We start from the raw sequence: 41,812 nt of genomic DNA, 5'->3' as shown, positions 1-41,812 counted from the left end.
GCAGCCGCGAGAAGGTGTCGTGGCTGGGAGCTGCGTCATAGTCGATCAGCCGCGACAGCGCCTGCTTGCGCTCCTGCGCAAACAGGGCGAACTCCGTCGCATTGCTGGCACCACACAGGCTTGCCGCGATCATCATCACGATCAGGTCGCCAAGCCGGTGCGTGGCGTTGGGCGCGCGTGGATCAGGCACCGCGCCAAAGTAGCTCTCAAGGCAGGAAATGGCAGTCGCTCCTTCGCTCAACTGCCTCGCCAAAGAATCCTTTCTCAGCCTAAACTCAACCCCAAAATCGCCATATGCGATTCCCCTGCCTCTAGTGGGGAGATTGGCAGCTTCGCTGAGGGGTACTTTTCTGCAACTTGGGATGTTATCGAAAACGGAGATGATGGCCGATCGTGGGGGAGAAGTCCGGCAGGACAGAGAGGGGCGCTGTCCCGCCGACATCTCGAAGATTCCCAGCGCCGACGCTTCGATTTGACCGTCTCTGCCCTCGCCTGTAGCAGTCGGGAACGATCCGGCAACTGCGAGGAAGCGGTCCATATGGCAATCGAGCAGGGTTTTTCCGACTTCTTCTACGCCGCGCCGGACGGGCTGTCCCTGCACGCCCGCATCTACGGCGAAGCGAATTCCGGCCATTGGCCAGTCGTTTGCCTGCCCGGCCTGACCCGCAATTGCCGTGATTTCCACGAGCTGGCGCTTTATCTGTCGACGCGGGCGAAGCGCAAGGTCGTCGCTTTCGACTATCGCGGGCGCGGGCAGTCCGCCTACGATGCCGATATCGGCCATTACAATATCGGCATCGAAGCGGGTGATATTCTCGCCGGGCTGGCGGCGCTGAGCATCGAGGAGGCTGCCTTCATCGGTACGTCGCGCGGCGGACTGATCATCCATGTGCTCGCGGCGATGCGGCCGGCCGTGCTGAAGGCCATCGTCTTCAACGACATCGGCCCGGTGATCGAGGCGCAAGGTCTCGCCCATATCCGCTCCTATCTCGACCCCACGCCCAGGCCAACGGCGTACGCAGAGGTGGTCCGCGGCCTGCGCAGCACCCATGGCGCGGATTTTCCGGCGCTGACCGATGCAGATTGGGAGCGGATGGCGTCAGCCCTCTACCGCGAGACCAAGGAGGGATTTCTGCCCGACTTCGACCCGAAACTGGTCGACACGCTGGCGGGCCTAGACCTCACTCAGCCGCTGCCTGATCTGTGGCCGCAGTTCGACGCGCTGGCGGCGGTCCCGATGCTCGTCATACGCGGCGCCAACTCGAAGCTGCTGTCCGCCGACACGCTCGAGCAGATGCGGATGCGCCATGCCGATATCGAGACGATCACCGCCGACGGCCAGGGGCATGCCCCGTTTCTCGAGACCGGCAACCTGCCGGGCAGGATCGCTGGTTTTTTCGAGCGGGCGGAGCGGGCGGGCTGATGGGACATAAAGCACTTACCATGCCTTCGTCATCCCAGGGCGGAGCGAACGCGAAGCGGAGCGCAGACCCTGGGATCCATGCCATGACGTCAGCCGAAGAATGCAGCGGATCGGAATGGCGCTCGTATCCGTAAGGTGGACAGCTACCCTTCAATCATCACCCGCGACTGACGCCGGTGCGAAGAAGCACTCGAACTTGCTCCGCCTTCGTGTACGCAAATTTAACGGCATGGATCCCAGGGTCTTCGCTACGTCGCTTCGCTCCTGCTCCGCCCTGGGATGACGAATGCGAGGAGGCGTCGGCCAATCTCGGAGATTTGCGCTCCGCCATTGAAAGAATTTTGCGCCATTGAAAGAATTTTTGACGCTCGCTGCCGAGTGGCAGGCCAGCTTAACGTAAGACCCAAGACTTCATCTCGAGTATTACTTGACTTAATTTCGCCGGGAGCAAACCGTCAGGATTTGGCGCCTCTCTTCGCTGGCTTTGGGGCCTTGCTTGCGGCCGGCTCGCCTTTTGGCTCTCGCCTTGCCGGAGGTGGAGAAGACAAAGCGCTTGCGCCGCCACTGTCCGCGCCACTGCACCGCGGCGTCTCCAGCACGGTGACGCAGCCGTCGAGGTCGTTGGTGGCCAGATGCGCATAGCGCATGGTCATCGACAGCGTCTGGTGGCCGAGCCACATCTGCACCCGCCTGATGTCGATGCCGCCCTGGACGAGACGCGAGGCGCAAGTATGGCGCAATATATGCGGCACGACCTGATCGTCGGCGCCAAGCCCGACCTCGGCCTTGGCATCGTTCCAGATGGCGCGAAACTGTGCCTGGCTGAGCTTGGTGAACGGACCTTTGGGCCGGCGGCCCTCGGTGGCCGGCAGCTTGATCACCTCTTTTACCCGCTCGGTCATCGGGATGGTGCGGCTGCGGCCGGACTTGGTGATCCAGAAACTGACGCGGTGCTCCTGGATATCGTTCCAGATCAAGCCCAGCGCTTCGCCGAGGCGGCAACCGGTGTCGACGAGAAAGACGGAAAGCCGATAAGCGTCCTCGCTGCGGCTCTTGATGGCGGCGAACAGCCGGGCCTCCTCCTCTCTTTCGAGGAAGCGAATCCGTCCCGCCCGCTCCTTCTGGCGGCGGAACTCGGGCAGGCTGTGGATATCTCCCATCTTGTGAGCCTTGCGCAGCAGTTTGCTGAGGGCAGCCATCTTCCGGTTGATGGTTGCGTTGCTGTTGCCGCGCTGGCGCAAGGTACCGATAAGGTTGTCGAGGGTGCTTTGGTCAAAGGCGCTGAAACGCTCCCCAAGGAGGATCTCGTCTATTTCGCCGATGAAGGAGCTGACATTGTATTTGTGTCGCCCATCATCCCAAAGTACGTCCCGGTATACTGAAAACAGTTCTCCGATCCTGTGCGACTTTACTTCTCTTATCTTGTTATAACTGTATTTTATCTTTGCAGTTTGAGAAGAAAACATCGAAAAATGATCAGAGGTTCCTCCCTCTTGAATCGCATCGTTCGTCATTATTCGCCACACCCCCGAGTGGATAGGCCTAGACCTACCTGCTTGGTGGTGCCCTTTCAAGAGTTTTAAGCGTTGCGGCCGATCTCATCCACCACTGGCGGATCCCAACGACATCGTTCCACAACCCTTTTCAGCTACCGATCCCCCTTCTCCTTCTGTTTGCATACCAGTCGCGAAAACAAATCCAGCCCGGGCGGTTAAGCGCCCGGGCTGGATTTCAGTTTGCTTAAGTCCAGCCCTTAGAACGAGCGCTGGAAGCGGAGCATGCCGCCGATGGCGTCTTTCTTGTCGCCCGGGATGCCGGTCCAGTTGTATTCATAGCCGGGCAGCGAGTCGCTATCGATGTGATGATCGTTATGGGCATAGTCCACTTCGGCCGTAATCGTGAAGCCGGGAACGATGTCGTAGGCGATATTGGCCGCGACACCAGCTTCCTTGGCTTCATCATACGACACCTGGAGGTTGAACGAGGTCTTCTCGTTGATGGTGTACGTACCACCACCCCAGACTGCCCAGTTGCCGCCCCACTGCTTGTAGAAGTTGCGCGGGAGATTGTCGTCGGAGCCGTAGCCGGCCATCAAGAACAGCGACAGGTTCTGCATCGGCGTGACGTCGAGGCGAACCTTGCCGGCCCATTCTTCCAGGCTGCTGTCGTAGGCAACAACACCGCTGATGGAGCCCCAGCCCTGCGTGTACTTCACGCCGCCGACGATATACGGGACGAAGCTGTCGACCGAGTCGTGGCCGAGATTGAGGGCAGTATTGGCGCTGTTAAGGATAAAGCCTTCACCGGTTTCCAACGAAGCCACGGCCGAGAAGCCGTTGCCGGCATCGAAGTAGTACTGGACGACGTTGGTGTCGAAGCCGCCGTAGGGAACGATCGTATCCTGGATGACGTTGCCGGCATAGCCGGTGAACGTGTTGAAGGCTGTTTCGTCCTTACCGACGCGGAGACCACCAAGCTGGATCCAGGCGAAGTTCAGCGAAACGCCTCTGCTGCCAAAGCTGGAGAAGGGAGTGTCGATACCGGGGACGGAATGGTAGCCGGTTCCCCAGTTGAAGCGGGTCTCGGTGTAGGTCTTCAAGGTACCCATCTCGGTTTCCTGGCCGGTATAGGTCCTCAGCGTGAAGCGAGCCTGCTTGTAGTAGCCGTCGTTGACGTTGTCTTCACCATTCAAGGCATCCAACAGGTCCTGGTACCTGGCGCCGTCGAACGAGCCAGCCTGGCCCACGCCGATGTCATAGCGGACGTAGCCGCCGATGCGCAGGCAGATTTCGGTGCCGGGGACGTAGTAATAGCCAGCGCCGTAGACGTCGCAAATCTTGACGTATTCAGCGGGTTCCGGCTCGGCGACGACGACGGCGTCGGCGGCGCGCGCACCGGAAACTGCGATCAGTGCCGCAGCGGAGCCGAGAAGAAGGCTCTTGATGTTCATTTTCTGACCTCCAGTCAAAAGTTAAAAAACGGGTCTGGGTATTCTTTGCTGAAGGACAGCGTTCCCTGCCCCATCCCCACTACCGAAAAAGATGCGCACCGCGCCGCTCCTTCAAACCCGACATTACCCATGAGACGGCGGCGTTCAACCACCATCGTACAGGCAAAAGGTTTGTGTTGGCGCTATCCCCCAACGTTGTTGCACAAATGACACGATTTGGCCTCACTCCGAAAGGTCCCGTTAACCAATGGCCCTCAGCAAGCCGTTGCAAACGGCGGATTCCGGCGATGGTCGGCCCGAAATGTGACCATGGCCTGAGTCGCGAACCAGGGAATTGCCGCAGAATCGACACATCGCCGGGCGGCGCTTTCGCAAAGGGTCGATTTTTCAACGATAATTGCGCCAGCTTGTTGATTGTGCCGGCGCTTTTCTTTATCCACCGGCGCAACGGAGAGGTGGCCGAGTGGTCGAAGGCGCTCCCCTGCTAAGGGAGTAGAGGTCAAAAGCTTCTCGTGGGTTCGAATCCCATCCTCTCCGCCACCCTACGCCCTGCGGGCTTCGCAGGACAAGTCCTGCAATTCTTGTCGTGAATCCCCTGCAAAACCTGGTTTCCGAAGCCTTCCAAGCTTCGTTATCCCAGGGCAAAGCAGGAGCGAAGGGACGTCGCGAAGACCCCGGGATCCATGCCGCGACATAAGCCAAAGAATACAGCGGCTCAGGATGGTCGTTCGACGAGTGCAGTCGCCAAAGGGTGCGCTGAAGCAGAGCTTTCACCGTGGTGACACGTAAACTGGGGTCTGCGCTGCGTCGCTTCGCTCCTTGCTCCGCCCCAGGAATGACGAAGGGAGAAATGTGTGCGATCGCCACCGACAAGGGTGAGCCAATCTGTCAAAACTTCCTGCGTCAAAGAATTAGTTGGCAGCGCTTTTTTCGGGACGCTTTTCGCCCACGGATGTTTGCGGTGATGTTTTCACGACCAGCGCAAGATCCCACGATTCTCCGAAAAATGAAGCAATAACAACTCATTACCGCAAGAACACCTGCCGCAGGTGTCGCTCTTTTGTTCGATTCTGACTGGAGGTCAGAAAATGAACATCAAGAGCCTTCTTCTCGGCTCCGCTGCGGCACTGATCGCAGTTTCCGGTGCGCGCGCCGCCGACGCCGTCGTCGTCGCCGAGCCGGAACCCGCTGAATACGTCAAGATTTGCGACGTCTACGGCGCTGGTTACTTCTACATCCCCGGCACCGAAACCTGCCTGCGCATCGGCGGCTATGTTCGCTATGACATTGGCATTGGCGACGTCGGCTCATTCGACGGTGCAAAGACCACCGATCAGCAGGACGGCGACTCGCAGGATACCTACTACAAGCACGCCCGCTTCACGCTGAAGACCTGGACCGGCCAGGAAACCGAGATGGGTACCTTGAAGACCTATACCGAGACGCGCTTCAACTGGGGTAACCACAACGATTACCTTGATGACAACTTCAATGGCGGAACGAGTGTTTCGCTGAACTTCGCCTGGGTCCAGCTCGGTGGTCTCCGCGTTGGTAAGGACGAATCGGCCTTCGACACGTTCATCGGGTACGCCGGCAACGTCATCCAGGATACGCTGGTTCCCTATGGCGGCTTCGACACCAATGTCGTCCAGTATTACTTCGATGCCGGAAACGGCTTCTCGGCGGTGGCTTCGTTGGAAACCGGTTCGGGCAGTGCCGCTGCCGATCCCGGACTTTTCCAAGACAGCAACAGCGGCAATGATTCCATCGACAGCTATGTCCCGTATGTCGTCGGCGGTATCAAATACACACAGGGCTGGGGCTCGATCACCGGTGTCGCCGCCTACGACAGCACCTGGGAAGAGTGGGCCGGTAAGGTTCGCGTCGACGTTACGCCGATACAGAACCTGACACTGTTCATCATGGCTGGCTACGGCTCTGACGACAACATCGACCGCAACTTCTACAAGCAGTGGGGCGGCAACTGGGCAGTCTGGGGTGGTGGCACCTACACCATCAACGAGAAGACCTCGTTCAATCTCCAGGCCTCCGCTGACGATGACAAAAACTACGGCGTCGCTGCGAACATTGCTTACGATATCGTTCCCGGTCTCACGATTACTGCCGAAGTCGATTGGGCCCGCGACGGCCAGTTTGACAAAGCCTACGATCGCAACTGGACCAATGCCGACGACAAGGACAGCGTCGGCGGGATGCTGCGCTTCCAGCGCTCATTCTAACGGTCCCAGCCTGATTTGAGATCGAACCCGGCGGGCCGACCGCCGGGTTTTCGTATAGGGCCGCTGCCATCAAATCTCGATGTTTGGATACAGGCTACCGCTCAGCATCGATCGCAGGACTGAGCTGAGCTATCGCAATGCTCGCCTCGCCGCTTGTCGGACGTAAAGGAAATGAAAACCTTGGCACGATCTGCGGTGCTGGCCTACAGGATCAAAGGATCCCGGCAGCAAGTCATGGCGGACCTCGGCCTGCCGAACACTACCCATTTGTTCAAAGTACGGCCAGGTCGCCCAAGGCGTGAATCAGTGGCTGGATCGTGCCCTCGTACTTTTTCCAGCGTTTGACGGATGAACTATAGATCGGCTGCCGCACCTGCCAGCGGCTGGGAGTATTGACCGACCCGCTCCTCTCGAAAAAGCGCAGGCAGGCATCGTCCCAAGGCAAGCCGAGATGATCGATGAGACGACGCGTTTGCGTCTCTTGATCCGCAACCAGCGTCTCATAGCGGCTTTCGAAAATACGTCCGGGAAAGACCTTATTCCAATGCCGCATCAAGCGATCATATTCACGGTAGTACAACCCGAGTGTCTCAAGGTCGGCGTTGTAGCCGTGGTCCTTGGTGAAATGCAGGACGAAGCAGGAGACGCAATTGTCGATGGCATCGCGCCGGCAATGAATGATGCGCGCGTTGGGAAAGAGAATTCCAATCACGCCGATAAACTCGAAGTTGTGCGGCATTTTGTCGACGATGCGGAGCGCGGCAGGCGCATGCTGGCGCAGATAAGACAGGTATTCTTCGGCCAGCGCCCTCGACTGATCCCTCGTCATCGACATGATCGAACTGCGCAGGTCCTCATCCGAGAGTGTCCTAAAGCCCATCGAGTTCGCGATTCGCCGCAGCTTCGTAAGCTCCCCGGCGCCATGGACATCCGGATGGCTCGCGCAGATCTGCTCCGTCAGCGTCGTACCCGACCGCGGCATGCCCAGCACAAACACGGGCACTTCGGACGGACTGCCGTGGCCAGCCTTGGCTTCCAATAGTGATGGGCTGAATATCTCGATCATGGAATCGACGCTTCGGCGGTAGTACTCCAGGTCGAAATCGTGACCAGCGGCCTTTTTCGCCCTCTTGAAGTGATCCATCGCCTCTTCATAGCGCTGAAGATCGTTCAGCACTTTGCCTGCGGCGTGATGGAGCTGCGATGCAGCAACCGGTTCGAGCTTGGGATTGGAGAGTTCGCGCAGGATAGAGTCGAGCTCGGCAGGTTTTTCGGTGAACTTTTGCGTGTCGACCAGGTAATTGTAGGCTGCCCCAACATCTACGCGACGTTCTATTGCCTGATCGAGATAGGCTCTGGCTTCGTCCATGCGGCCGAGGCTGGTGAGCGCACCAGCCAGACCAATCCGGACCATGGGATGGTCGCCGTTGATCCTTAGCGCCTTCTCGTAAAGGGGCAAAGCCATCTCGGCCTTGTCGAAGTTGACGTAGGCACGCGCCAGTCCGCAAAGCGCTTCCACCAGATCGGGCTTCAATTCGCAGGCGCGCTGCAAGTGCCTGATCGCAAGCAAGCTGTCGCCAAGCTTCAGACCGGCCTCTCCCAGGCTAAGGTGGAAATATGGATTTTGAGGCGTCTGGCTTACTGCCCGCGCAAAATATTTGAGAGCCAACTCATCGTCGACACCGAGCCCCAACGTGCCGAGGATGTAGAGCGAAAGCGGGTGGTTGGGCGTGCGGGCGAGAACGCGATGGCATAATTCCTCCGCCTCCGGGAGCCGCTTGGCTTGCTGAAGTTCGAGCGCCTGTCGCAGCAGCATGTCGTCAGCTTGCGCGCGCGAGGGCGATTTCACTTTCTGTGGCTGCACTTTCGGCGCCGAACGGGACTTTATGTGTTTGGACCAAGCGGGCGGCAGTCGGTTGCTCATCATGTCTCGCTAGCAAAATGGTCCGGGAGAATCCAGCCTGACCGTTGCCGCCAGCCGTCGAACTTAGACACCGGCGAGATCGCCGAGCGATTGGATCAGCGGCTGGATTGCGCTCTCATAGTTTTTCCAGCGCTTGACAGATGAACTGTAGATCGGCTGCCGGACTTGCCAGCGACTGGCCGTATTGACCGATCCGCCCTTGTCGAAGAAGCGCAGGCAGGCATCGTCCCAGGGCAATCCAAGATAGTCGATCAGACGGCGCGACTGTGTCTCTTGATCCGCAACCAGCGTCTCGTAGCGGTTTTCGAAAATACGTCCCGGAAAAACGTTGTCCCAATGTCGCATCAGGCGGTCATATTCGCGGTAGTACAGCCCAAGTGTCTGCAGGTCGGCGATGTAGCTGTGTCCCTTGGACAAATTCAGGAAAAAACACGAGAGGCAATTGTCGATGGCGTCACGGCGACAGTGAATAATCCGCGCGTTGGGAAAGAGGAGGCCTATGAGCCCGATCAGTTCGAAGTTTTGGGGCATTTTGTCGACGACGCGAAGTGCGGTCGGCGCACGCTCACGAAGGTAGGACAAATGCTCCTCGGCCAACCTTTTGGACACGTCAGGGGTGATCGGCACGATCAATTGGCCCAAGGCTCGTGACGGAACCTTCGTGAGGCCGATAGCATTTGCGGCTCGCCTTAGCTTGCTGAGTTCTCCTGCGCCGTGAACATCCGGGTGGCTCGCGCAAATCTGCTCGGTCAGGGTGGTCCCTGACCGGGGCATGCCCAGTACAAACACGGGCACTTCCGATGGGCTCCCATGACCCGCCTTGGCAGCCACCATGTCCGCGTTGAAGAGCTCGATCGTGGAGTCGACCCAACGGCGATAGGTTTCCAGATCGAACTTGTAGCCTGCGGCCTGCTTGCCTTTCTGGAAGTGATCCATCGCGTCTTCGTAGCGCCCAAGGTCGTTCAGCACCTTGCCGGCAGCGTGATGAAGTCTCATCGCACTTTCGGGGTCAAGCTTTGGGTTGCCCAATTCACGCAGGATGAACTTAAGTTCAGCCGGCTCTTCGGTGAATTTGCGCATATGCACAAGCTCGTTATAGGCGGCGGGCATCGCGATGCGACGTTCGATCGCCTCTTTCAGATAGATTTCGGCTTCGTCCGCGCGACCGAGACCGGTGAGTGCGCTGGCCAGTCCTGTCCGAACGCGAGGATGATCGCGGTTGATCTTGAGCGCTTTCTCGTAAACCGGGACAGCCATGTCAGCCTTGTCGAATTCGACGTAAGCGCGTCCCAGCGCGCAAAGCGCTTCCAGCAAATCGGGCTTCAACTTCAATGCTTGCTGAATATGCCTGATTGCGAGCGAATATTCGCTGACCTTCAGATAGGTTTCACCCAGACTAAGGTGATAAAAGGGGTTTTGAGGCTCCTCGCCGACGGCTCGGGCCAAATATCGCAGCGCCATTTCATCGTCGAGCCCGATGAATAGCGTGCCCATAATATACAAAGCCAAGGGATGGTTGGGCGTGCGCTCCAGCACGCGACGGCACAGTTCCTTAGCCTCGGCCAACCGCTTGGCCTGCTGAAAGCTATACGCCTGTTTCAGCAGCGCATCGTCAGCCTGCGCGCGCGACGACGGTTTCGCCTTCGGCGGTTCCACTTTCGGGGCCGGGCGGGACTTTATGTGCTTGGACCAAGCGGGCGGCAGTCGGTTGCTCATCATGCCTCGCTAGCAAAATGGCCCGGGAGAATCCAGCCTGACCGTTGCCGCCGGCCGCGGAACTTGCGCAGGCCAAGCCGGCAGGCTAGCAAGAAGGCCCCTTTTTTAACGAGCCTTCGCCATGCGCCCTCCCCTTACACCGCTCATCGCCGCGCTTCCCTCCACGGTGCCGTTTGTCGGCCCGGAGGCGCAGGAGCGTGATCGCGGCCGCGCCTTTCGCGCCCGCATCGGCGCCAATGAGAGCAGCTTTGGCCCTTCGCCGCGCGTCGTTTCCCGCATGGCCGGGATTGCCGGCGACATGTGGATGTATTGCGACCCCGACAATCACGATTTGAAGGTAGCCGTAGCCAGGCATCTCGGCGTCGGCGCCGAAAACGTCGTCGTCGGCGAAGGCATAGACGGGCTGCTCAGCCTGGTTGCGCGCATGTATGTGGCGCCCGGCGACGCGGTGGTGACCTCGCTCGGCGCCTATCCGACCTTCAACTTTCATGTTGCCGGCGTCGGCGGCCGATTGGTCGCGGTGCCCTACGAGAACGATCGGGAAAACCTCGACGGCCTGCTGGCTGCGGTCGCCAGGGAGAAGGCGCCACTGGTCTACCTGTCCAACCCGGACAATCCGATGGGCAGCTGGTGGGAAGCCGCCGAGCTCAGCCGCTTCATCGACGCGTTGCCGCAGACCACGATGCTGGTGCTCGACGAAGCCTATGGCGAATTAGGGCCCGCGTCGGCACTGCCGCCGATCGATGTCGCGCGGCCGAACGTCATCCGCATGCGCACCTTCTCCAAGGCCTATGGGCTGGCCGGCATACGCTGCGGCTATGCGGTGGCGGAGGCCCAAGTGATTCGCGATTTCGAGAAGATCCGCAATCATTACGGCGTCAGCCGTATGGCGCAGATTGCCGGCGTCGAGGCGCTTGCCGATCAGGCCTGGCTGGAAAGCGTGGTGGCGCAGGTCGCCGCCGGCCGCCGGCGCATTGCCGCAATAGCCGAAGCGAACGGGCTGAAGCCGCTGGCTTCGGCGACCAATTTCATCACTATCGATTGCGGCCGCGACGGCGCCTTCGCGCTGAAGGTGCTGCAGGCGTTGTTGTCGCGCGACGTCTTCATCCGCAAGCCGATGGTGCCGGTGCTCGATCGCTGCATCCGGGTCAGCGTCGGCCTCGACCACGAGCTCGACATTTTTGCCGAGGAACTGCCCGGCGCACTGGCGGCAGCACGGGGGAACTGAAGAGCCTTCGCCCTATTGTGTGGCTGACCGGGCGGCAGCGCGGTTGAATTTGCACGGCGATGCGCCAGACTCGACTCTGAGGATGGAGAGCGCGATGACCGACCGCACTGTACAGGTACGCATATATGGCAAGGTGCAAGGCGTCAGCTACCGGGTCTGGGCGCGGCGCGAGGCGTCGGCGCTTGGCCTCGCCGGGTGGGTGCGCAACGAAGTTGACGGCTCGGTGACAGCCTTGATTGCCGGGACCCGTGCGGCGGTCTCGACAATGATCGAACGGCTTTGGCAAGGGCCGCCAGGGGCAGCAGTTTCGAAGGTCGATGTCGAGGACCTCGAGGCACGCAACACGTCCGCGGGATTCAGGATTGTTGCCTAGCAAAGCACGATCCTGCTCATTCGCTTCCATCGCACAAAAATTCCCGGGTGCAGATAGAGCAAACCTGAAGCTACTGCCGCACATGCCTCCGCCCTTGAATTAATTGAACGTTTGTTTTATTGCTTTGCGTCATGGCGCGTACGACCGGCTCCCACGGAGAAAAGACCGAAGCTGCGGTCCGCGAGGCGGCGGTCAGCCTGATTGCGCGTCTCGGCTACGAGGCGATGTCGATGCGCCAGCTGGCGGCCGAGGTTGGCGTCCAGGCAGCGGCGCTTTACCGCTATTTTCCGACCAAGCAGGACCTTCTGTTCACGCTGATGCGTGAGCATATGGAAGGCTTGATCGAGGCGTGGCGCGCAACACGCCCTGTCGGCGCCGATCCGGCAACCCGGCTTGCCGCCTATGTCGAAAACCACATCGCTTTCCATATCGAACGCCGCCATTCCACCCATGTCTCGAACATGGAGCTGCGCAGCCTGTCGCACGAAAAACTCACGCAGATCCTGCGCATGCGCACGGCCTACGAGAAGGAGCTGCGCGCCATCCTGCGCGACGGCGTCGAAGCGGGCTTATTCAGCATCGAAGACACAGGGCTCACCGCCATGGCGCTGATCCAGATGATGACCGGCGTCATCGTCTGGTTCCGGCCGGGCGAACGGCTGTCGATCGCCGAAGTCACCGCTACATATCTAGCAATGACAATGCGGCTTGTCGGAGCAAAGAGCGATGGCGCGAGGACGGGCCACGGCACTGTGCGTCCATTCGAGCGCGCAAAGGACGCTCTAGCACTTTGATTTCGCGCATGATCCCGATTTTCGGGGTCGTGCGCCGGGAGGAACGGCATGTACACGCATACGCTCAACTTCGGGCTTGACGAAGACATCGAGGCGCTGCGCGACCTGGTGCGGCGCTTCGCCCAGGAGAAAATCGCGCCGATAGCCGCCGAGATCGACCGCACGAACGAATTCCCGGCGCATCTGTGGGTGGAGCTCGGCGGGCTCGGCCTACTCGGCATCACCGCCGATCCCGATTTCGGCGGCAGCGGCATGGGCTATCTCGCCCATGTTGTGGCGATGGAGGAGATTTCGCGCGCCTCCGCCTCGGTCGGCCTCTCCTACGGCGCCCATTCCAACCTCTGCGTCAACCAGATCAATCGCTGGGCGACGCAGGCGCAGAAGGAAAAATATCTGCCTTCGCTCTGCAGCGGCGAAAAGGTCGGCGCACTGGCAATGTCGGAATCGGGTGCCGGTTCCGATGTGGTGTCGCTGCGCCTGCGCGCCGAAAAGCGCAACGACCGCTATGTGCTCAACGGCACCAAAATGTGGATCACCAACGGACCGGATGCCGAGACGCTGGTCGTCTACGCCAAGACCGATCCGGAACTCAATTCGCGCGGCATCACCGCTTTCATCGTCGAAAAAGCCTTTGCCGGTTTTTCCGTGGCGCAAAAGCTCGACAAGCTCGGCATGCGCGGCTCGAACACCGGCGAGCTGGTGTTCGAGAATGTCGAAGTGCCGTTCGACAATGTGCTGCACGAGGAAGGGCGCGGTGTCGAGGTGCTGATGTCGGGCCTGGACTACGAACGCGCCGTGCTGGCCGGCGGGCCGATCGGGCTGATGGCTGCGTGCCTCGATGTAGCGATACCTTACGTGCACGAGCGCAAGCAGTTCGGCCAGCCAATCGGCGAATTCCAGCTGGTGCAAGGCAAGCTCGCCGACATGTATGCGACGATGAACGCGGCACGTTCTTACGTCTACGCCGTAGCCAAGGCCTGCGATCGCGGTGAGACGGCCCGCAAGGATGCTGCCGGCTGTATCCTCTTCGCCGCCGAAAAGGCGACGCTGATGGCGCTCGACGCCATTCAGCTTTTGGGCGGCAACGGCTACATCAACGACTACCCGACCGGCCGGCTGCTGCGCGACGCCAAGCTCTACGAGATCGGCGCCGGCACCAGCGAAATCCGTCGCTGGCTGATCGGGCGGGAAATCATGGCGGAGGGCGCCTGATGGCATCCTTTGGAGTTTTGCCAGAAGGCACATGATGTGGCATATTTTAGAATACGTGCCACAATATAGGGGAGGCGCACGATGGCGGGCAGAACGGGAAAGTCCGGATTTGACGAAGATCAGCAAACACAGCTCGATGCCAGCGCTCGCAAAACGCCGCTTAGGGTTCCGGTGAAACGAGAGCGTGTCAAGCTTGGCGAGGGCGGGCGCTTCGTCATCCCTGCTGCGATGCGCGAGGAGATGGGCGTGAAGCCTGGCGAGGAGATGATCCTGCATGTCGAAAACGGCGAACTGCGGGTAAGATCGTGGCTGCAGAATCTGCGACGCGTCCAGGCCGAATTGTCGGCGCTGAAACAGCCCGGTGAAAGCGTCGTCGACGAATTTCTGAAGGAGCGGCGGGAAGAGCAGCGTCGAAGCGACAAGCGTCTCGACCGGCTTCACGCCGAAGGGACGACAGGAAAGCGGGCGAAATGAAGCCCTACGTCATGGACAGTTCGGCGGCACTCGCAATCCTGCTCAACGAGCAAGGCACCGATAGTGCTTTGGGGTTCGCGCCGGACGCACAATGCAGTTCGATCAATGCGGCCGAAATCATTGCCAAACTGATCGACAAGGGACGCAGCATGGAACAGGCCGCGGACGACCTCGCCAGTCTCGGCATGCCGATCGCCGTTTTCGACGAAGCGATGGGCATCGCCGCCGGGCAGCTTCGCCAACTGACGCGGCATCGCGGCCTGTCGTTGGGCGATCGGGCCTGCCTCGCGCTGGCAATTCGCGAGAACGCCATTGCCGTCACCGCTAATCGCGATTGGAGCGACCTCGATGTCGGCTGCAAGATCGAGCTGATCCGGTAGCGCCATGGCCCCCCTCACCTCGCAGATTTCGCCCGCCTCCGATATTTTCCGCGCCAATGCCGAGCGCATGCGGGCGCTGGTCGCCGATATTGCTGAGAAAGCGGCCACGGTCGAACGCGGTGGCTCGGAAGAGGCGCGTGAGCGGCACGTCTCGCGCGGCAAGCTCCTGCCGCGGCAACGTCTCGCCCAATTGCTCGATACCGGCTCGCCCTTCCTCGAAATCGGCCAGTTCGCGGCATGGTCGATGTATGGCGAGGACATCCCGTCGGCTGGTCTCATCGCCGGCATCGGGCGCGTCGAAGGCACCGAAGTGATGGTCGTCGTCAACGACGCCACGGTGAAGGGCGGCACCTATTATCCGCTGACAGTGAAGAAGCATCTGCGTGCACAGGAAATCGCGCTGCAGAACAATCTGCCTTGCATCTATCTGGTCGACAGCGGCGGCGCCAATCTGCCCAATCAGGACGAGGTGTTTCCCGACCGCGATCATTTCGGCCGCATCTTCTATAACCAGGCCAACATGTCGGCCGCCGGCATTCCGCAGATCGCCTGCGTCATGGGGTCGTGCACGGCCGGCGGCGCCTATGTGCCTGCGATGTCGGACGAGACAATCATGGTGCGCAACCAGGCAACCATCTTTCTCGGCGGCCCGCCGCTGGTGAAGGCGGCCACCGGCGAGGACGTCACCGCCGAGGACCTCGGTGGCGCCGACGTGCACACAAGGCTTTCCGGCGTTGCCGACCACTATGCGCTCGACGACGAGCATGCGCTGGCCATATGCCGGCGTATCATCAAAAACCTGAATCGGAACAAGACTGTAAGCCTTGCCTTACAGAAATCGATTCCGCCGCTTCACGATCCACATGAACTCTACGGCATCGTGCCGACGGATCTGCGCCAGCCCTACGACGTACGCGAGGTAATCGCCCGCACCGTCGACGGCTCCGAATTCGATGAGTTCAAGCAGAATTATGGCACCACGCTGGTCACCGGTTTTGCCCATCTTAGCGGCATCCCGGTCGGCATCATCGCCAACAACGGCGTGCTGTTTTCGGAAAGCGCGCTAAAGGGCGCGCATTTCATCGAGCTGTGCTGCCAGCGCAGGATCCCGCTGATTTTCCTGCAGAACATCACCGGCTTCATGGTCGGGCGGAAATACGAGGCCGGCGGCATCGCCAAGGACGGCGCCAAGCTGGTCCTGGCGGTCGCAACGGCCAAGGTGCCGAAGATGACCGTGATCATCGGCGGCTCGTTCGGCGCCGGCAATTACGGTATGTGCGGACGCGCCTATTCGCCACGCTTCCTGTGGATGTGGCCGAATGCCCGCATTTCGGTGATGGGCGGCGAGCAGGCTGCAACGGTGCTGGCCGTGGTCAAGCGTGAGGGCATCGAGCGCAAGGGCGGGGAATGGAGCGCCGAGGAGGAGGCGAAATTCAAGAAGCCGATCCTTATGAAATACGAGCATGAAGGCCACCCGCTCTATTCGTCGGCGAGGCTCTGGGACGACGGCATCATCGACCCGGCCAAGACCCGCGAGGTGCTGGCGCTCAGCCTTTCGGCCGCGCTCAACGCCGAGATCGAAGAGACAAGGTTCGGCGTGTTCAGGATGTGAGATGAGCGAAATTGGCCAGAGGATTCGCATTCAAACCGGCGACATCACGAAGCTGGCGGTCGACGCCATCGTCAACGCCGCCAACTCCTCTCTTCTCGGAGGCGGCGGCGTCGACGGCGCTATCCACCGCGCGGCCGGCCCCGAGCTTGTGGCAGAATGCCGGACCTTGCATGGCTGCAAGGTCGGAGACGCAAAAATCACCAAGGGCTACAGGCTGCCCGCGCGCTACGTCATTCATACGGTCGGACCGGTCTGGCAAGGTGGCAGCAAAGGAGAAGCCGAACTGCTCGCCTCCTGCTATCGCCGGTCGCTCGAAATCGCCGCCGCAAAGGACTGCCGGACGGTGGCGTTTCCAGCGATCTCGACCGGGGCCTACCGCTACCCAAAGGATCAGGCGACGCAAATTGCTGTCGGGACCGTGAGCGCCTTCATCGGCCAGAACACCGTTCCAGAAACCGTCATTTTCTGCTGCTTCGACGAGCCGACGGCCGAATTGTATCAGCGGGTCGTTGCTGCACTCGGCAGGGTGTGACCCTGCGCGGGAGACACCCCCACCACACCTCCAGACTATTTTTTTCTTCTCGACTGGCCAGACGAAAGAATCACGGCTATTGATCATCGCAAATACCAATGGGGATTGGGCGAAGATGAGGCGGCGGGTTTTTCAGAGAACAACTGCGAATATACTTGCGGGATTGCTTATATTAGCAACGCCTGGCATCGGTGCAGCGGAGTCGCTGGCGGGAAGCAAGGGCGAGACCCGTTTCTATCCCTATTTGCCGCAGAACCCGAAGGATCCGTGTACCAGGGCCTACAAGGCCTATGTAGCGGCCGGCGGCCATTCAGCCTATGCAACCACGCCGTATTCCCGGGTGCGTTCGCTGTACATCATCCGCGGCTCGCGCTTGAACGCACCGTCACAGCAAGCTGCCGAAGAGTTGGCATTGAAATCCTGTCAGGCCACCCGCAATAGTTACAGGGTTACAACAGGCGGCGGCTGCGAAATCGCTGCCTCCAAGTAGGCAACTATTTGTCAGTATTGGGGGCTAAAATGGGTTTGGCAATGAAATGTTTATTCATTAGGCGAGCAACCATGTCGGTACTTGCACTGCTCGTGGCCTCGGCACCGACCGGCGCCGCCGAGCAGCTGGCGGGAAGCAAGGGCGACAGCCGTTTCCCGGTCTATTTTGCACCGGGCACAGTCGGAGGCTGCGGCAAACACTACAAGGGCTATGTGGCGGCTGGCGGTCACTCGGCCTATGCGATGACGCCATTCAACTGGGCAACCGAATTCACTATTTGCGGTGCTTATCTGAATGCACCGTCCCAGAAGGCTGCGGAGGCGCTGGCGTTGAAATCCTGCCAGTCCGCGCGCAGCAAGTACAAGGTCACGACTGCAGGGGCCTGCGCCATAGCTGCCTCCAAATAGACCGACACTCGTCGGCCTTCGACGTATTCAATGGGTGGGAAAAATGAAATCTATTAGCGTCAAACAAGCAGTCTTCTCGCTAATAACCGGGTTGCTTCTAATCTCGAGCCCCAATGTCGGCGCGGCGGAATCGCTGGCTGGAAGCAAGGGCGACGTCCGCTTCTACCCGTATTTTCCGGCGACCGCGGATCGGCCATGCACCAAGGCATATAAGGCCTATGTGGCGGCCAGCGGCCATTCAGCTTATGCGACCACCCCGTATTCCCGGGTGCGTTCGTTGTACATCCTGTGCGGCTCACACGTGAATGCGGCCTCGCAAAAGGCTGCCGAGGACATGGCGATGAAATCCTGCCAGGCCACCCGAAACCGTTACAAGGTCACGACCGGAGGAGCTTGCGAAATCGCGGCCTCAAAGTAGGCAGGCCTCGCTTGCCTACCCTTTGACCGCCAGACTACAAAGCAGGGCATCGCCGCAGCTCGCGTGACGAGAATTCGCGCCGTTGGTGGCAAGCTCTGCCTGTGGAGGCCCGATGTTCGCCAAGATCCTGATCGCCAACCGTGGCGAGATCGCCTGCCGGGTGGTCCGCACGGCACGCAGGATGGGTGTCCGCAGCGTCGCCGTCTATTCCGATGCCGACGCTCACGCCTTGCATGTCGAAATGGCCGACGAAGCGGTGCATATCGGCGCCTCTCCTGCCAACGAAAGCTATCTGCGCGGCGACAGGATCATTGCAGCGGCCTTGGCCACAGGTGCCGAGGCCATCCATCCGGGCTACGGTTTTCTTTCGGAAAACCCCAATTTCGTCGACCAGGTGGTCGCGGCCGGGCTGATCTTCATTGGGCCGTCGGCGGCCTCGATCCGTGCCATGGGACTGAAGGACGCGGCCAAGCGGCTGATGGAAAAGGCCGGCGTGCCTGTCGTTCCGGGCTACCATGGCGAAGCGCAGGAGATCGTGTTGCTCGCCTCCAAGGCGCGCGAGATAGGCTACCCCGTACTGATCAAGGCGCGCGCCGGCGGCGGCGGCAAAGGCATACGGCGCGTCGAGCATCCCGATGATTTTTCGGAAGCACTGTCGGGCGCCCGGCGCGAGGCGAAAGCCGCATTCGGTGACGACCGCGTCCTGGTGGAAAAATATGTCGACAAGCCGCGCCACATCGAAGTGCAGATATTCGGCGACAGGTTCGGCAATGTCGTGCACCTCTACGAACGTGACTGCTCGGCACAGCGCCGCCACCAGAAGGTGATCGAGGAGGCGCCTGCCCCGGGCATGACGCCGGCACTGCGCAAGGCGATGTCCGAGGCGGCGGTGAAAGCCGCCAAGGCAATCCACTATTCCGGCGCCGGTACCATCGAGTTCATCGTCGATGCCTCGCAAGGTCTGAAGGCCGACCGTTTCTGGTTCATGGAAATGAACACCCGCCTGCAGGTCGAGCACCCCGTCACCGAAATGGTCACCGGCATCGACCTGGTCGAGTGGCAGTTGCGGGTAGCCTCCGGCGAAAAACTGCCGAAGACGCAGAGCGAGATCGCGCTCTCCGGCCACGCCTTCGAGGCGCGCATCTATGCCGAGGACGCGGCAAGAGGGTTTTTGCCGGCGACCGGCACGTTGCACCATCTGAAATTTCCGCAGCCGGCACCGGAGGGTGCGACCATGCGCGTCGAAACCGGCGTGCGCCCCGGCGATGCGATTTCGCCGTTTTACGACCCGATGATCGCCAAGCTGATCGTCCATGGCAAGGACAGACGGGCGGCGCTCGCGGCACTTGGCGAGGCGCTGTCGCAGACCGAAATCGCCGGCTCGACCGTCAACACTGGCTTTCTTGCCGCGCTGGCCGCTGATGCAGCTTTTGCGGCGGGCGATGTCGATACCGGCCTGATCTCCAGGCATCAGCAGGCGTTGACGGCGGTTGCGCCGCCGAGCGGTGAGACGATTGCCGCCGCGGCACTTGCCGCGTCCGGTGCGCGCGACTTGCCGTCCTCGGACGATCCCTGGTTGTCGCTGGCCGGCTATGCGCATTTCCACGCTGTAGTGCGGCGCATGCTGCTGAAGTTTGGCGAGCAGGAGATCGTCGCGTGCGTGTCGGTGCGGCCGGACAGACGGTTCGAGGTGGCGCTGGAAGCGCCCTATGACAGCGTCAATTCGCATGATCTCCGTACCGCCCCTCGCCTCGCCCGCTGGCCGGGCCACGTCACCGTCTTCGAGGGCGCTATCGGCTACGATTTTGCCGTGCCGGACCCGCTGGCGCGAGCCGACGAAGCCGCCGCTTCCGGCAGCCTGCGCGCGCCGATGCCGGGCCTGGTCAAATTGGTGCGTGCGGCAAAAGGCGAGGCCGTGATCAAGGGCCAGCCGCTGCTGATACTGGAGGCGATGAAGATGGAGCACACCATTGCCGCGCCCCATGACGGGCTTATTGCCGAGATCGCCGCCGAAGGCGCGCAGGTCACAGACGGAACCGTGCTGGTTCACTTTGCCGAGGAACCACAGCTGACCCCAGTTTCCTTATCCACGAAGTGACCCCGAGCGCGTCACAAAAGGCACCGCAAAGATGAAAATGGCCAGGTTCGACCCGGCCATTTTCAATTACAACATAGTTCTATCAGGGCTGGATCGGCGCGTATTTGCCGTCATGCCACTGGTTGATGTCGTAGCTGGCGTTCTTGAGGTCGCCCTTCTCGTCGAAGGTGACCGGCCCGACAACCGTGCTGATCGGCTGGCCGTTCTTCAACGCCTCGGCGACCTTGGCCGGGTCGTCGCTGCCGGCGCGCTTGATGCCCTCGGCGAATGCCTGGATCACGGCATAGGAAAACAGCGTGAAGCCCTCCGGCACAAAGCCGCCGGCCTTGATCTTGGCGATGGCTTCCTTGGCTTCGGGCTTCGACTGCGGATCCGATGGGAAGACGAACATGGTGCCTTCGCCGGCCGGACCGGCAACCTGCCAGAATTCTGGCGAAGCGATCGAGTCCGGCATGATCAACTGGAACTTGAGGTTCTGCTCCGCCGACTGACGCAGGATCAGGCCGGCTTCGGGGTGATAGCCGCCGAAATAGACGACGTCAGCCTTCAGCTCCTTGAGCTTGGTAACGAGCGCGGAATAGTCCTTCTCGCCGGCGTTGATGCCCTCGTAGAGGATTTCATTGAGACCGTTCTGGTTCATCGTTGCCTTCACGGCATCGGCCACGCCCTGCCCATAGGCGCTCTTGTCGTGCAGGATGACGACTTTCTTGCCGGCATATTTCTTGGCGATCCAGGGACCAATAAAAGCGCCCTGCGCATCGTCGCGCGTATAGAGGCGCATGATCGTCGGCCAGCCGGCCTTCGCCGCTGCGTCGGTCAACACCGGGTTTGAGGAAGCCGGACTCATCATCAGCGCACCGGCTTCTGCGTAGACAGCGGAGGCCGGGATGCTGGAGCCCGAGCAGGCGTGGCCATCGATGAACTTGACACCATTGGCGATGATGCGGTTGGCGACCGAAACCGCCTGCTTCGGATCGCACTGATCATCCTCGATGTCGAGCTTGATCTGGCGACCGTCGACGCCGCCAGCCGCGTTGATCGCGTCGGCGGCGGCTTGCGCGCCTTGCTTGAACTGATCGCCGATGGTGGCAAGCTGCCCGGTCATCGGTCCGACCACCGAAAAGGTGATGTCGTCGGCGAAGGCGAGCGGCGCGGTCATCATCAGGCCAAATATGGCTGCGCTCAAAATACTGAATTTCTTCATGGTAACATAACTCCTCCACTCTCGCGCAGCCGCCCGGCCGCGCCTCTTCCAGAGTGGCGGGAGAATTTCATCCTTCGCCGGAGCTGTCTAGACGCATCGTCGGCGCTCGATTGGGCCTGTAACATGCGGTCACAAAGACAAAGCCGCGCCAGCCCTGTTCCGGCCGGTCGCGGCTTTTGCCATTGAGCTTGCCGGCGCATCCGCGCCGGAACCCGCTGGCCTTCCCTGTCTGTTGCACGGCTCGGCCTGATCAGCCTGCCGTGTTCTTGGTTTTGACTTGGTCGGCCATCTTGCGCGGCCTCTTTTTTTCGGGGCCAGCCGTCTGCGCGGCCTTGACCCGAAGCGTCCCTGTCGGTGAACTCAGTGCCGGCGAATTCAGTGCATCGTCATCCATTCGCGGGCTTCGCGCAGCGCCCTGGCGATCTCGACTTTCGACATGGCGGCCGACAATTCAGAACGCAGTTCCGCGGCACGGGCCGAACCCTTGATCGCGGCGATGTTGAACCATTTGTGGGCGGCGACGACATCGGTCTCGCAATCGCGGCCGGTCGCATACATCATGCCCAACTCGAAAAGGATATCGGCCTGGGCAGTTGCCCCCATGGCGCCGAAGCCGGCTTCAAGCATTTCAAAACGTGCCATTTCAAATCCCCTGTTCTGGCTCCCGAGAGCTGTCTCCGTCTGTCCCTCGGTGTCCTTGATTACCTTCGGGGGCGGCCGCTCTTTCGATGCTTTCGAGAATGCCGCGGAGGCTTGAATCCGTCGTTAAATGGCGTGCTTAATTTGAGGAAAACAAAGCTAAAACAAGAGGTAAACGCGAAAATTCGTTAAGGATACAAAGCCAGCAACTGCGCCAGTTTGCACAAAATTTGAAGAAAACTTGCGAGGCGCGGATCAAGACTCCGCTAACCACAGAAGACAAAGACGTATGCGGCCCGTTTCATTTTTCGCCGGCGCGGCCGTTCGGGAGCGGGCAAAAAACCCGCAACCCTTCCGTCGCGGCACCGCTTTTGTTTTTCCGGGAGCTGGACTAGCTTACCTTTGCGTAAGGGGCAGACGGCCGGGACGGAGCCCGATTGGACTTGCCTGAGGGAGGAAAGACATGTTTCGACACGTGAGCCTGGCCCTCGCAGCCGCAATAATGATGACCGGCGCGGCATGGGCCGATCCGATCGAAGGCAATTGGAAAACGCAAGCCGGAGCGACTGCCGCCATTTCGGGTGGCGGCGGGGCATTTTCGATTACGCTCAAATCCGGCAAATTTGCCGGCAAGAACATCGGTTCACTGAAGGTGGCCGGCGACAACAAATATGCCGGCACCATAACCGACCCCGAAACCGACAAGACCTATTCGGGCAAGGCTTCGCTTTCCGGCAGTTCGCTCAAGATGAGCGGCTGCGTGCTGGGCGGGCTGATCTGCAAGAGCCAGACCTGGCACAAGCTCTGATCGTGCCATTCCTGCCGGGGTGCGCGGGGCCAGTATATCGGTCTCGCAGCCGCGGCTCGCAATAGGTCACTGCTTTCAAGGCGGCCCGCCCAGAGATCATCAACCATTTTGAACCCCAGATGAACGCCGGCATCAGAGCCGGTTCAGCCTGGGCAAGGCATTGTCATGCGTGTTGAAGGAGACACCGCGCGATGCTTGCCCGCCGCTTCACCATCGTCTGCCTGCTGATGAGCCTGTTCGGCATGTTGTTCGCCGTCCTTGTCGCCGAGGCCGGCCGGCCGGCCCACGCCTGGGATCGCCATTTCCTGCCGGCTCGGTTGCCCGAACCAGCTTCGCCACTGAACTCGACAACGAGATATTGAAACCCACGCCATGACCCGCCTCACCGCCAATGTCGTCAAGATCCTTCGGCTTCTGCCGCGGACGGCACTCATCCTGACGGTTCTGGCGGCCCCGGTCCTGGCCGTGCCTACGATGCGCGCCGATGCCGGTTCGACCATCGAGGCGCCTGCGCTGAGAAAGTCCGGCGTCGGCTTTGTGCTGCTGGTCAGCTTGCGGCGAGGCTAGGCCGCCGGAAAGAAAACCGCCGACAGGGCGTTTTAAGACCGCCTTACCCCCTCCCAACTGCGCGCCCAACTCTCTATATTGGGTCATGGAAAAGCGAATCTATCCTCAAGCCATTGAATCGGTCGTCACGCCGGAGCCGTTCGGCCGACACAGCTTCAACGATGCCAAGAAGGCGGTCGCGGCCCTGCAGGTGCTTTACGACCGCAACACCAAGTTCCTGCGCGATTCATTTGCCGCGCTCGCCGCGGGCGGCGACAACAACAAACGCTACCGGGCCTTCTATCCGGAGATCGGCGTCACCACGAGTTCGTTCACCCAAATCGACTCGAGGCAGGCCTATGGTCACATGCCGACGCCGGGGCATTTCTCAACCACAATCACCCAGCCTGCTCTTTTCGAGAGCTATCTCACCGAACAGCTTCGGCTGATCATGCGCAACCACGGCGTTCCGGTCACGGTTTCAGAATCGACCACTCCTATCCCCCTGCATTTCGCCTTTCTCGAAGGCACGCATGTCGACGGTGCCGCTGCGGAACGCATCAAACGGCCGATCCGTGACCTGTTCGACGTGCCGGATCTCGACGGCACCGACGACCAGATCGCCAACGGTACATTCGAAGTGGGATTGGGCGAGGCACGGCCGCTGGCGCCGTTCACGGCACAACGGATCGACTATTCGCTGCATCGGATGTCGCACTATACGGCGACCAGTCCCCAGCATTTCCAGAACTTCGTGCTGTTCACCAACTACCAGTTCTACATCGACGAATTCGTCGCCCGTGCACGCGAATTGATGGCCAATGGCGGTGACGGATATGTAGAGTTCGTCGAGCCGGGCAATATCGTGACCAAAGTGGGCGACAGCGCGCCTGGTGAGGGTGCTGCGCCCCCTCGCCTGCCGCAGATGCCGGCCTATCATCTGAAGAAGCCGAATCATGGCGGCATCACCATGGTCAATATCGGCGTTGGCCCTTCCAACGCCAAGACCATCACCGACCATATTGCGGTGCTGCGGCCGCATGCCTGGGTGATGCTCGGCCATTGCGCCGGCCTGCGCAACACACAGGCGCTGGGCGATTATGTGCTGGCGCACGCCTACGTTCGGGAAGACCATGTCCTCGACGACGATCTTCCGGTCTGGGTGCCGATCCCGCCGCTGGCTGAAATCCAAGTGGCGCTGCAGGAAGCGGTCGCCGAGGTCACCGGGCTTTCCGGCTACGACCTCAAGCGCATCATGCGCACCGGCACCGTCGCCACTATCGACAACCGCAACTGGGAGCTGCGCGACCAGCGCGGGCCGGTGCAGCGGCTGTCGCAGTCGCGGGCGATCGCGCTCGATATGGAATCGGCAACGATCGCCGCCAACGGCTTCCGCTTCCGGGTTCCCTATGGCACGCTGCTTTGCGTATCCGACAAGCCGCTGCATGGCGAATTGAAGCTGCCCGGCATGGCGACCGAGTTCTACAAGCGGCAAGTGGCGCAGCATCTGACCATCGGCATCAGGGCGATGGAGAAGCTGGCTGAAATGCCGATGGAGCGACTGCATTCGCGTAAGCTCAGGAGCTTTTCGGAAACGGCCTTCCAGTAACTGCCGAATCGCATGTGTCGGTCCGGGTCAGGACATTTCGTCATCTTGATTGAGCCGCACTTCTGCCGATAGACAAAGCGATGGCACGTATTCGGGACATGACGGTTGCGCTGGCATTCGTCGCAATGCTTGCACTCTCGGCCGCGCTGGTGGCCGGGTTTTTCGGATCGCTGCATCCGGCCCTCGATTCCTTTGCTCATTTCCGCGTCCATTTTTCGGTGCTGATGGCGCTTTGCGCTCTGCCCCTGCTCGCCACCTCGTTTCGCCTGCAGGCCGCGGCCGCCTTGCTGTTTGCGATAGCCTCCTTTGCCACCACGTCGAATGCCTTGCCGCTTTCGCGGCTATGGCAGGTGCAGGCCGCCTACGAAGCCAAACCCGGTGACGAGCCAGGCTACCGCCTGTTGCAGATGAACCTCAGGTTCAACAATCCAACACCCGAGAAGGTGCTGTCGCTGATCGGCCGGACCCAGCCCGATGTGATCACCCTCGACGAGGTGTCCGAGATGTGGAAAGCAAAGCTTGGGCTGCTGTCCGGCGCTTATCCCTACCGGATCCTCTGCCCGTATCCCAATGGCGTGTTCGGCGTTGCGTTGCTGTCCAGACGACCGTTTGCCACAGGCACGGCGCCGCACTGCGACAGCCGCGGCGCGATGGCGATCGCCACGGTCGATTTTGGCGGAACCGACGTCGATGTCGGCGCCATCCACCTCACCTGGCCATGGCCGCACAACCAATCACGGCAGATTGGAGGGTTGTCTGACGAAATCGCCTCGCTTGGCGAGACGTCGATACTGGCGGGCGACTGCAACGCAGCGCCATGGAGCGCCGCTGTCCGGCGCGTCGCATCGCTTGGCAAGCTGACTGTAATGCCGTCGGTCGGGCCGACCTGGCTCTACAGAAAGCTGCCGGATTTCCTGCGCTTCGCCGGACTGCCGATCGACCAGGTTTTCAGCAAGGGCGCCATCGTTATCCGTTCGGCGTCGACCCTTGAGGACACCGGCTCAGACCATCTGCCGGTGCTGGTGGAGTTTTCGCTACGGTCGCATGAACAAAAGCCGCTCGACGAGCACCAGACGGCGACCGCGCTTGCAGCGCTGCATGGCGGGACGCGAAGCTGAAAATCCGCAGTCCAGTCTCGACCTGGCTTATTACTGGCCCACAAAAGCGCGGATGAGGTGCTCGACAGGGCCGCCGTCGCGATGCTCGTGCGCATCGAAGGCGATCTGCTTTGCCTCGTATTCGGCATAGATGGCATTGATCCGGCGCTTTGCCTCGCGACGTGCCTCGAAACAATGCGGGTCATCAGCGACTGTCAGCCCTCGAACCGACTTTTCGGTGGCCCGCATCATCTGTCTGGCGATGCGGCCATGGGTCTCTTCATGGGCGCGGACGCCAGCGAAGAACCGCTTCCAGCGCTTCTGCAGCGCAGGCGATGTGGGTGAGACCAGTTTGGGATAGGTATAGAAGAGATTGAGCGTCCCGTTGGCCTGGCGCAGGCGGCAGACGCCGTTTTCCTGATGGGCGTCGAAGGTCCAATCATCGACGCTGTAGCCGGTCTGCGCGATGGCGTGGGTCATGAAGCCGTGCTTCGGCCCACTGCGATCCATGGCCTCGATCAGGGCCGCGCCGGTGGTTCCGGCAATGTTGTAAGTTCGTGTCTTGACCAGCACCTTAGTGCCGGCCAAGGCTGCAGGGGCGCACAATGCCCCGATCGCCACAACGCTCGTCAGAACTGCCAGGCGCATCTTTCCTTCCTCCCTGTCGCCGCAGAAAGGAAACACAGGCAGGCGGTTTATTCAACAATCCTACGGTTGCGCTGCTCCTCATCTTGTTTAGTCCGGAACAAACCTTGTGACTTACATGTTCTGGTAGACCGGGCCCTCGCCGCCCTGTGGCGGCACCCAATTTATATTCTGGTTCGGGTCCTTGATATCGCAAGTCTTGCAGTGCACGCAGTTCTGGGCGTTGATGACGAAGCGCACATCCTTTGCCGCAGGATCGGCGGCGGCGTTGCCGTCCTTGTCGACCCATTCGTAGACGCTGGCCGGGCAGTAACGCGTCGAGGGCCCGGCATAGACGTCATGCTCGGAGCGCTTTTGCAGGTCCATGTCGGCGACGAGCAGATGGACCGGCTCGTTCTCCTCGTGGTTGGTGTTGGACAGGAACACCGACGACAGCCGGTCGAAGGTCAGCACCCCGTCCGGCTTCGGGTAGGCGATCTTCTGGTGCGCGGCGGCCGGTTCCAGCGTGGCGTAGTCGGCCTTGCCGTGCTTCATCGTGCCGAAGGGCGAGAAGCCGAACAGCGTGTTCAGCCACATGTCGAGCCCGCCAAGGCCGACACCGACAATGGTGCCGAAGCGCGACCATAGCGGCTTGACGTTGCGCACTTTCTTCAGGTCCTTGCCGATATCGGTGGCGCGCCAGGTGGCCTCATAGGAGGCCAGCTCGTCATTGGCGCGGCCGGCGGCTATCCCATCACAGACATGCTCGGCCGCCAGCATTCCGGAGAGCACGGCATTGTGCGAGCCCTTGATGCGCGGCACGTTGACGAAGCCGGCCGCGCAGCCGATCAGCGCACCGCCGGGGAAGGACAGTTTCGGCACCGACTGCCAGCCGCCTTCGGTGATGGCGCGGGCACCATAGCCCAGCCGCTTGGCACCCTCGAAGGTGCCGCGGATCGCCGGATGGGTCTTGAAGCGCTGGAACTCGTCAAAGGGCGACAGATAGGGGTTCTTGTAGTTCAGGTGAACGACGAAGCCGACTGCCACCTGGTTGTCCTCGAGATGGTAGAGGAAGGAGCCGCCGCCGGTCTTCATATCGAGCGGCCAGCCGAAGGAATGCTGCACAAGGCCCGGCCGGTGGTTTTCCGGTTTGACCTGCCAGAGTTCCTTGAGGCCGATGCCGTATTTTCCTGGCTCGCGGCCGTCGGAAAGGTGGTATTTGCCGATCAGCTGCTTGGCGAGCGAGCCACGCGCGCCCTCACCGATCAAGACATATTTGCCCATCAGCGCCATGCCCGGCGCAAAGCCCGGACCGTGCGTGCCGTCCTTCTCGACGCCCATGTCGCCGGTGACGACGCCGGTGACCGCACCGGCCTCGTTGTAGAGCAGGCCGACCGCGGCAAAGCCCGGATAGATCTCGACGCCCAGCGCCTCGGCCTTGGTCGCCAGCCAGCGGCAGACATTGCCGAGCGAGACGATATAGTTGCCGTGATTGTTCATCAGCGGCGGCATCAGGATATTGGGCAGACGGAACGAACCGGCGGGGCCGAGAACCAGGAAATGGTCGTCGGTGACCGGTGTCCTGAAGGGATGACCCTCCTCTTCGCGCCAGCCGGGCAGCAGCCGGTCGATGCCGATCGGATCGACGACGGCGCCGGACAGGATGTGCGCGCCGACTTCGCCGCCCTTTTCCAGCACGACGACGGAAAGCTCGGGATTGACCTGCTTGAGACGGATCGCGGCGGCGAGGCCGGCCGGGCCGGCGCCGACGATGACCACGTCGAATTCCATGCTTTCGCGTTCGATATCGCTCATCGACCCCTCACTGGCTCGCTATTCCCGGCATCTTGCTGGCTCACGCGCTGCATAGCGCATCAAATAGCGACGGGAAACCGGCGCGGACGTGACAATACCGATTTCGTCAAAAAGTCGCGTCCTGCCACACAGATTCGCGGTGGCGAGCATCAATCTTCAATCCTATTCCGTTTGCACAGATATGTCGCACTGATGTTTTTAATTGTTCGACGGCTTGCTTATCGGCCATACTTCCCGCCATGCGCATATTCAGGCCGGCTGGCTTTTCATCGACGCGCTTTTTTTTCACGCCCGGCCGGATTTGCCGTGCGGCGCTGTTGGCGCTTCTGCCACTGACGACCCCCGATGCCCATGCCGAGCAGCAACTGGTCTGGGCGACCGGCGCCTATTCCTTTTCCGACGAGCGCGGCGGCTTCCGCATCACCGGGGCTTCCGGCATCGGCACGAAAGAGGATCCGCTGGTCATCACCGAAGAGCTGAATTCAGCGACGCCGGTAACGCTGGCCATTCGCACGACAAAGCCGATCCAGCCGTTCGGCAAGGCGGGAGACTTCGCCAATGGTCTGATGTATATGCGCATCGACGTGCTCAACAATAGCGGCCAGGCCTGGGTCGAGTTCCAGTTCGAACTCCAGGAGATCCTCGACCAGCCGAGCGTGTTCGGCGACGGCCTGTCGTTTGACCAGCGCAACAAAACGCCTGAAAATATCTGGTCGAGCAGCTACGCCGATTTCGACCGCAATTTCGAACCGTATGACCGCCTGCTGTTCAAGAACGGCAAGATCGACCCGCTGAAGACCGCCAGCTTCTATTTCCTGATCACCGACTACACGCCGCGCTGGACGTTCTATCTGGTGCAGGATCCGCGCATACCGTCGAGCTGAACTTGCAAATTCAAGCTTCGCGGCCGAATGTGAAACCATGACTGCCGCCCCCCACAATAGCCGAGCCGATCTCGCCGAGCTGCTGGCCTTCTATGCCACCGCCGGCGTCGACGAGGCACTTGAAGAACAGCCGGTAAATAGGTTTGCAGAAGTTAGGCCACCGGAGCGGGTGCCCGCGGCGGCCGCTCTACCGGCCGGTGAAAATGCGGCGCCACAACGCTCGACGAGCGTGTCGCGCGCCGAAATGGACGAGAGACCCAATACGGCACCGGCAGTGCGAACGTCCCCGGCCATGTCAACGGTGCCCGACGAGGCGCAAGCGGCATTGGCGCGGCAACTGGCGAGATCGGCGGCAAGCCTCGACGAGCTTCGCCAGCACATGGCGGCATTCGACGGCTGCAATCTCAAATTCACCGCCAAGAACCTTGTGTTCGCCGACGGCAATCCGACTGCCGAGGTGATGCTGGTCGGCGAAGCGCCGGGTCGCGATGAGGACATAGAGGGCTTGCCGTTCGTTGGACGGTCCGGCCGGCTGCTCGACCGCATGCTGGCCGCGATTGGTCTTGACCGGACGTCCGTCTACATCGCCAATGTTATTCCCTGGCGGCCGCCGGGCAACCGCACGCCGACCCCGCACGAGACCGAGATCTGCCGGCCGTTCATCGAGCGGCAGATCGAGTTGGTCAATCCGAAGGTGCTGGTCAATCTCGGTGGCCCGTCGGCAAAGACCCTGCTCCACACCTCCGAAGGCATATTGCGGCTGCGCGGCAACTGGCGCGTCCACACGACCCCGTCCGGCGTCGCCATTCCTGCCATGCCGACCCTGCATCCGGCCTATTTGCTGAGAACGCCGGCGCACAAGAAGCTGGCGTGGCGGGATTTCCTCGAAGTGAAGGCGAAGTTGCGGGCGCTTGGGTAATGGTGCAGAGCGCGTCTTCAGTTCTCCCCTTGCGAGAAAGGAAGGGCGGCATCATGACTTCGCAGGTAATTGAAATGCGCCCACTGCCGGCCTAGTCATCTCGTTATGACAGCAGCCCAGATTTCCGCCGGCACTCTCATTCGCGAATGGCGTACACGCCGGCGCATGAGCCAGCTCGACCTCGCTATGGAGGCCGAGATCTCGCAGCGGCATCTGAGTTTCGTTGAAAGCGGCCGCGCCGCACCCTCGCGTGACATGGTGCTGCATCTGGCGGAGCAGCTTTCGATCCCGCTCAGGCAGCGCAACCAGCTGCTACTGGCCGCCGGCTTTGCCCCGAGCTTCGGCGAACGACCACTTGACGATGCCTCGATGGCACCGGCGATGGCGGCGGTCGAGACCGTGCTCAAGGCGCACGAGCCGTTCCCGGCGCTTACCGTCGACCGGCATTGGAACCTGGTGTCGGCGAACGCCGCCATCGGCCCGTTCCTCGCCAATGTCGCCGATGCCTCCCTGCTGAAGCCGCCGGTCAACGTTTTGCGCCTCAGCCTGCATCCCGGCGGCATCGCGCCGCGTATCGTCAACCTAGCGGAATGGCGGACGCATCTTCTGGAGCGGCTGAAGCGGCAGAACGACGCTACCGCCGATCCGGTTCTTGTCGAGCTCGAGCGCGAGCTTCGGGCCTATCCGTCCGGCCTTAGAGGCAGCCGGCCGGCGCCGGTCGAACCGAACGCGATTGTCCATCCGCTCAAGCTTGCCCATGGCGACGCGGTGCTGTCGTTCATCAGCACCATCACCGTGTTCGGCACGCCGCTCGACGTGACGCTGTCGGAGCTGGCGATCGAATCTTTTTTCCCTGCTGACGAGCAGACGCGGGCGGTGCTGGTGCGGCTGGCGAAAGAGCGGACTGACGCAGCGGAGCCGTGATCACCCTTCCGGCGCGACGGCCTTGCGGGTGCGGGTGCGTTCGAGACCCAGCTGGCGCTCGCGCCAGATGATGAAAATCCCCGCCGCAACCACGATCATGCCGCCGACCAGCATGTTGATCGTGGCGACGTCGCCAAAGACCAGATACCCGACGACGACGCCGAGGATCATCGAAGTGTATTCGAAGGGTGCCACGACGGAAGCCTCGGCATGGCGATAGGCCGAGGTCATCAGGATCTGGCCAAGCCCGCCGCAAAAACCCGCGGCAATCAGAAGCCCCGCCTGCACCGGCGTCAGCGCCTGCCAGCCGAACGGCAGCGAAAGCAGCGCCATGACGCTCGCGGTTACCGAAAACCACAGCACGATGGTCGCCGTCCGCTCGCTCTGGACGAGGTTACGAACCAGGAGCATGGCGATGGCCGAGATCGCCGCGGCTATGAGGGCGGCGATGACGCCGAGCACCTCCTGATCGCCAAGGGCAGCGCCCGAACTGAGCAGCGTCAGTTCCGGCCATGAGATGATCAGCACCCCGACCAGGCCGACGGCAACCGCACTCCAGCGATATATGCGGATGGCTTCGCCGAGGAAGATCGAACTGAACACCACGACCAGCAGCGGCTGCGCGTAGTTCAGCGTGATCGCCTCCGGCAGCGGCAGCCGCGTCAGCGCGAAGAAGCCGAGCCCCATGGCACAGACACCGACGACGCCGCGCGCAATGTGGTTGAGAGGGCGCTTTGTCGAAAAGGCGGTTCCGAGTTTTCCCTGGAAGGCGAGGAAGGCGATGATCGGAAAGATGGCAAAGAAGGAGCGGAAGAAGACGATCTGGCCCGCCGGCACGGTGCCTGCCGCCTTGATGCAGGACGACATGCCGACGAAGACCGCCACCGATACGATCTTGAGCACGATCCCGGTCAGCGTGCTGTGCTCGCCGGCAAGGTCGCCGGCAGCAAGCACCGGCAAATCCGGTCTGGCTGTCACGCCTCTTTTGCTTCCTGGATCGCCGCGCAGATGCACGCCGGCGTTGCCGGCATGATGCCGTAGGCGCGGTAGAACGCGTCGGTCACCGCATTGAGCGCGGCAGGCGTCGATCCGATCGGATCCGCCCCGGGGCCTTTGATGAAGGCCCGATCGTCGCAACGCAACACAGAGGCGCTCATCCCGAATTTCGGCGTGACGATGGTCATGGAAGCCTCGCGATGATGCTTGGAAAATGATCGCCGGAAATAGACGTCGCTGCAGTTTTGTCGAGGGAGTGTTTCGTGTAAAGAGCGCAGACTTCAAATTATTTGGACCAGCGGACCCGCCCGCCGCTCTCGGATTCGACAGGAAAAATCAAGGAATGCGCACAGATACCGGCCAGGTCTTCAAACTCGAAGACTATCGCCCTAGTGATTATCTGATTCCGGAAACCAGCCTGACTTTCCGCCTTTCGCCTGAAGCAACGCATGTCACCGCCGTGCTGACGGTCGAACGTCGCGACGAGATTGCCGCGTCGGTGCCACTGGTGCTGGATGGCGACGGGCTGACGCTCCGCAGTATCGCCATCGACGGCCAGGAACCGAGCCTTGAGGATTTTCTCGTCACGCCCGATCAACTGACAATCATCAGCCCCCCTGCCACGAGGCGCTTCCAGCTGAGAATTGAAACCGTGTTGGCGCCGGCGCAGAACGAAGCGCTGATGGGCCTCTATCGCTCCAGCGACGTCTATTGCACGCAATGCGAGGCCGAAGGCTTTCGCCGCATCACTTATTTCCTCGACCGTCCCGACATCCTGTCGGTCTATACGGTGCGTATCGAAGCGGAGCGCAATGAGGCGCCGCTGCTTTTGTCCAACGGCAACCCGGCCGGCAGCGGCGAGCTTGCCGGCGGCTGGCACTATGCGGTCTGGCACGACCCCTTCCCCAAGCCGTCCTATTTGTTTGCGCTGGTGGCCGGCGACCTCGGCAAGATCTCGGACAGTTTCGTTACCCTGTCTGGCCGCAAAGTCGAGCTCGCAATCTATGTCGAACCGGGCAAAGAGAGGCTCGCCGGCTACGCCATGGACGCTTTGAAACGGTCGATGAAATGGGACGAGGAGGCATTCGGCCGCGAATACGACCTCGATGTCTTCAACATCGTCGCCGTGTCCGACTTCAATATGGGCGCGATGGAGAACAAGGGCCTCAACATCTTCAACGACAAATATGTGCTGGCCGACCAGGAAACCGCGACCGACGCCGATTTCGCCAATATCGAAGCCATCATTGCGCATGAGTATTTCCACAATTGGACAGGTAACAGAATCACTTGCCGTGACTGGTTCCAGCTTTGCCTGAAGGAAGGCCTGACCGTTTTCCGCGACCACGAATTCTCCGCCGATCAGCGCTCGCGCGCCGTCAAGCGCATCGCCGAGGTGCGTACACTGCGCGCCCATCAGTTTCCCGAGGACCAAGGGCCGCTGGCGCATCCGGTGCGGCCGCGCCGCTACCGCGAGATCAACAATTTCTATACGGCGACGGTCTATGAAAAGGGCTCGGAAGTCGTGCGCATGATCCACACTATCCTCGGCGCAGAGACGTTCCGCGCCGGCATGGACCTCTACTTCGAACGTCACGACGGCCAGGCGGCGACGATCGAAGACTTCATCAAGGTGTTCGAAGACGTTTCCGGTCGCGACCTGTCGCAGTTTTCGCTCTGGTATCATCAGGCCGGCACGCCGAACCTGACCGTCAGTTCGGCGTATAATCCTGCGGCGCAGGAATTCACGCTCGAAATCGAGCAGTCGGTGCCGCCAACGCCGTCGGAAAGCCGCAAACGGCTGATGCACATTCCGCTTGCCTTCGGCTTGGTCGGCGCCGACGGAGAGGCGACAGCCTATAGCGGCGTGGAAGGGGCGAATGTCGAGGACGGCATCATCCATATCCGCAAACGCCGCCATGTCGTCAGGTTTTCCGGGATTGCCGAGCGGCCGGCCATGTCGCTCAACCGCGGCTTTTCGGCGCCGGTGACGCTTTCGGTCGAGCAGCGGCCCGACGACCAGTTTTTTCTGGCTGGCCACGACAGCGACGCCTTCTCGCGCTGGCAGGCGTTCAACACGCTTTTGACCGATGCGCTGATTGCAGCTTTCCGCCAGATCCTGGACTACAGGCAACCCGAATTCAGCGCCCGGTTGACCGGGCTTGCCGGCAAAATAGCCGGCGACGACGCGCTCGAACCCGCCTATCGGGCACTGGCGCTGGCGCTGCCCGGCGAGGCCGATATCGCCCGCGACATCGGCAAGAACATCGACCCCGACGCCATTTTCGCGGCACGCGGGGCGCTGGCAGTTGCGATCGCCGGGGCCAACCGCGAGATATTCTCCAACTTTTACAATCAGCTCGCCGACAATGGTCCGTTCAGCCCGGACGCGGCCAGTGCCGGGCGGCGGGCGCTGCGCAATGTCCTGCTGGACTATCTCTCCTTGCTGCCGGGAGGTGCGGAACTCGCTGCCCGGCACTTCCAATCGGCGACCAACATGACGGATCGTGCCGCGGCGTTGACCGTGCTTGCGCACCATCACCACGGCGCACCTGAGGCAACCAAGGCACTGGCCGATTTCGAGGCGAGATATGCAACCGATCCGCTGGTCATGGACAAATGGTTCCAGATCCAGGCCAGCGTGCCCGGTCCGCAAACAGTCGACGCGGTGCGCGCCTTGACCAGCCACCCAGCGTTCTCGATGGCCAACCCGAACCGGGTACGCTCGCTCATCGGTACGTTTTCCAGCGCCAACCAGACCGGCTTTCATCGCGCCGACGGCGAGGGCTACCGGCTTTTCGTCGAAACGGTGCTGCAGGTCGAAAAACGCAACCCGCAGGTGGCCGCCAGGCTGGCGACGGCGCTCAGGTCGTGGCGCTCGCTCGAACCCGTGCGGCAGGCCAAGGCAAGGGAGGCGTTGCTTTCAATCGCCAATACCGAGAAGCTGTCGGCCGATTTGCGAGACATCGTCGAGCGCACCCTGGCGTAAGCGACCTCTCCTTCTCCCCTAGTCGTGGGAGAAGGGAAGACCATCCGAAAACCCATTATTTTAGTCGATTTTTAATCTTTTTTCGCCGCACCTCTGGACAAGGCGAATCACCTTTGATTCTTTAGTGACGATTCGGAAGTGCGGCGTTGCCGGATCGTCAAGCGGGACAGAAAATCGGGGAGTGCCATTTATGGCGAAGGCGGACGCGTGGGGCGCGCCCGGTGGGACGGCGTTTGAGCGTCGCGAGGCGCGAAACGACGGTCTCGCGGGCAATACGCGGCTCATCGCCGAACCTGCCTACCGACGGCTGCTGGCAGCCGAGCCGCTGTTGCGGCGATCGATACCGGCCCTCATTATCATGTTTCTGTTGATCATCGCAGTACTGCGCTTTCTGTCACTGATGAACGAGCGCGACGAGATCGAGCGCGACGCCAAGGCGATCCTTGCGCTGGCCGCCGGCCAACTGGCCAGTTCGATCGCCGACGCGACCACGGTTTCCGCGCCAGGTGCGATCCAGGACCTGCTGGAGAGCACCGGTCGTCAGGGCGCGATGGGCCGAAGCCACGTACTGGCGATCACCGACAGCGCCTTCAAGATCATTGCCGTATCGCCGCAGTCGATGCACTGGGAGGGCCGATCGCTCGATGGCGTCGTGCAGGGCGGACAGCCGCTGTTCATGTTCGGCGACCGCGCCGGAGTGATGGAGGTCAGTATCGGCGGACAGAACTGGTACGCGGCAGTGAGCCTGGCGAATGGCCGAAAGGGTGCCGCGGCAGCGTTCGTGCCGCAGGAGGCAGTTTTTGACGCCTGGCGCAAGACGGTCTCACTCAATGTCACGCTGTTCGTGCTGACGGCCGGCGTGCTGATCGTCATCCTTTACGCCTATTTCGGCCAGGCGGCGCGTGCCCAGGCCGCCGACCGCATCTATCTCGAAGCCCACCAGCGCATCGACATGGCGTTGGTGCGCGGCCGCTGCGGCCTGTGGGATTGGGACATGGTGCGCGGCAAGATGTACTGGTCGCGCTCGATGTACGACATGCTGGGCTACGAGCCTTGCGACACGATGCTGTCGTTCGGCGAAGTCGACGAAATCATTCATCCCGAGGACGGCGATTTGTTCGAACTCGCCAACAGGATCGTCGCACGCGAGATCGACCATATCGACCAGGTGTTCCGGATGCGCCATGCCGACGGGCAATGGGTTTGGATGCGCGCAAGAGCACAGGTTATCGACCCGGAAGCGCCGGAGATCCAGCTGATCGGCATCGCCGTCGACGTCACCGAGCAGCGGCACCTGGCGCTGCGCTCCGAAGCGGCGGACCTGCGCCTGAGGACGGCCATCGAAAACATCAACGAATCCTTCGTGCTGTGGGATTCGTCCGAGCGCCTGATCATGTGCAATTCCAAATACCAGCAGGACAACGGCCTGTCGGATCGCGACGTGATGCCGGGCGCCCCGCGCGCCGTGCTGGAACAACGCATGCTGGCCTTCGCCTCGGAGCGGCGGCTTGCCAATACCAACGGACCGCAGGGGGGCGCGACCTTCGAACGCCAGCTTGCCGACGGCCGCTGGCTGCAAGTGAACGAGTTGCGGACAAGGGACGGCGGCACCGTCTCGGTCGGCTCCGACATCACCCAGATCAAGCTGCACCAGGAGAAGCTGGTCGACAGCGAGCGCCGGCTGATGGCGACAATCCACGACCTCAGCCTTGCCCGCCGCGCGGAAGAAGAACGGGCTCGTGAGCTCGTCGAGCTCAATCGCAAATACATGAAGGAAACCGAGCGGGCCGAAGCGGCAAACCGGGCCAAATCCGAATTCCTGGCCAACATGTCGCACGAGTTGCGCACGCCGCTCAACGCGATCATCGGCTTCTCGGAACTGATGGAACGGCGGCTGTTCGGGCCGATGGGGTCGCCGCGCTACGAAGAGTATGCCACCGACATCAACGGCAGCGGCAAATATCTTCTCGGCGTGATCAACGACATCCTCGACATGTCGAAGATCGAGGCCGGCCAGTTCGCCCTGGATCAGGAAGAAATCGATCTCTGCCCGCTCATCAGGGAGACGGTTCGCGTCGTCTCGCTGCAGGCGGCGGAAAAGTCGATCACCGTCGAAACCCGCATCGCCGATTCGCTGACACTGTTCGCCGACCGCAGGGCGATCAAGCAGATCCTCATCAACCTTCTGTCCAATGCGGTGAAGTTCACCGGGCAAGGCGGCCACATTTCGGTCAGAGCCCGCAGCATTTCCAGCGCGCTGATCCTGACGATCGAGGACAATGGCTGTGGCATCCCGAAAGCGGCGCTGAGCAAGCTCGGACGGCCATTCGAACAGGTGCAGAACCAGTTCTCCAAGAGCCATGCCGGCTCCGGCCTCGGCCTCGCCATATCGCGCTCGCTGGCCGAGCTTCAGGGTGGCGCGTTGAAGATCCGTTCGACCGAAAGCATCGGCACGATCGTCTCGGTACGCATCCCGATGAAGAAAGTCGCGCAGGCGATCAGGGCGGCTGCCTGAATGACCAGATAAGTCTCCGGCGGCTCGCGCCGCCGGAGCGGTTGTCAATTCTCACTGCATGCCGTCAGCGCCATCATTGCCCTCGCGGTCCCATTGGCGGTGACGGCCGGGACCCTTCGGCAGTTCGTTCTTCTCGATCTTGCCGTCATTGTCACGGTCGAGCATGGCGAACACCTTCTTCTGGCGGCTGGTGATATCGTCGGCGGTCAGCGTCCCGTCGCCCTTGGTGTCGTAGCGGGCGATGATGCGCCTGGCCATCTGCTCGAAGCGTGCCTTCTCCAGCGCGTCGGCGAGCTGTGCCACGGTCAGCTTGCCGCCATTGTCAGCGACCATCTTCTTCAGCCGCGCGTTCATGGCGTCGGAGAACTGGTCGAAGGTGATGGTGCCGTCATTGTCCTTCATGACTTTGCCGAGGCGCATCATCATGCCGTCGCGCGGCCCGGCGCCGGAGTGCTCGTCTGCATAGGCTGCGGTGCCGACGGCGCCGGCCAGGGCTGCGAACACGAGTGCAAGTCTGGTTGTCTTTCTCATGGTCTTCTCCTGTTGCATCGTCACCCCCGATGCTAGAGCGGCGGACCTTCATCCCCCGCTCTATCTCTTTGATTAAACATCGGAACCTCCCAAAAAAAGGTCGCAATTTCGGGTCCGATGCTCTCGCCCGTACGGCTGGTTGCCGTCACGGTTGTTTCGCACGAACCAGAAGGTCGAAATCCTTTCTGACCTTCTGCGACGTCTCCTTGAGATGCCCTTCAAGCACACCGAAATCAGGCAGGTCGGTGACCGCAAGAAGCAGATCGGAAAGCCCTGGTGGAACGTCGTCGCGTTCGAACGCGCCGGTGAGGCAAAGCCGTATCATCTGAGTCAGCGCCAGATAGAGCGAATAGGCATCCACCAGTTCCTGCCTGACCTGGGCGCTGGCGAAATCCGGCGCCAGGCGCGACAGGACCTCAGCCGTGCCGGTGGCCCTGCGGCCGGCTTCGATCTTTCCCGTGATCAGCGCAACCTGGGCAATGAATTCGAGATCTATGAGGCCGCCCGGGGTCAGCTTGATGTCCCAGGGATCGCGCGGCGGCTTCTCCTTGTCGACCATGGCGCGCATCTCGGATGCCTCGGCCATCACCTTGGCTGGATCGCGCGGCAGAGCGAGCACTGCGGCAACTTCCTCCTCAACCTCGCGGCAGAGCTCGGCATCGCCACCGATCGTGCGGGCCCGCGCCAGCGCCATATGCTCCCACGTCCAGGCGTCCTGGCGCTGGTACTTCTTGAAGGCATCGACGTGCGTGGCCACCGGCCCCTTGTTGCCGGACGGTCGCAGGCGAAGGTCGAGCTCGTAGAGCACGCCCTCGGCGGTCGGCGCGGAAACGGCGGCGATCAGCCGCTGCGTCAGCCGGCTGTAGTAATGCGACGGGGCAAGCGGCTTGTCGCCGTCGGACTCCTCGGCATCGGCGTCGTGATCGTAGAGCAGGATGAGGTCGACGTCGGAACCCGCCGTCAGTTCGCGGCTGCCGAGCTTGCCCATGCCGAGCAGTGCGACCCTGCCGCCGGCAACATAGCCATGACGCAACGCGAATTCCGCTGTCACCGCCTGCAACGCCGCCTCGATGGTCAGGTCGGCGAGATCGGAAAAAGCGCGGCCGGCGCGCGGCGGATCGATCGACCCTGCAAGCAGCCTGACGCCGATCAGGAATTTTTGCTCCGAAGCAAAGATGCGGAGCCGGTCGAGCACGTCCTCGTAAGCCCTGTCGCCTTCGAGGAAGGCGGCAAGGCGCGCCGACAGATAGGCGCGGTTGGGCAGTTCGCTCAGCAGCGCCGGATCGAGCAGGCCATCGAAGACATGCGGCCGGCGCGTGATGATGGCGGCCAACCGCGGTGCTGCGCCCATGATCGTCGCCATCAGCTTCAGCAACGCCGGATTCGACTGCAGCAGCGAAAACAGCTGGATGCCGGCAGGCAGGCCGGCAAGGAATTCGTCGAAGCGGATCACCGCCTCGTCCGCCCGCCGCGTCTGGCCGAAGGCTTGCAGCAGCGCCGGCGTCAGTTCGGTCAGCCGCTCGCGCGCCTCCGCCGACCGGGTGACGCGGTAGCGGCCGAAGTGCCAGCCGCGGATAACCCGGCAGATGTCGCTCGGCCGCTGGAAGCCGAGCCGCCGCAGGGTCTGCAAGGTATCGGGATCGTCGACGTCGCCGGTAAAGACCAGATTGCCGATGCCGGCCGAAAGCTCCGGCGCGGTCTCGAACAGCGCTGCATAGTGGCGCTCGATTTGATGCAGCGCCGCGCGGAACGTTTCGGCAAAGCCTGCCGCATCGGCAAAGCCCAGCATGCGGGCGACGCGTTCCAGCCCCTCTTCGTCCTCCGGCAGGATATGCGTCTGCTGGTCGGCAACCATCTGGATGGCATGTTCGACGCGGCGCAGGAACCAGTATTGCCTGGTGAGTGCATCGCGCGCGTCGGCGGTGATCCAGCCGCGCGCGGCGAGTTCGCCGAGCATCGGCACGGTCTCGCGGCCGCGCAGTTCGGGAAAGCGGCCGCCGGCGATAAGCTGCTGGGTCTGGACGAAGAACTCGATCTCGCGGATGCCGCCGCGGCCAAGCTTGACGTTGTGGCCTTTGACCGCGACCTCGCCATAGCCCTTGTGGGCGTGGATCTGGCGCTTGATCGAATGGACGTCGGCAATCGCCGCATAGTCCATGTATTTGCGCCAGATATAGGGCTGCAGTTCCTTCAGGAATGCGGCGCCGGCGGCAACATCGCCGGCCACCGGGCGAGCCTTGATCATGGCGGCGCGCTCCCAGTTCTGGCCGCGCGCCTCATAGTAGCGCAGCGCCGCCTCGACCGGGATCGCCAGCGGCGTCGAGCCGGGGTCGGGACGAAGCCTGAGATCGGTGCGGAAGACGTAACCATGCTCGGTGCGGTCCTGGAGGATACGGACCAGCCGGCGGGTCAGGCGCGAAAACAGCTCTGTGGCATCGAGCGGATCGACGACGGCAGGCGCATCGGGGTCGAAGAAGGCGACGAGGTCGATGTCGGAGGAGAAGTTCAGCTCATGCGCGCCGAGCTTGCCCATGCCGAGCAGAATCCAGCCCGAGCGTCGCGCCGGATTTTTGGCATCCGGCAATCGGAGCTTGCCCTGCTCATGCGCGTCGCGGAGCAGGAAATCGACGGCCGCACGCGTGCAGGCATCGGCAAGGTCGCTCAGTCGCCGCACTGTCAACGAGGTCTCGGCCTCGCCGGCCAGATCGGCCAAGGCGATCAGAAAATGCGCCTCCGCCTTGCATTGGCGCAGCTCCATCATCAGGCTGGTTTCGGAGACGGCCTCTGCGCGTGCTGCCTTGTCGATCGCGGCGCCGATCGATGACAGCCGCGCCTCGACCCTCCCGTCGAAAAGCGCATCGAGTATCCGCGGCCGGCGGCGCGCGGTATCGCGCAGGAACGGCGACAGGTCGAACACGGCGGCGAGGAAATCCTGGACGAGCCCCTTGCCGGCGAGAAATTTCGCCAGTCGCGGCAGTTCCTTTTGCCGCGCGGCGTCGGCGATCTCCGACAGTTCCTGCCTGGCGCGGCTTGCATCCAGCGGAACGAGCTCTACCGCCGGCTTCAACAGCCAGTCCGTCTCCAGGCGTCGCACTGCCATCCTCGCAACCATCAGCGATCCTCCCGCCCGGGAAAACTCATGACGACCGACAATCCGGGATTGCCGGGCAGAAGCTCAAGCCGTCCATTGTGGAATGTCATGATCGCCTTGGCGAGACTCAAGCCAAGGCCGGAACCCGGCTGCGAGCGGCTCTTTTCCAACCGCACGAAACGCTCGGTCACCCTGGCGCGGTCGACATCGTCGGGAATGCCTTGGCCGTTGTCGGAGACGGCGAGCCTGATCTCGCTACCGACACGCTCCAGCGTCACGCGAACCGTAGGCCTGGAAGTCGAGTCGGTCGAATATTTGATCGCGTTGTCGACGATGTTGGACAACGCCTG

38 protein-coding genes and 1 tRNA gene (1 of these 39 only partly in view) are annotated in these 41,812 nt (G+C 61.6%); 24 read left to right on the top strand and 15 right to left on the bottom strand.

Annotation, left to right across the window (positions count from 1 at the left end; all coding sequences use genetic code 11):
• A partial coding sequence (locus NMG46_RS24015) for a transposase family protein (protein ID WP_254818053.1) occupies positions 1 to 241 on the bottom strand: 241 nt, incomplete at its 3' end.
• 297 nt (positions 242 to 538) lie between these two features.
• Between NMG46_RS24015 and NMG46_RS24010 the strand changes: the two genes are divergently transcribed.
• Positions 539 to 1,423 carry an alpha/beta fold hydrolase gene (locus NMG46_RS24010; RefSeq protein WP_254819992.1) on the top strand — a complete coding sequence of 295 codons (885 nt, stop codon included), beginning with the start codon at positions 539 to 541 and terminating at the stop codon, positions 1,421 to 1,423.
• A gap of 455 nt (positions 1,424 to 1,878) precedes the next feature.
• On the opposite strand, the gene NMG46_RS24005 is transcribed toward NMG46_RS24010, so the two are convergent.
• Positions 1,879 to 2,889 carry a site-specific integrase gene (locus NMG46_RS24005; protein ID WP_254820001.1) on the bottom strand — a complete coding sequence of 337 codons (1,011 nt, stop codon included), beginning with the start codon at positions 2,887 to 2,889 and terminating at the stop codon, positions 1,879 to 1,881.
• Between the two features lie 287 nt (positions 2,890 to 3,176).
• Positions 3,177 to 4,373: a porin gene (locus NMG46_RS24000; RefSeq protein WP_254819991.1), complete on the bottom strand. Its 1,197-nt coding sequence runs from the start codon at positions 4,371 to 4,373 to the stop codon at positions 3,177 to 3,179.
• 449 nt (positions 4,374 to 4,822) lie between these two features.
• Here NMG46_RS24000 and NMG46_RS23995 point away from each other — a divergent pair.
• Positions 4,823 to 4,913: transfer RNA gene (locus NMG46_RS23995), tRNA-Ser, on the top strand.
• Positions 4,914 to 5,461: 548 nt separating this feature from the next.
• Positions 5,462 to 6,613, top strand: a complete 1,152-nt coding sequence (locus tag NMG46_RS23990) for a porin (protein WP_254819990.1) — start codon at positions 5,462 to 5,464, stop codon at positions 6,611 to 6,613.
• Between the two features lie 271 nt (positions 6,614 to 6,884).
• Here the strand turns inward: NMG46_RS23990 and NMG46_RS23985 are convergent, their stop codons facing one another.
• Positions 6,885 to 8,537 (bottom strand): sulfotransferase, encoded by a 1,653-nt coding sequence (locus NMG46_RS23985; RefSeq protein WP_254819989.1) that lies wholly within the window; start codon positions 8,535 to 8,537, stop codon positions 6,885 to 6,887.
• A gap of 63 nt (positions 8,538 to 8,600) precedes the next feature.
• On the bottom strand, positions 8,601 to 10,253 hold the full coding sequence (locus NMG46_RS23980; RefSeq protein ID WP_254819988.1) for a tetratricopeptide repeat-containing sulfotransferase family protein: 1,653 nt from the start codon (positions 10,251 to 10,253) through the stop codon (positions 8,601 to 8,603).
• Positions 10,254 to 10,374: 121 nt separating this feature from the next.
• On the opposite strand from NMG46_RS23980, the gene NMG46_RS23975 reads away from it, so the two are divergent.
• From NMG46_RS23975 to NMG46_RS23920, 11 genes are all read left to right on the top strand, one after another.
• A complete protein-coding gene (locus NMG46_RS23975; protein ID WP_254819987.1) occupies positions 10,375 to 11,481 on the top strand; it encodes a pyridoxal phosphate-dependent aminotransferase in 1,107 nt (368 codons plus the stop codon).
• Positions 11,482 to 11,575: 94 nt separating this feature from the next.
• Complete coding sequence (locus NMG46_RS23970; protein ID WP_254819986.1) at positions 11,576 to 11,854, top strand: acylphosphatase; 279 nt, start codon at positions 11,576 to 11,578, stop codon at positions 11,852 to 11,854.
• Between the two features lie 131 nt (positions 11,855 to 11,985).
• Entirely contained in the window at positions 11,986 to 12,648 is a 663-nt protein-coding gene (locus tag NMG46_RS23965; protein ID WP_254819985.1) for a TetR/AcrR family transcriptional regulator, read from the top strand.
• A 48-nt stretch (positions 12,649 to 12,696) separates the two neighbouring features.
• Positions 12,697 to 13,860: an isovaleryl-CoA dehydrogenase gene (locus tag NMG46_RS23960; RefSeq protein ID WP_254819984.1), complete on the top strand. Its 1,164-nt coding sequence runs from the start codon at positions 12,697 to 12,699 to the stop codon at positions 13,858 to 13,860.
• 81 nt (positions 13,861 to 13,941) lie between these two features.
• The gene (locus NMG46_RS23955) at positions 13,942 to 14,334 is read left to right on the top strand and encodes an AbrB/MazE/SpoVT family DNA-binding domain-containing protein (protein WP_254819983.1); all 393 of its coding nucleotides are present in this window, start codon (positions 13,942 to 13,944) and stop codon (positions 14,332 to 14,334) included.
• Positions 14,331 to 14,714, top strand: a complete 384-nt coding sequence (locus NMG46_RS23950) for a type II toxin-antitoxin system VapC family toxin (protein WP_254819982.1) — start codon at positions 14,331 to 14,333, stop codon at positions 14,712 to 14,714. The genes NMG46_RS23955 and NMG46_RS23950 overlap by 4 nt, the downstream gene beginning before the upstream one ends.
• Before the next feature lie 4 nt (positions 14,715 to 14,718).
• Positions 14,719 to 16,326, top strand: a complete 1,608-nt coding sequence (locus NMG46_RS23945; RefSeq protein ID WP_254819981.1) for a carboxyl transferase domain-containing protein — start codon at positions 14,719 to 14,721, stop codon at positions 16,324 to 16,326.
• 1 nt (position 16,327) lies between these two features.
• Positions 16,328 to 16,858 (top strand): O-acetyl-ADP-ribose deacetylase, encoded by a 531-nt coding sequence (locus NMG46_RS23940; protein ID WP_254819980.1) that lies wholly within the window; start codon positions 16,328 to 16,330, stop codon positions 16,856 to 16,858.
• A 115-nt stretch (positions 16,859 to 16,973) separates the two neighbouring features.
• The gene (locus NMG46_RS23935; protein ID WP_254820000.1) at positions 16,974 to 17,348 is read left to right on the top strand and encodes a hypothetical protein; all 375 of its coding nucleotides are present in this window, start codon (positions 16,974 to 16,976) and stop codon (positions 17,346 to 17,348) included.
• Between the two features lie 71 nt (positions 17,349 to 17,419).
• Positions 17,420 to 17,755, top strand: a complete 336-nt coding sequence (locus NMG46_RS23930) for a hypothetical protein (RefSeq protein ID WP_254819979.1) — start codon at positions 17,420 to 17,422, stop codon at positions 17,753 to 17,755.
• Positions 17,756 to 18,285: 530 nt separating this feature from the next.
• Positions 18,286 to 20,271: an acetyl/propionyl/methylcrotonyl-CoA carboxylase subunit alpha gene (locus NMG46_RS23920; protein ID WP_254819978.1), complete on the top strand. Its 1,986-nt coding sequence runs from the start codon at positions 18,286 to 18,288 to the stop codon at positions 20,269 to 20,271.
• An 82-nt stretch (positions 20,272 to 20,353) separates the two neighbouring features.
• On the opposite strand, the gene NMG46_RS23915 is transcribed toward NMG46_RS23920, so the two are convergent.
• Complete coding sequence (locus NMG46_RS23915) at positions 20,354 to 21,475, bottom strand: branched-chain amino acid ABC transporter substrate-binding protein (protein ID WP_254819977.1); 1,122 nt, start codon at positions 21,473 to 21,475, stop codon at positions 20,354 to 20,356.
• A 375-nt stretch (positions 21,476 to 21,850) separates the two neighbouring features.
• Positions 21,851 to 22,117 (bottom strand): sel1 repeat family protein, encoded by a 267-nt coding sequence (locus NMG46_RS23910; RefSeq protein ID WP_115145099.1) that lies wholly within the window; start codon positions 22,115 to 22,117, stop codon positions 21,851 to 21,853.
• A gap of 460 nt (positions 22,118 to 22,577) precedes the next feature.
• On the opposite strand from NMG46_RS23910, the gene NMG46_RS23905 reads away from it, so the two are divergent.
• From NMG46_RS23905 to NMG46_RS23885, 5 genes are all read left to right on the top strand, one after another.
• Positions 22,578 to 22,922 (top strand): DUF2147 domain-containing protein, encoded by a 345-nt coding sequence (locus NMG46_RS23905; protein WP_254819976.1) that lies wholly within the window; start codon positions 22,578 to 22,580, stop codon positions 22,920 to 22,922.
• A 191-nt stretch (positions 22,923 to 23,113) separates the two neighbouring features.
• Entirely contained in the window at positions 23,114 to 23,284 is a 171-nt protein-coding gene (locus tag NMG46_RS23900) for a hypothetical protein (RefSeq protein ID WP_254820003.1), read from the top strand.
• A 10-nt stretch (positions 23,285 to 23,294) separates the two neighbouring features.
• Positions 23,295 to 23,489, top strand: a complete 195-nt coding sequence (locus tag NMG46_RS23895) for a hypothetical protein (protein ID WP_254819975.1) — start codon at positions 23,295 to 23,297, stop codon at positions 23,487 to 23,489.
• A gap of 85 nt (positions 23,490 to 23,574) precedes the next feature.
• Positions 23,575 to 25,077, top strand: a complete 1,503-nt coding sequence (locus NMG46_RS23890; RefSeq protein ID WP_254819974.1) for an AMP nucleosidase — start codon at positions 23,575 to 23,577, stop codon at positions 25,075 to 25,077.
• Positions 25,078 to 25,157: 80 nt separating this feature from the next.
• Positions 25,158 to 26,195 carry an endonuclease/exonuclease/phosphatase family protein gene (locus NMG46_RS23885; RefSeq protein ID WP_254819973.1) on the top strand — a complete coding sequence of 346 codons (1,038 nt, stop codon included), beginning with the start codon at positions 25,158 to 25,160 and terminating at the stop codon, positions 26,193 to 26,195.
• 30 nt (positions 26,196 to 26,225) lie between these two features.
• Here the strand turns inward: NMG46_RS23885 and NMG46_RS23880 are convergent, their stop codons facing one another.
• The 3 genes from NMG46_RS23880 to NMG46_RS23870 all read right to left on the bottom strand — a co-directional run bounded on the left by NMG46_RS23880 (position 26,226) and on the right by NMG46_RS23870 (position 28,902).
• A complete protein-coding gene (locus tag NMG46_RS23880; protein ID WP_254819972.1) occupies positions 26,226 to 26,822 on the bottom strand; it encodes a DUF922 domain-containing protein in 597 nt (198 codons plus the stop codon).
• Between the two features lie 111 nt (positions 26,823 to 26,933).
• Complete coding sequence (locus NMG46_RS23875) at positions 26,934 to 28,613, bottom strand: electron transfer flavoprotein-ubiquinone oxidoreductase (protein WP_254819971.1); 1,680 nt, start codon at positions 28,611 to 28,613, stop codon at positions 26,934 to 26,936.
• 106 nt (positions 28,614 to 28,719) lie between these two features.
• Positions 28,720 to 28,902 (bottom strand): hypothetical protein, encoded by a 183-nt coding sequence (locus NMG46_RS23870; protein WP_254820002.1) that lies wholly within the window; start codon positions 28,900 to 28,902, stop codon positions 28,720 to 28,722.
• On the opposite strand from NMG46_RS23870, the gene NMG46_RS23865 reads away from it, so the two are divergent.
• The 3 genes from NMG46_RS23865 to NMG46_RS23855 all read left to right on the top strand — a co-directional run bounded on the left by NMG46_RS23865 (position 28,853) and on the right by NMG46_RS23855 (position 31,340).
• Positions 28,853 to 29,497, top strand: a complete 645-nt coding sequence (locus NMG46_RS23865) for a hypothetical protein (RefSeq protein ID WP_254819970.1) — start codon at positions 28,853 to 28,855, stop codon at positions 29,495 to 29,497. The genes NMG46_RS23870 and NMG46_RS23865 overlap by 50 nt on opposite strands.
• 37 nt (positions 29,498 to 29,534) lie before the next feature.
• Positions 29,535 to 30,416 carry a uracil-DNA glycosylase family protein gene (locus NMG46_RS23860; protein WP_254819969.1) on the top strand — a complete coding sequence of 294 codons (882 nt, stop codon included), beginning with the start codon at positions 29,535 to 29,537 and terminating at the stop codon, positions 30,414 to 30,416.
• Positions 30,417 to 30,521: 105 nt separating this feature from the next.
• Positions 30,522 to 31,340 carry a helix-turn-helix domain-containing protein gene (locus NMG46_RS23855; protein ID WP_254819968.1) on the top strand — a complete coding sequence of 273 codons (819 nt, stop codon included), beginning with the start codon at positions 30,522 to 30,524 and terminating at the stop codon, positions 31,338 to 31,340.
• Here the strand turns inward: NMG46_RS23855 and NMG46_RS23850 are convergent, their stop codons facing one another.
• Both NMG46_RS23850 and NMG46_RS30010 read right to left on the bottom strand, forming a co-directional pair.
• Positions 31,341 to 32,294: a DMT family transporter gene (locus NMG46_RS23850; RefSeq protein ID WP_254819998.1), complete on the bottom strand. Its 954-nt coding sequence runs from the start codon at positions 32,292 to 32,294 to the stop codon at positions 31,341 to 31,343. It lies immediately after the preceding gene.
• A gap of 20 nt (positions 32,295 to 32,314) precedes the next feature.
• Positions 32,315 to 32,524, bottom strand: coding sequence for a hypothetical protein (locus NMG46_RS30010; RefSeq protein WP_368389318.1), 210 nt, complete (start codon positions 32,522 to 32,524; stop codon positions 32,315 to 32,317).
• A 155-nt stretch (positions 32,525 to 32,679) separates the two neighbouring features.
• Between NMG46_RS30010 and pepN the strand changes: the two genes are divergently transcribed.
• Both pepN and NMG46_RS23835 read left to right on the top strand, forming a co-directional pair.
• Positions 32,680 to 35,325: an aminopeptidase N gene (pepN, locus tag NMG46_RS23840; protein WP_254819967.1), complete on the top strand. Its 2,646-nt coding sequence runs from the start codon at positions 32,680 to 32,682 to the stop codon at positions 35,323 to 35,325.
• A gap of 190 nt (positions 35,326 to 35,515) precedes the next feature.
• Positions 35,516 to 37,840 (top strand): PAS domain-containing sensor histidine kinase, encoded by a 2,325-nt coding sequence (locus tag NMG46_RS23835; protein WP_254819966.1) that lies wholly within the window; start codon positions 35,516 to 35,518, stop codon positions 37,838 to 37,840.
• A 51-nt stretch (positions 37,841 to 37,891) separates the two neighbouring features.
• Here the strand turns inward: NMG46_RS23835 and NMG46_RS23830 are convergent, their stop codons facing one another.
• The 3 genes from NMG46_RS23830 to NMG46_RS23820 all read right to left on the bottom strand — a co-directional run.
• Positions 37,892 to 38,371 carry a hypothetical protein gene (locus NMG46_RS23830; protein WP_254819965.1) on the bottom strand — a complete coding sequence of 160 codons (480 nt, stop codon included), beginning with the start codon at positions 38,369 to 38,371 and terminating at the stop codon, positions 37,892 to 37,894.
• Positions 38,372 to 38,516: 145 nt separating this feature from the next.
• Positions 38,517 to 41,483: a bifunctional [glutamine synthetase] adenylyltransferase/[glutamine synthetase]-adenylyl-L-tyrosine phosphorylase gene (locus NMG46_RS23825; protein ID WP_254819964.1), complete on the bottom strand. Its 2,967-nt coding sequence runs from the start codon at positions 41,481 to 41,483 to the stop codon at positions 38,517 to 38,519.
• Positions 41,483 to 41,812, bottom strand: the final stretch of a protein-coding gene (locus NMG46_RS23820; RefSeq protein WP_254819963.1) for an ATP-binding protein. It continues 1,140 nt past the right edge of the window; the window shows 330 of its 1,470 coding nt (coding positions 1,141-1,470); the start codon falls outside the window, past its right edge; it ends in the stop codon at positions 41,483 to 41,485. Before NMG46_RS23820 ends, NMG46_RS23825 begins: the two co-directional genes overlap by 1 nt.

The sequence above is a fragment of the Mesorhizobium sp. LMG 17147 genome, assembly GCF_024297145.1.
Taxonomy (GTDB): Bacteria; Pseudomonadota; Alphaproteobacteria; order Rhizobiales; family Rhizobiaceae; genus Mesorhizobium.
The sequence above is the reverse complement of the archived record's forward strand: the minus strand, read 5'-3'. Positions and strand labels throughout refer to the sequence as shown.

Coding starts and splice junctions, on each gene's coding strand:
- NMG46_RS23915 (WP_254819977.1), bottom strand. CDS start 21,475: ATGAAGAAATTCAGTATTTTGAGCGCAGCCATATTTGGCCTGATGATG.
- NMG46_RS23885 (WP_254819973.1), top strand. CDS start 25,158: ATGGCACGTATTCGGGACATGACGGTTGCGCTGGCATTCGTCGCAATG.
- NMG46_RS23880 (WP_254819972.1), bottom strand. CDS start 26,822: ATGCGCCTGGCAGTTCTGACGAGCGTTGTGGCGATCGGGGCATTGTGC.
- pepN (WP_254819967.1), top strand. CDS start 32,680: ATGCGCACAGATACCGGCCAGGTCTTCAAACTCGAAGACTATCGCCCT.
- NMG46_RS23960 (WP_254819984.1), top strand. CDS start 12,697: ATGTACACGCATACGCTCAACTTCGGGCTTGACGAAGACATCGAGGCG.
- NMG46_RS23965 (WP_254819985.1), top strand. CDS start 11,986: ATGGCGCGTACGACCGGCTCCCACGGAGAAAAGACCGAAGCTGCGGTC.
- NMG46_RS23905 (WP_254819976.1), top strand. CDS start 22,578: ATGTTTCGACACGTGAGCCTGGCCCTCGCAGCCGCAATAATGATGACC.
- NMG46_RS23835 (WP_254819966.1), top strand. CDS start 35,516: ATGGCGAAGGCGGACGCGTGGGGCGCGCCCGGTGGGACGGCGTTTGAG.
- NMG46_RS23920 (WP_254819978.1), top strand. CDS start 18,286: ATGTTCGCCAAGATCCTGATCGCCAACCGTGGCGAGATCGCCTGCCGG.
- NMG46_RS23945 (WP_254819981.1), top strand. CDS start 14,719: ATGGCCCCCCTCACCTCGCAGATTTCGCCCGCCTCCGATATTTTCCGC.
- NMG46_RS23980 (WP_254819988.1), bottom strand. CDS start 10,253: ATGAGCAACCGACTGCCGCCCGCTTGGTCCAAGCACATAAAGTCCCGC.
- NMG46_RS30010 (WP_368389318.1), bottom strand. CDS start 32,524: ATGACCATCGTCACGCCGAAATTCGGGATGAGCGCCTCTGTGTTGCGT.
- NMG46_RS23910 (WP_115145099.1), bottom strand. CDS start 22,117: ATGGCACGTTTTGAAATGCTTGAAGCCGGCTTCGGCGCCATGGGGGCA.
- NMG46_RS23865 (WP_254819970.1), top strand. CDS start 28,853: ATGCGCATATTCAGGCCGGCTGGCTTTTCATCGACGCGCTTTTTTTTC.
- NMG46_RS23890 (WP_254819974.1), top strand. CDS start 23,575: ATGGAAAAGCGAATCTATCCTCAAGCCATTGAATCGGTCGTCACGCCG.
- NMG46_RS23985 (WP_254819989.1), bottom strand. CDS start 8,537: ATGAGCAACCGACTGCCGCCCGCTTGGTCCAAACACATAAAGTCCCGT.
- NMG46_RS23950 (WP_254819982.1), top strand. CDS start 14,331: ATGAAGCCCTACGTCATGGACAGTTCGGCGGCACTCGCAATCCTGCTC.
- NMG46_RS23930 (WP_254819979.1), top strand. CDS start 17,420: ATGTCGGTACTTGCACTGCTCGTGGCCTCGGCACCGACCGGCGCCGCC.
- NMG46_RS23990 (WP_254819990.1), top strand. CDS start 5,462: ATGAACATCAAGAGCCTTCTTCTCGGCTCCGCTGCGGCACTGATCGCA.
- NMG46_RS23940 (WP_254819980.1), top strand. CDS start 16,328: ATGAGCGAAATTGGCCAGAGGATTCGCATTCAAACCGGCGACATCACG.
- NMG46_RS24010 (WP_254819992.1), top strand. CDS start 539: ATGGCAATCGAGCAGGGTTTTTCCGACTTCTTCTACGCCGCGCCGGAC.
- NMG46_RS23935 (WP_254820000.1), top strand. CDS start 16,974: ATGAGGCGGCGGGTTTTTCAGAGAACAACTGCGAATATACTTGCGGGA.
- NMG46_RS23830 (WP_254819965.1), bottom strand. CDS start 38,371: ATGAGAAAGACAACCAGACTTGCACTCGTGTTCGCAGCCCTGGCCGGC.
- NMG46_RS23825 (WP_254819964.1), bottom strand. CDS start 41,483: ATGGTTGCGAGGATGGCAGTGCGACGCCTGGAGACGGACTGGCTGTTG.
- NMG46_RS23955 (WP_254819983.1), top strand. CDS start 13,942: ATGGCGGGCAGAACGGGAAAGTCCGGATTTGACGAAGATCAGCAAACA.
- NMG46_RS24005 (WP_254820001.1), bottom strand. CDS start 2,889: ATGTTTTCTTCTCAAACTGCAAAGATAAAATACAGTTATAACAAGATA.
- NMG46_RS23895 (WP_254819975.1), top strand. CDS start 23,295: ATGACCCGCCTCACCGCCAATGTCGTCAAGATCCTTCGGCTTCTGCCG.
- NMG46_RS23860 (WP_254819969.1), top strand. CDS start 29,535: ATGACTGCCGCCCCCCACAATAGCCGAGCCGATCTCGCCGAGCTGCTG.
- NMG46_RS23855 (WP_254819968.1), top strand. CDS start 30,522: ATGACAGCAGCCCAGATTTCCGCCGGCACTCTCATTCGCGAATGGCGT.
- NMG46_RS24000 (WP_254819991.1), bottom strand. CDS start 4,373: ATGAACATCAAGAGCCTTCTTCTCGGCTCCGCTGCGGCACTGATCGCA.
- NMG46_RS23875 (WP_254819971.1), bottom strand. CDS start 28,613: ATGAGCGATATCGAACGCGAAAGCATGGAATTCGACGTGGTCATCGTC.
- NMG46_RS23900 (WP_254820003.1), top strand. CDS start 23,114: ATGCTTGCCCGCCGCTTCACCATCGTCTGCCTGCTGATGAGCCTGTTC.
- NMG46_RS23975 (WP_254819987.1), top strand. CDS start 10,375: ATGCGCCCTCCCCTTACACCGCTCATCGCCGCGCTTCCCTCCACGGTG.
- NMG46_RS23970 (WP_254819986.1), top strand. CDS start 11,576: ATGACCGACCGCACTGTACAGGTACGCATATATGGCAAGGTGCAAGGC.